The organism is Pandoraea sp. E26 (assembly GCF_000681415.1).
Lineage (GTDB): Bacteria > Pseudomonadota > Gammaproteobacteria > Burkholderiales > Burkholderiaceae > Pandoraea > Pandoraea pnomenusa.
In genome coordinates this window covers 1-57,283 of record NZ_AYXJ01000034.1, presented here as the reverse complement: position 1 = coordinate 57,283, position 57,283 = coordinate 1, and the positions used below count along the sequence as shown (strand labels likewise).

Annotated in this window: 50 protein-coding genes, 1 tRNA gene and 1 pseudogene (1 of these 52 cut by a window edge); 33 read left to right on the top strand and 19 right to left on the bottom strand. The window is 65.8% G+C overall.

The genetic code is table 11. The features are described from left to right. The 7 genes from W930_RS0121245 to W930_RS0121215 all read right to left on the bottom strand — a co-directional run. Positions 1-169, bottom strand: the 5' end (the start) of a protein-coding gene (locus W930_RS0121245; protein ID WP_023872738.1) for a M81 family metallopeptidase. It extends 1,331 nt beyond the left edge of the window; the window shows 169 of its 1,500 coding nt (coding positions 1-169); it begins with the start codon at positions 167-169; its stop codon lies off the left edge, out of view. Next, complete coding sequence (locus W930_RS0121240; RefSeq protein ID WP_145862598.1) at positions 166-1,428, bottom strand: Zn-dependent hydrolase; 1,263 nt, start codon at positions 1,426-1,428, stop codon at positions 166-168. The genes W930_RS0121245 and W930_RS0121240 overlap by 4 nt, the downstream gene beginning before the upstream one ends. A gap of 120 nt (positions 1,429-1,548) precedes the next feature. Next, positions 1,549-2,250: an ABC transporter ATP-binding protein gene (locus W930_RS0121235; protein ID WP_023874607.1), complete on the bottom strand. Its 702-nt coding sequence runs from the start codon at positions 2,248-2,250 to the stop codon at positions 1,549-1,551. Beyond that, positions 2,247-3,014 carry an ABC transporter ATP-binding protein gene (locus W930_RS28360; protein WP_029754467.1) on the bottom strand — a complete coding sequence of 256 codons (768 nt, stop codon included), beginning with the start codon at positions 3,012-3,014 and terminating at the stop codon, positions 2,247-2,249. Before W930_RS28360 ends, W930_RS0121235 begins: the two co-directional genes overlap by 4 nt. Beyond that, positions 3,011-4,018 (bottom strand): branched-chain amino acid ABC transporter permease, encoded by a 1,008-nt coding sequence (locus W930_RS28355; RefSeq protein WP_023598180.1) that lies wholly within the window; start codon positions 4,016-4,018, stop codon positions 3,011-3,013. Before W930_RS28355 ends, W930_RS28360 begins: the two co-directional genes overlap by 4 nt. Continuing rightward, positions 4,018-4,875: a branched-chain amino acid ABC transporter permease gene (locus W930_RS0121220; RefSeq protein WP_023598179.1), complete on the bottom strand. Its 858-nt coding sequence runs from the start codon at positions 4,873-4,875 to the stop codon at positions 4,018-4,020. The genes W930_RS28355 and W930_RS0121220 overlap by 1 nt, the downstream gene beginning before the upstream one ends. Before the next feature lie 166 nt (positions 4,876-5,041). After that, a complete protein-coding gene (locus W930_RS0121215) occupies positions 5,042-6,247 on the bottom strand; it encodes an ABC transporter substrate-binding protein (protein ID WP_023598178.1) in 1,206 nt (401 codons plus the stop codon). 251 nt (positions 6,248-6,498) lie between these two features. Here W930_RS0121215 and W930_RS28350 point away from each other — a divergent pair, with 251 nt between their 5' ends. Next, the gene (locus W930_RS28350) at positions 6,499-7,605 is read left to right on the top strand and encodes a FadR/GntR family transcriptional regulator (protein WP_023872741.1); all 1,107 of its coding nucleotides are present in this window, start codon (positions 6,499-6,501) and stop codon (positions 7,603-7,605) included. A gap of 17 nt (positions 7,606-7,622) precedes the next feature. Here W930_RS28350 and W930_RS0121205 read toward each other — a convergent pair whose 3' ends face one another. The 3 genes from W930_RS0121205 to W930_RS0121195 all read right to left on the bottom strand — a co-directional run bounded on the left by W930_RS0121205 (position 7,623) and on the right by W930_RS0121195 (position 13,330). Then, a complete protein-coding gene (locus tag W930_RS0121205) occupies positions 7,623-8,735 on the bottom strand; it encodes an agmatine/peptidylarginine deiminase (protein ID WP_024788737.1) in 1,113 nt (370 codons plus the stop codon). A 75-nt stretch (positions 8,736-8,810) separates the two neighbouring features. Then, positions 8,811-9,422: a molybdopterin-dependent oxidoreductase gene (locus tag W930_RS28345; RefSeq protein ID WP_023598175.1), complete on the bottom strand. Its 612-nt coding sequence runs from the start codon at positions 9,420-9,422 to the stop codon at positions 8,811-8,813. A gap of 143 nt (positions 9,423-9,565) precedes the next feature. Then, positions 9,566-13,330, bottom strand: a complete 3,765-nt coding sequence (locus W930_RS0121195) for an AAA family ATPase (protein WP_080685231.1) — start codon at positions 13,328-13,330, stop codon at positions 9,566-9,568. A 731-nt stretch (positions 13,331-14,061) separates the two neighbouring features. Between W930_RS0121195 and W930_RS0121190 the strand changes: the two genes are divergently transcribed. Then, the gene (locus tag W930_RS0121190; RefSeq protein WP_023872744.1) at positions 14,062-16,305 is read left to right on the top strand and encodes a TonB-dependent siderophore receptor; all 2,244 of its coding nucleotides are present in this window, start codon (positions 14,062-14,064) and stop codon (positions 16,303-16,305) included. Positions 16,306-16,339: 34 nt separating this feature from the next. Beyond that, on the top strand, positions 16,340-17,026 hold the full coding sequence (locus W930_RS0121185; RefSeq protein WP_023598172.1) for a Fe2+-dependent dioxygenase: 687 nt from the start codon (positions 16,340-16,342) through the stop codon (positions 17,024-17,026). A 132-nt stretch (positions 17,027-17,158) separates the two neighbouring features. On the opposite strand, the gene W930_RS0121180 is transcribed toward W930_RS0121185, so the two are convergent. Then, positions 17,159-17,728, bottom strand: a complete 570-nt coding sequence (locus W930_RS0121180) for a Spy/CpxP family protein refolding chaperone (RefSeq protein ID WP_023598171.1) — start codon at positions 17,726-17,728, stop codon at positions 17,159-17,161. Positions 17,729-17,959: 231 nt separating this feature from the next. Continuing rightward, positions 17,960-18,367, bottom strand: coding sequence for a DoxX family protein (locus W930_RS0121175; RefSeq protein ID WP_023598170.1), 408 nt, complete (start codon positions 18,365-18,367; stop codon positions 17,960-17,962). A gap of 381 nt (positions 18,368-18,748) precedes the next feature. On the opposite strand from W930_RS0121175, the gene W930_RS0121165 reads away from it, so the two are divergent. The 3 genes from W930_RS0121165 to W930_RS0121155 all read left to right on the top strand — a co-directional run bounded on the left by W930_RS0121165 (position 18,749) and on the right by W930_RS0121155 (position 20,865). Continuing rightward, positions 18,749-19,336: a hypothetical protein gene (locus tag W930_RS0121165; RefSeq protein ID WP_023872747.1), complete on the top strand. Its 588-nt coding sequence runs from the start codon at positions 18,749-18,751 to the stop codon at positions 19,334-19,336. Between the two features lie 134 nt (positions 19,337-19,470). Continuing rightward, on the top strand, positions 19,471-19,872 hold the full coding sequence (locus W930_RS0121160; RefSeq protein ID WP_023598168.1) for a PaaI family thioesterase: 402 nt from the start codon (positions 19,471-19,473) through the stop codon (positions 19,870-19,872). A gap of 144 nt (positions 19,873-20,016) precedes the next feature. After that, complete coding sequence (locus tag W930_RS0121155; protein WP_023872749.1) at positions 20,017-20,865, top strand: patatin-like phospholipase family protein; 849 nt, start codon at positions 20,017-20,019, stop codon at positions 20,863-20,865. Between the two features lie 37 nt (positions 20,866-20,902). On the opposite strand, the gene W930_RS0121150 is transcribed toward W930_RS0121155, so the two are convergent. Continuing rightward, the gene (locus tag W930_RS0121150; protein ID WP_023598166.1) at positions 20,903-21,913 is read right to left on the bottom strand and encodes a D-2-hydroxyacid dehydrogenase family protein; all 1,011 of its coding nucleotides are present in this window, start codon (positions 21,911-21,913) and stop codon (positions 20,903-20,905) included. 479 nt (positions 21,914-22,392) lie between these two features. On the opposite strand from W930_RS0121150, the gene W930_RS0121145 reads away from it, so the two are divergent. Then, the gene (locus W930_RS0121145; protein WP_023872750.1) at positions 22,393-24,279 is read left to right on the top strand and encodes a phosphoenolpyruvate carboxykinase (GTP); all 1,887 of its coding nucleotides are present in this window, start codon (positions 22,393-22,395) and stop codon (positions 24,277-24,279) included. 282 nt (positions 24,280-24,561) lie between these two features. Here the strand turns inward: W930_RS0121145 and W930_RS0121140 are convergent, their stop codons facing one another. Together W930_RS0121140 and W930_RS28340 are read right to left on the bottom strand one after the other, a co-directional pair. Continuing rightward, the gene (locus tag W930_RS0121140; RefSeq protein ID WP_023598163.1) at positions 24,562-25,194 is read right to left on the bottom strand and encodes a response regulator transcription factor; all 633 of its coding nucleotides are present in this window, start codon (positions 25,192-25,194) and stop codon (positions 24,562-24,564) included. Then, the gene (locus tag W930_RS28340; protein ID WP_023598162.1) at positions 25,191-26,576 is read right to left on the bottom strand and encodes a cache domain-containing protein; all 1,386 of its coding nucleotides are present in this window, start codon (positions 26,574-26,576) and stop codon (positions 25,191-25,193) included. The genes W930_RS0121140 and W930_RS28340 overlap by 4 nt, the downstream gene beginning before the upstream one ends. A 386-nt stretch (positions 26,577-26,962) precedes the next feature. Here W930_RS28340 and W930_RS0121130 point away from each other — a divergent pair, with 386 nt between their 5' ends. Together W930_RS0121130 and W930_RS0121125 are read left to right on the top strand one after the other, a co-directional pair. After that, positions 26,963-29,029, top strand: coding sequence for a carbon starvation CstA family protein (locus tag W930_RS0121130; protein WP_023598161.1), 2,067 nt, complete (start codon positions 26,963-26,965; stop codon positions 29,027-29,029). Positions 29,030-29,050: 21 nt separating this feature from the next. Then, positions 29,051-29,248: a YbdD/YjiX family protein gene (locus tag W930_RS0121125; protein WP_023598160.1), complete on the top strand. Its 198-nt coding sequence runs from the start codon at positions 29,051-29,053 to the stop codon at positions 29,246-29,248. 148 nt (positions 29,249-29,396) lie between these two features. Here the strand turns inward: W930_RS0121125 and hemN are convergent, their stop codons facing one another. Beyond that, on the bottom strand, positions 29,397-30,764 hold the full coding sequence (hemN, locus tag W930_RS0121120) for an oxygen-independent coproporphyrinogen III oxidase (protein ID WP_028731293.1): 1,368 nt from the start codon (positions 30,762-30,764) through the stop codon (positions 29,397-29,399). A 613-nt stretch (positions 30,765-31,377) separates the two neighbouring features. Between hemN and W930_RS0121115 the strand changes: the two genes are divergently transcribed. Beyond that, positions 31,378-32,346, top strand: a complete 969-nt coding sequence (locus tag W930_RS0121115) for a LysR family transcriptional regulator (protein WP_023598158.1) — start codon at positions 31,378-31,380, stop codon at positions 32,344-32,346. Between the two features lie 117 nt (positions 32,347-32,463). Here the strand turns inward: W930_RS0121115 and W930_RS0121110 are convergent, their stop codons facing one another. From W930_RS0121110 to dprA, 3 genes are all read right to left on the bottom strand, one after another. Beyond that, positions 32,464-35,154 (bottom strand): DNA topoisomerase III, encoded by a 2,691-nt coding sequence (locus W930_RS0121110; RefSeq protein WP_023872752.1) that lies wholly within the window; start codon positions 35,152-35,154, stop codon positions 32,464-32,466. Between the two features lie 218 nt (positions 35,155-35,372). Next, positions 35,373-35,759, bottom strand: a complete 387-nt coding sequence (locus tag W930_RS28335; RefSeq protein ID WP_023872753.1) for a thioredoxin family protein — start codon at positions 35,757-35,759, stop codon at positions 35,373-35,375. A 52-nt stretch (positions 35,760-35,811) separates the two neighbouring features. Further along, on the bottom strand, positions 35,812-37,152 hold the full coding sequence (gene dprA, locus W930_RS0121100; RefSeq protein ID WP_080685233.1) for a DNA-processing protein DprA: 1,341 nt from the start codon (positions 37,150-37,152) through the stop codon (positions 35,812-35,814). Positions 37,153-37,283: 131 nt separating this feature from the next. Here dprA and def point away from each other — a divergent pair, with 131 nt between their 5' ends. The 23 genes and pseudogenes from def to W930_RS0120985 form a co-directional block, all read left to right on the top strand. Next, positions 37,284-37,787, top strand: coding sequence for a peptide deformylase (gene def / locus W930_RS0121095; RefSeq protein ID WP_023872755.1), 504 nt, complete (start codon positions 37,284-37,286; stop codon positions 37,785-37,787). A 148-nt stretch (positions 37,788-37,935) separates the two neighbouring features. Continuing rightward, on the top strand, positions 37,936-39,654 hold the full coding sequence (locus tag W930_RS0121090; RefSeq protein WP_023598153.1) for a glycosyltransferase family 39 protein: 1,719 nt from the start codon (positions 37,936-37,938) through the stop codon (positions 39,652-39,654). 30 nt (positions 39,655-39,684) lie between these two features. Continuing rightward, positions 39,685-40,668: a methionyl-tRNA formyltransferase gene (fmt, locus tag W930_RS0121085; protein WP_023872756.1), complete on the top strand. Its 984-nt coding sequence runs from the start codon at positions 39,685-39,687 to the stop codon at positions 40,666-40,668. Positions 40,669-40,880: 212 nt separating this feature from the next. Further along, complete coding sequence (gene htpX, locus W930_RS0121080; protein ID WP_023598151.1) at positions 40,881-41,741, top strand: zinc metalloprotease HtpX; 861 nt, start codon at positions 40,881-40,883, stop codon at positions 41,739-41,741. A gap of 192 nt (positions 41,742-41,933) precedes the next feature. Continuing rightward, the gene (rsmB, locus tag W930_RS0121075) at positions 41,934-43,247 is read left to right on the top strand and encodes a 16S rRNA (cytosine(967)-C(5))-methyltransferase RsmB (protein WP_023598150.1); all 1,314 of its coding nucleotides are present in this window, start codon (positions 41,934-41,936) and stop codon (positions 43,245-43,247) included. Beyond that, positions 43,244-43,828, top strand: a pseudogene (locus W930_RS30925) (DUF4390 domain-containing protein); the annotation flags it as partial. The gene rsmB and the pseudogene W930_RS30925, both read left to right, overlap by 4 nt. A 295-nt stretch (positions 43,829-44,123) precedes the next feature. Then, the gene (locus W930_RS0121065) at positions 44,124-46,415 is read left to right on the top strand and encodes a PAS domain-containing sensor histidine kinase (RefSeq protein WP_272945160.1); all 2,292 of its coding nucleotides are present in this window, start codon (positions 44,124-44,126) and stop codon (positions 46,413-46,415) included. Continuing rightward, complete coding sequence (locus W930_RS0121060) at positions 46,416-47,156, top strand: response regulator (protein ID WP_023598147.1); 741 nt, start codon at positions 46,416-46,418, stop codon at positions 47,154-47,156. It begins immediately after the preceding gene. Between the two features lie 74 nt (positions 47,157-47,230). After that, positions 47,231-47,306, top strand: a tRNA-Phe gene (locus W930_RS0121055). Positions 47,307-47,543: 237 nt separating this feature from the next. Beyond that, positions 47,544-48,281 (top strand): 7-cyano-7-deazaguanine synthase QueC, encoded by a 738-nt coding sequence (gene queC / locus W930_RS0121050; protein ID WP_023598146.1) that lies wholly within the window; start codon positions 47,544-47,546, stop codon positions 48,279-48,281. 22 nt (positions 48,282-48,303) lie between these two features. Then, positions 48,304-48,939, top strand: a complete 636-nt coding sequence (queE, locus tag W930_RS0121045; RefSeq protein WP_023872758.1) for a 7-carboxy-7-deazaguanine synthase — start codon at positions 48,304-48,306, stop codon at positions 48,937-48,939. Between the two features lie 9 nt (positions 48,940-48,948). After that, positions 48,949-49,392, top strand: coding sequence for a 6-carboxytetrahydropterin synthase QueD (gene queD / locus W930_RS0121040; RefSeq protein WP_023598144.1), 444 nt, complete (start codon positions 48,949-48,951; stop codon positions 49,390-49,392). A 120-nt stretch (positions 49,393-49,512) separates the two neighbouring features. Beyond that, positions 49,513-49,935, top strand: a complete 423-nt coding sequence (locus W930_RS0121035) for a DsrE family protein (protein ID WP_023872760.1) — start codon at positions 49,513-49,515, stop codon at positions 49,933-49,935. Positions 49,936-50,170: 235 nt separating this feature from the next. Next, positions 50,171-50,893, top strand: coding sequence for a tetratricopeptide repeat protein (locus tag W930_RS0121030; protein ID WP_023872761.1), 723 nt, complete (start codon positions 50,171-50,173; stop codon positions 50,891-50,893). A gap of 176 nt (positions 50,894-51,069) precedes the next feature. After that, positions 51,070-52,281 (top strand): PrgH/EprH family type III secretion apparatus protein, encoded by a 1,212-nt coding sequence (locus W930_RS0121025; protein WP_158516323.1) that lies wholly within the window; start codon positions 51,070-51,072, stop codon positions 52,279-52,281. 102 nt (positions 52,282-52,383) lie between these two features. Then, positions 52,384-52,653, top strand: a complete 270-nt coding sequence (gene sctF, locus W930_RS0121020) for a type III secretion system needle filament subunit SctF (RefSeq protein ID WP_023598140.1) — start codon at positions 52,384-52,386, stop codon at positions 52,651-52,653. Positions 52,654-52,689: 36 nt separating this feature from the next. After that, entirely contained in the window at positions 52,690-53,007 is a 318-nt protein-coding gene (gene sctI / locus W930_RS31090) for a type III secretion system inner rod subunit SctI (protein WP_023872763.1), read from the top strand. Further along, positions 53,007-53,816: an EscJ/YscJ/HrcJ family type III secretion inner membrane ring protein gene (locus tag W930_RS28320; RefSeq protein ID WP_023598138.1), complete on the top strand. Its 810-nt coding sequence runs from the start codon at positions 53,007-53,009 to the stop codon at positions 53,814-53,816. Before sctI ends, W930_RS28320 begins: the two co-directional genes overlap by 1 nt. A 2-nt stretch (positions 53,817-53,818) precedes the next feature. Further along, positions 53,819-54,430, top strand: coding sequence for a type III secretion apparatus protein OrgA/MxiK (locus W930_RS29310; protein ID WP_023598137.1), 612 nt, complete (start codon positions 53,819-53,821; stop codon positions 54,428-54,430). Beyond that, positions 54,387-55,178 (top strand): hypothetical protein, encoded by a 792-nt coding sequence (locus tag W930_RS0121000; RefSeq protein WP_141570586.1) that lies wholly within the window; start codon positions 54,387-54,389, stop codon positions 55,176-55,178. Before W930_RS29310 ends, W930_RS0121000 begins: the two co-directional genes overlap by 44 nt. Next, positions 55,159-55,488 (top strand): hypothetical protein, encoded by a 330-nt coding sequence (locus W930_RS0120995; protein WP_023598135.1) that lies wholly within the window; start codon positions 55,159-55,161, stop codon positions 55,486-55,488. The genes W930_RS0121000 and W930_RS0120995 overlap by 20 nt, the downstream gene beginning before the upstream one ends. 74 nt (positions 55,489-55,562) lie before the next feature. After that, positions 55,563-56,339: a helix-turn-helix domain-containing protein gene (locus W930_RS0120990; protein ID WP_023598134.1), complete on the top strand. Its 777-nt coding sequence runs from the start codon at positions 55,563-55,565 to the stop codon at positions 56,337-56,339. Next, a partial coding sequence (locus W930_RS0120985; protein ID WP_369798689.1) for a secretin N-terminal domain-containing protein occupies positions 56,336-57,283 on the top strand: 948 nt, incomplete at its 3' end. The genes W930_RS0120990 and W930_RS0120985, both read left to right, overlap by 4 nt.

The following is a 57,283-nucleotide window of genomic DNA, read 5'->3' as shown; positions in this document are numbered from 1 at the left end:
CCGCCGCGGCCAGATCGATGAACGCGGCCATGGCCGTGCGCATGCCCTTGTTCTCGCGATAGGCAGCCTCGTCGTAAGTCGGACCGTGATTGCCAAACGCCTCGAGCGGGGTCGGCACCGGCGAGAACGTATTCGTCTCGTGATTCATCCGCGCGATCATCACTTTCATGCGACACCTCCCGCGCGTTGGAGCATTGCCTGCAACAGCACGTTACAACCCGCTTCCAGATGCGCGGGATCGGCGTCTTCGATTTCGTTGTGGCTGATGCCGTCCTTGCAAGGCACGAAAATCATGGCCGTCGGCGCGATACGTGCGAGATACACCGCGTCGTGTCCGGCGCCGCTGATCGCGTCCATGGACGACAGGCCCAGCGCTTGCGCTCCGTCGCGGATCGCGGCGACGAGTTCGGGCGCGAACGGTTGCGGCGGGAAGTACACGACCTGCTCGATGGCGACGTCGATCCCGTTCGTGCTCAGTGCGGCACACTCGGCGCGCAACGCGGCGTTGAGTGCATCGAGTGTGGCGTCGTCCGCGGCGCGCAGATCGACGGAGAGCTTCACGCGCCCGGGAATCACATTACGCGAGTTCGGATAGTTGTCGACCCAGCCGACCGTGCCGCGTGCGTGCGGCGCGTGCTCGCAGGCAATGCGGTTCACCGCCTGAATCAGCTGTGCGGCGGCGAGCAGCGCGTCGCGGCGCAGTTCCATCGGCGTGGGGCCCGCATGGGCTTCCATACCGGTGACGGTGACGTCGTACCAGCGCTGACCAAGTGCCCCCTGCACGACACCGATGGTCTTGTCGTGCGCTTCGAGCACCGGCCCCTGCTCGATGTGCGCTTCGAAATACGCACCGACCGCGCCGGGATGGCCGACGGCGGACGTCTCGCCGGCGTAGCCGATGGCGTGCAAGGCGTCGGCGACGCTCACGCCGTCATGGTCCTTCTGCGCGAGCGCATGCTCCAGCGAGAAAGCCCCGGCGTAGACGCCCGAGCCCATCATCACCGGGACGAAGCGCGAGCCCTCCTCGTTCGTCCACACGGCGACCTCGAGCGGCGCCTGCGTCACGACGCCGTTGTCGTTGAGCGTGCGCAGCACTTCCAGGCCGGCGAGCACGCCGTAGTTGCCGTCGAACTTGCCGCCCGTCGGCTGGGTGTCGATGTGGCTGCCGGTCATGACCGGCGGCAGGGCGTCGTCGCGTCCGGCGCGGCGCGCGAAGAGATTGCCGATGGCGTCGACACGCACCGTGCAGCCGATCTCCTTCGCCCACTTCACGAACAGATCGCGGCCCTGGCGGTCGAGGTCGGTCAGTGCGAGGCGGCAGACACCGCCTTTTTCCGTGGCGCCGATCCGTGCGAGCTGCATGAGGCTGTCCCACAGACGCGCGCCATCCACGCGCATTGCGGCAGCCGGTTGATCGAGACGTTGCATGTTCATGGATCCTTCAGTGCACGCGGCACGGTGTGCGCGCCGCCGCGTGCGTTGGCAAATGGCGCATGCCGCGCCGGAGGTCCGGGGAAGGCGGCATGCGTCGCGAAATGCGGGGGGCGCTCAGGCCACGCCCACGCCGAGATAGCGATCCTTGACCACTTCGTCGGCAAGGAACGTCGCGTTGTCCGCGCCGTACACGATCACGCCCTGCTCGACGATGTAGTGTCGATCGGCGAGCTGCGTGCAGACTTCCAGGTTCTGTTCGACGAGCAGGATCGCCACGCCCGCCTGCTTGATGAGCTTCAATTGCGCCACGATCTCCTCAACGATCACCGGCGCGAGCCCTTCGACCGGCTCGTCGAGCATGAGCAGACGCGGGTGATTCATCAGCGCGCGCCCGATGGCCAGCATCTGCTGCTCGCCGCCGGACAACTGGGCGCCGCCGTTCTTGCGGCGCTCCTGAAGGCGAGGAAAGATCCGGTAGATGTCCGCCAGTTGCCACGGCGAATCGCGTCGCGCGCCGAGCTTGAGATTCTCTTCGACGGTGAGCAGCTTGAAGATGCCGCGATGCTCCGGCACGAAGCACACGCCGCGCGCGGCAATGCGGTGCGCCGGTTGCCCGGCGACCGGTTTGCCGAGGAACGCGATGCTGCCGGCGCGAGGGGGAACCACGCCGGCGATGGTCTTGAGCGTGGTGGACTTGCCGGCGCCGTTGCGGCCAAGCAGCGTGACGAGCTCGCCGTCGCCGACGGTAAGCGACACGCCCTGAAGAATGTGGCTCTTGCCGTAATAGCTGTGAATGCCTGCGACGTCGAGAATCATGCGCGGCCTCCGGTGATCATGTTGCCGAGGTACGCCGCGCGCACGCGGTCGTCTGCGCGAATCGCGTCGGGCTTGCCTTCGACAAGGACGCGGCCCTGCTGCATGACGGTGATCGTGTCGGAGATGTCCATCACGATGTTCATGTTGTGCTCGATGAGCACCACGGTGTGGTCGTCGCGCAGGCCGCGAATGAGCTGCTTCATGTCGTCGAGGTCGTCGATACCCATGCCCGAAGTGGGCTCGTCGAGAAAGATCGCCTTCGGGCGCGCGGCGAGCGCCATCCCGACTTCGAGCCGGCGCTGCTGGCCGTGAGAGAGCAAGCCGGCGGCGGTGTCCGCGTGACGCGTGAGCGCGAGGCGGGTGAGCACGTCGTCGACAATCTCGGCGCAGGCGCGCGCGCCGTCGGCCTTGCGCCAGCAAGACAGCGCGCGTCGCGGTGTGACCCCCAGGGCCGCAAGGCGCAGGTTCTCGCGAACCGACAGGTTCTGGAACAGGGCCGTGACCTGAAACGAGCGCGCGATGCCGCGTTGCACGCGGCGATAGTCAGCCTCGGTCGTGACGTCGTGTCCGTCGAACAGGATGCGCCCGCCCGAGACCGGCACGGTGCCGGTCAGCATGTGAAAGAGCGTGGTCTTGCCCGCGCCGTTCGGGCCGATGACGGAGTGCACGGTGCGCGGTGCCACGCGCAGGTCGACGCCGTGCAGCGCCGTGAATTTTCCGTAGCGCTTGACGATGCCCGAGGCTTCGATCAGTGCGTCGCTCATGTCGGGTCTCCCTGCGTATCCAGTTTGCCGCGCTCGCCGTTCTTACCGTTCGCCGGACCGCGTTTGCCGGCAACGCGCTGCCACAGCGACTCGCCCACGCCCCAAAGCCCGCGATGCATGAACAGGCTCACGGCGATGAGCAGCAGTCCGAGCAAGAGCAGCCATCGTGGCCAGAGCGTGGAGAGCCAGTCGGCCGCGAGCACGTAGAACGCGGCGCCGAGGACCGAGGCGAAGAGATTGCCCGTGCCGCCGATGACCGTCATCACCAGAATCATTTCGCTCGTGTGATATTCGATGTTCGACAGCGGTGCGATTCCCGTCATCAGCGCGTGCAGCGCGCCGGCGAGCGCCGTGACGGCGCCGGAGATGGCGAACGCCACGAGCTTGAACGTTTTCACGTGATAGCCGATGGCCGCGGCGCGCGTTTCGTTGTCGCGAATCGCGAGCAGCGTGCGCCCGAACACCGAATCGGCCACGCGCAACAGGATGGCGAAGACGATCAGGAAGATCACCGCGACGAAGGTGTAGTACTGCCAGGGCGACTCGAGCGGAATCAACGTCTTGCCGCCCAGGGAGAGCGAATGGCGCGGGATGTCGAGCAGGCCGTTGTCGCCGCCGGTCCAGTCCGTGGCGGTATAGGCCACGAAGTAGAACATCTGTGCGCACGCGAGCGTGAGCATGACGAAATACGTGCCCTTCTGCCGGATCGCGAAGCTGCCGACGATCGCGGCGATTGCCGCGCCGAGCACGATGGCGATGACGACCGCGAGCGGCATCGGCAGCGACGTGCGGGTGAGCATGATGCCCAGCGTGTAACTGCCCAGGCCGAAGAAGATGCCCTGGCCGAACGAGAGCAGACCGGTGTAGCCGAGCAGCAGGTTGCAGCCAAGCACCGCCAGCGCGTAGACGAGCACTTCGGTGGCGAGCGTGCCCGACGAGAGCGTGAGCGGCAGGATCAGGGTGACGGCTGCCGCGAGAAGCCAAAAACGGTAACGTGCCAGCATCATCCCCTCCCGAGCAGGCCGTGCGGGCGCATGAGCAGCACCGCCGCCATGGCCACGTAGATCATCAATCGTGCGCCTTCCGGCCAGATCGTGCTCATCAGGCTTTGCACGATGCCGATCACGAGGCCGCCCACGAGTGCCCCGGCGAAGCTGCCCATGCCGCCGATGACCACCACCACGAACGCGATGCCGAGCGCTTCGATGCCCATGAACGGTTCGACACCCCGCACCGGCGCGGCCAGCACGCCGGCCAGTGCCGCCGTGCCCGCCCCCAACGCGAACGCGAAGCTGAACACCCGGAACACGTTGATGCCCAGCAGCGACACCATCTCCGACGATTCGCTGCCCGCACGCACGGCACTGCCCAGGCGGGTGCCCTCGAGCAGCCACCAGAGCACGGCGGCAAACACGGCCGTGAACCCGATGAGGAACAGCCGGTACTTGGGATAGATGAAGCTGCCCCACATCACCACGCCGTCGAGCATTTCGGGCACGGCCACGTTGTCGCCGAGCGGGCCCCATACGATGATGACGAGTTCCTGCACCACCAGGGCAAGCCCGACGGTGACGAGAATGTGAAATTCGTGCGCCTTCTCGTAGATGCGCGAGAGCAGCACCTTCTCGGCGATCCAGGCCAGCGCGCCCACGACGATCGGACACACGATCAGGGCGAGCCAGAACGACAGGCCCCACTGCAGCGCCTGATAGCAGAAATAGGCACCGAGCAGATAGAAAGCGCCGTGCGCGAAGTTCACGAAGCGCAGCAGGCCGAAGATGATCGACAACCCGACGGCCAGCAGGAAGTACAGCATTCCGATGCCGACGCCGTTGATGACTTGCAGCAAATAGACGTTCATGCGCGTCCCGGGGAACGTGAGTGGACGTGAAGTCCTCCGCGCCGCGGCGTACTCGACGCACGATGTGGCACGGACGACGCGCGGGGTGACGACGATGCGTCCCCCCGCAGGCAATACCCGACGCCTCTACGGCGTTATGGCGTTATGGCGTTATGGGACTAATGCATCAAGCCATCTTGCACTCGGTCTTGTCGAGCGGAAGGAAGGACTTCCCGGCGCTGACGATGTCGGCGAAATCGTCGGCGTTCTTCATTTTCGACTTGGCCTTGCCCTTGAGCAGATAGTAGTTCTTGAGCACCTGGTGATCGCCCTTGCGAATCTCTTCCGGACCCGTGAGACCGTCGTACTTCATGCCTTCCATGGCGGCGATCACGGCCTTCGGTTCGGCGCTGCCCGCCTTGACCATGGCGTCGAGCATGAGCTTGGTGCAAATGTAGGAGCCGGCGAGGCTGTAGTTCGGGTTCTGCTTGAAGCGGTCCTGCGTGCGCTTGACCAGATCGAGGTTCAGCGGCGAAGCCACGGCGTGCCAGTACTGTGCGCCGAAGTACACGCCGTCGCACAGATCGGCGCCGAGCGTCTCGAACTGCTCCAGACCCGAGGCCCACGCCATCAGGATCGTGCAGTTCTTCTTCATGCCGAAGCTCACTGCCTGACGCAGGGCGTCGGACGATTGCGAACCGAAATTCAGCAGCAGCAACACGTCCGGCTTGGCCGCCATCGCGTTGGTGAGGTAGCCGGAGAATTCCTTTTCCGAGAGCGAGTGATAGCTGTTGCCGACGTGCTCGATGCCCTTTTCCTTGAAGATGTTCTTCGCGGCGGTGAGCAGGCCCTCGCCGAACACATACTGCGGCGTGATCGTGTACCAGCGCTTGGCCTTGGGCATCGACTCGATGAGCGGGCGCACGGTCTGCTCGATGGCGCCGAACGTCGGCACGGACCAGCGGAACGTTGCGCTGTTGCAGTCCTTGCCGGTGATCTCGTCGGCGCCGGCGGTCGTGATGAACACGCCGCCCGCTTTCTCGACTTCCTTGCCCATGGCGAGCGCCTCGGACGACAGGATGCCGCCCGCGAAGAAGCGCGCGCCCTTTTGCTGCGCGATTTCCTGCACGCGGCGGATCGCCGTGGCGGGTTTACCCTCGGTGTCGAGCGTGGTGTAGGCGAGCGGACGGCCGAGCACCTTGCCGTACTGCTCCACGACAAGTTTCATGCCGAGGTCGGCAAACTTGCCGTTGGCGGCAAACGGTCCCGACATCGGTACCGGGCAGGCCAGCTGGATGGCGCCGGAGCCCTGTGCGAACACGTCGCGAGCGGTGAATAGGGAGGCAGGCAAAGACGCTGCGGCGGCGAGCTTCAACAGTTCACGACGATTCAATTTGGTCTCCAGGGAAGGGAGCAATCGTTCATGGGGTGCAAACGTGCAGCGCGTCACACAACGACCGGCCAGAGACCTGAGAAAGCGACCTGACAGTAACGACTTGCAACGTCCGGGCCTTATCCCTATCCGTCATATTTATTATGATAAATAGGATGGATTTGATCGTAGGTATAATGCTTTTCAGTGTCAACCGGAAAAAAACCCGAAGCCGATGCCGTCTTTCCCGACGGTAACTCACGAGGCGCCACATGGCATTGGATCCGCAAACGATGCGCGAGCCGTTGGAAATCAAACAGCAAAAACGCGGCGATCTGGTCGCCGAAGCCATCAAGCGCCTGATCACGGAAGGCAATCTTCTGCCCGGCGATCGTCTGCCGCGCGAAGTCGAGTTGCAGCAGATGTTCGGCGTGTCGAAGAGCACCATTCGCGAAGCGCTCAAGTCGCTCGAGGTGCAGGGGCTCATCAAGGTGAGCACGGGTCCGACGGGCGGCGGCATGGTGGTGGAAGTGCCGCTCGAGCGTACCTTCCAGCTGCTTCAGAACTATCTCTTCTTCAAGGAAGTGAGCATCGACGACATCTACACGGTGCGTCAGTTGCTCGAGCCCGAGCTCGCCGCCGGCGCGGTGCCGCATCTGACCGAGGCCGACTTCGAGGCGCTGGAGCACAACATGGCGTGCTGCAGTCCGGCGTCGCAGGATCGCCGCGAGCTGCTGCGCCAGCGTCAGGCCGACGTCGACTTTCACGACATTCTCGCGGCAGCGAATCCCAACAGCTTCCTGCGTTTCACGTGCGAACTCGTCAACGAGATGATTCGCCAGCTGATCGTGTTCGGCAACGAGACACCGCGCCGCGAGCACGAGAAGTTCGGCACGGCCAACGTCGACATTCACCGGCAGATCACCGACGCGGCGCGCGAAGGCGATGCGTCGCGCGTGCGCGAACTGATGCAGTTCCACATGCAGGAAGCGCGCACGTACATCAAGCGGATGAACGGCAAGTTGCGCGGACGCCTCATTCTCGATTCGGACATCGTCGACATGCAGCAACGCGTGCGCTCGCACAAGAGCAGCAGCGCGGCGGCGTCGGCGCCTGCGGGTGGCGCTCGGCGCAAAGCGGCCACGGGTGCGGCGTCGGCGGGCCGCGAGGCGGCGGCAACGAAGCGGACACCGCGCAGGACGTCGGGCGAGGGTGACACGGCGCAGACGGTGAAAGCCGTGCCGAAGACGATTCGGGCCACCCGGACGGCCGGGCCGGCCGGGCCGGCGAAAGCAACGAAGTCCGCGAGAGCAAAGGCAAAGGCGGGTGTCGTTGCGAAGTCGCCGGTGGCGCGAAAGCGTCGTGTCGTGGAAGACTGACTTTGCGCGCGCGCCGTTCACCGCCCGGCTACGGCCGGCTGTTGCTGCGTGCAGCAGTGGACGCCGCCGCCGCGCCGCGCGATGGCGCGTAGCGGCAACTGCACGATGCGGCGCTCGGGAAACGCCCGCTGCACGATTTCGCGCGCATGCGCATCGGTCGCCGGATCGCCGAACGCCGCCATCACGACGCCGCCGTTCGGCAGATAGAAATTCACGTACTCGGGCGCAAAGTCGGCGTCGTTCGCCACATCGGTCGGCAGGGCATCGAAGTCGGGCGAGCGCAGCAGGCCGATGTCGAAATGCCGGCCGCGCGCGTCGCGCGCGAGCAGCAGCGCCCGCAGATTTTCACGCGCTTCACGCGACCACTCGTCGTCGCCGTCCGCACCCGTTGCGAGCAGTACGCCCGGGCGCACGAAGCTGGCCACCCCGTCGACATGACCGTCGGTGATCGTGTCGAGCCAGGAACCCGGCAACCACACCACGTGCGTCGCCCCCAGCCAGTGGCGGAACAACGTTTCGGCCTCGCGACGCGTGAGGCCGGGATTGCGGTTCGGGTTGAGAATCGAAGTCTCCGTCACGATCAGCGTGCCTTCGCCGTCGACAAGCAGCGAGCCGCCCTCGGCCACGATCGGCGCGGCCGACGCACCCACGCCGAGCGTCAGTGCGACGCGTTCGGCCACGAGCGGGTCCGCCGCGGGCATCGGGCGCAGCTTTCTTCCCCAACTGTTGAAGTTCCAGCGCACCGCATGAAGCGCGGCCGTCTCGTCGACCACGAAGGTCGGCCCGGTGTCACGCATCCAGTGATCGTCGACCGGCATGGGGTGGAGCGTGGCGCTGGCGGGCAGCAGGCGCAACGCTTCGTCGAGATGCGCGGGATCGACGGCGACGTGCAACGGTTCGAACTGCGCAATGGCGTAGGCGATGCGCCCAAGTTCGTCGACGACTTCGGCGCGCTGTGTGTCCGACAGGACCGTATGGCCGGGCCACGCCATCCAGCCCGCCGTGTGCGGGTGCCATTCGGGTGGCATGCGCCAGGGGCCGTTGGACGGGGCGTCGGCGTCGCTGTCGGCACGGCCGGTGGCCGTGCGGGTGGCTCGAGGCGCGGTACGCCTGGAAATGGTGTCCGTCATGGTCGCGCTGCCATCAATGAGGTGCCGGGAGAATTTGCCGCCAGTGTAGGGGGCGCCCGGTGCGCGCGCACGACCTCAGGGCGGTGGCGAATCGGCCAGATGGACGCAGAGCCGCTTGAGCGCACGCACCTGGCGCAGCGCCACGCGCAGATCGCCTGTCGAAATTAGGCCGATGCCTCCCTCGTCGTCGCCCAACGGTTGCCCATCGCGCTCGTAGACGACGAGCGCGCCTACGCCGACGGGCGTGTTGTAGAGCTCATGCCACGAGAACATGACGGTGTAGCCGTCTGCGCCCTGTGCCAGCACGAAGGCGCGTGTGAAGTCGCGTGCCTGCGGCATGCGTAATTGCGCGACGTCGAGCAGCGCGCTCAGGCGAACGCCCTTGTAGTCGCTCGCGCTGCGCACCTTGCGCCCGGATAGACACACGACATCGAGCGCTCCCGTCAGTTGCGTGGGCAGTCGTTTGAGCGCGCAAAGATCGAAGGAGTGACGGCGCTTGACGCAACCGGACACGACGACCTCGTGCGAGGCGAGCGGCGCGGGGAAACGGGTGGCTGCGGGCCCGCCTGCTGGCTCGGATGCGGGCGCAGAGGATGAGGGACTTGCCATCGATCGCGCTTCGGCGCGGGTGGCAAGACGGGCATCCGTCGGGGCGGTCGACGGCACGCGCAGGGAATCGATGGGCATGACGGATTCGGCGTAGGTGAATTGGGGGCACCGGCCGTCCCAATATAGCGACCGGGCGCCGCCCGGACATACGATCCGCCTGATAGCCCCTATTTAAATGGGCGGGCGACGCACGTCACCGGCGAGCTGGTGCGGCGGCCCGCTCAGCTGCCGAATCGGGCGGTGCGCCGCTCGGGCCGCCGCGCCGCGACTTCCGCGAGCATGGCACGCGCTTCCTGCACGTCCGCCAGCGTCTCGCCGCCATCCAGCGCATCGAGGGCATCGCGCAGGATCGCGACACAGTCGGCGTCGCCTTGCGGGTTGTCGTCGCCCAGGCGCAGCAGACTCAGCGCCGCGCGCAGCGTGAGCATCGGCGAAGCCTGTGCCTGAGCGATCTGCAGCGCGTGTTCCAGCCACGGGCGCACGCTGTCGATGGGATGATGTCCCGCGCGCAGGAAGTCGCCCTTCTGGCGCAGGAATTCTGCTTGCCAGTGGCCGTCGGCCCGACGGGCCGCCACGTGCGCGCCGCGTTCGGTGACATGCAGACCGAGCGCGATATCGCCCGTGCCCGCGCATGCCTCGGCCATCATGCCGAAGAAGATGCCCTCGACGCCGCCCATGATTTCGCTCAGGCGTCCGACACTGTCCGTAATGCGTTCGAGCCCGCTCGCGTCGCCACGCGAGGCGAGCGCCCAACCGCGAATCGTCTGGCCGGCAAGCGCCCACAGCGCCACGCCGGTCTCCGTCGCCACTTCGGTGGCTTCGCTCGCCAGCGCTTCGGCCGAGGCGACTTCGCGCCGCAGACGTCGCAACATCGCCGCGAACACCAGGGCGAACGAGAACGAGTAACGTCGGCCGTTCTGACGCCCCAACGCCAGCGCGGTCTCGCTGGCCGAGAGCGACGCATCGTGGCGCCCGGTGAACCAGTAGGCCCACGACAGGAACGACAACCCGGTGATGCGGGCATCTTCGCCTAGGCCGGTGTCGGCATGCTCCGCACGGTAGTGCGAGAGCCCGGTCTCCAGCGCGGTGACGGCGCCGCCGAAGTCGCCGTGGCAGCACAGGCTGTTGCCCAGTGCGTAATAGGCGTGCGCGAGCAGCGGTGCGGCGTCGGCCTGCTCGGCGATCAGAATGAGCTTGCGCGCGAGTTCGATGCTGCGGTCGAAATCGCTCCACGAACTGGACCCGAGCCACAGCCCCCAGTAGACCGGGAACAGGGCGATGTCGTCGCCCATCGGCTGCGCCAGGGCCAGCGCGGTCTCGAAGTTGTGACGCGCGGGCTCCGAACCGTACCCATGCAGCGAGACGAGCGGCACGCCGAGCGCCATGCGCAGTTGCAGTTCGCGCTGCGCGGTCTGCGCTCCGCCGCCGGTCTGACGCAGCACGTCGAGCGCGCTCTGATAGTGCGCGCAGGCTTCGCGGAACGCCTGGCGCTCGGTCGCGTACTGGCCGGCGAGACGATAGTGCTCGATCGCGGCGTCGGGTTCGTCGGCCTGGCGGAAGTGCCAGGCAAGCACTTCAGGCTCCGCATGGACCGCCGCCGCGCCATGTTCGCGCATGGCAAGGGCAATACGGCGGTGGGCGTCCTGGCGTCGCTCCTGCGGTTGCGCATCGTATGCGGCCTTGTGCAGCAGCGCGTGACGGAAGACGTAGCGTCCGTTGTCCTGGCGGTGCACGAGCGAGCAGGCGACGAGCGTGTCGAGCGCGCGCTCGACGAGCGCCATCGAACGGCCGCTCGCGGCCGCGAGCAGAACGGCGTCGAACTCCTGGCCAAGACACGATGCGAAGTGTGCCACGGGCTTGGCGCTGCCGGCGGCGTCGATGCGCGCCATCATCAGCTCCTGCAGGCTCGCGGGCATGGGCATCGCGCTGGCGGCGCCGCGTCCGCCTTGCTGCGCGGCGGTTGCGCGCGCCAGTTCCTGAAGGAACAGCGGCACCCCCTCGGCGAGTGCCACAATGCGCTCGCGCATCGCCGCCGGCAGTGCGACGCGGGGCGTGGCGGCGCGCACGATGGAGGCCGCCGCGCCCGCATCGAGGGGCATCAGATCGATGCGGCGCAGTGCCACCGTGTGGCGCCAGGGCAGTTCGAATTCCGGGCGCGCGCAGACAATGAGCAAACGACCGGCGGGCGGGTTCTCCGCCATGAACGCGAGCAGTTCCTGCGTGGAAGGGTCGACCCAGTGCGCATCGTCGAGCACAAGCACGCCGCCGTCGGGCAGCAAGGCGGCGAGCAGGGCGGGCGCTTCGTCCAGCACGGCCTGCTTCCAGGCGTGCGGCACATTGCCGTCGGCCTGCATGTCGAACAGCGCGCGAAGGCGCCGGTGCGCGAGCAGGGCGGGTTGCGGCAATTGCGAAGCGTCGTCCGACGACTGCGTGCGCAGCCAGCGCGCGATCGGATGAAAGGGCGTGCCGGCACCGTCTTGCGCACAGGTCAGTTCGATGGCGCGCAAGCTGCGCGTCTCGATGAAGTGACGCACCAGTGCCGACTTGCCGATACCCGCTTCGCCGATCACGAGTGCGGGCAGGCCTTGTCCGGCGTTGGCGGCCCGCACGGCCGCGTGCACGGCCGCCAGGTCGGCGAGCGCGGCATCGCGCCCGAAGAGCATGGCGGCGCGGCGGCGCGAACGACGTTCCGGGGTCGGGTCGGGATTGACGCGAAAGACCGGAATGTCGCGATTGGCGTGGCGTTCGCGCACGCTGCCGTGCGGCGTGGTGGCGATCGACACGCCGATGAGTCGCTGCGTGGCGTCGCAAACCACGACCTCGCCGGGCAGCGCCAGGTCGGCGAGCTGCGTGGCGCAGCGTGAAACGCGTCCACCGGTGTCGGGGCTGTCATCGGCGACCGAACTGATGACCAGGCCGGTGTGCACGCCCACGCCGATGCCGACGTGCGCGGTGCCGGCGTGCACGCAGCGCATGGCCGCCTCTACGGCATGGCGCCCGGCGCCTTCCAGCGCGGTCGGGTAACCGAAGTAGCCAAGCAGGCCGCCAGTGGGCGTGCGCAACGTGTAGCCCCACGACTGGCGCAGGATCGTTTCGCATTGCACGAGCGGCGGGCGCATCATGCCCACGAACTGATCGGGATCGTCCATGCCGCCGTTGGGCGAGAACTCGATGGCCACGACCGTCAACTGACGACGTTCCGGACCGGTGGCGCGTTGTTCCATGCGCGCGGGAGGTGTCTCCAGCAACTGCGTGAGCGCCGTGCCGGGGAGCTCGCCGAGTTCCTCCTGCAGGATGTCGCACAGGCGCCGGTATTCGGTTTCGGCTTCGTCGCGGCGACCGGCGCGCAGCAGCAACGCGAGCAGGCACTGCCAGCCGGACTCGTCGAACGGCGCGAGCGTGACGAGCTGGCGCGCGTGCGCGAGCGCCTGATCGAGATCGCCCAGGCGCGCGTAACCGTCGGCGAGCAAGCGCTCACCGAAGACGCGGCGGCGCTGGTACTCGTCGCGTTGGAGTTCTATCCATTGTTCGAGATCAGGCGTGTCGCGCACCGACAGGCCATGCAGGAACGGTCCCTGATAGAGCGCCACGGCGTCGGCCAGATGCTGCAGTTGCGCTGCCAGATCCAGACCGGTGACGGTGTCGAGCGAGCGGCTTGCCTGCTCGATCATGCTCGCGAACACGTGGGCGTCGATCCACAGCCCCGTCTCGGGACGCAGTCGTACGACCTGGCGGTCGGATTCGAAGAGTTCGTCGCCCAGGGTGTCGCGCAGGTGGAACAGCATGCGCTTGAGCTTGTCGCGCCCGCCCTGGCCGTCTTCATCGGGCCAGAACAGGTCCGCGAGGGCGCCGCGGGTGTGATAACCCGGCTGCAGGGCGAGATAGGCCAGCAAGCCGCGCGCCTTGGTGTACTTCACGGCGCAGGCTTGTTTGCCTTGTTCGACCCGCATTGGACCGAGCAGGTAGAGCGATCTGGTGGCTTGCATTGTCCCTGGACGGCAAATAGGCAACACCGGCGCACACGCAGAGGTGTTGCACCGGTGTCGCGAATTTCATGATGTCGTCGCGCCGGCCCGATCGGTTCGGAGTGCGGCGTGAGTACCGCATTCGGGGCCAAACCCACCAGACCTCCGACGTGACGCCAAGGCCGTTCCGGGGGGGCTCCGGCCAAATGCTTCACGTATTACAGACCGAAGTATAAACACACGCATGAACTCCGTCGGAAATACCTGAGAAATTCTCGCGAAACTGTCGGAATTGCGCCATACACGCGGCTTTCCGCGGGGACGGCGTTTCCGCTGGACCGGGAACCGGACGCCGTCGGTATCGATGCCATTCGTCGGGGCTCGATGGGGGGCCTGTTCGCCTGACGTCTTGTCAGTCGAAACGCGGATCTCGCCGTATTCGCGTGCGCCCTGCACAAAAATTATGCAACCACGATTCCGGCATACCTGGGGATTACCCGTAGAGTCATCCACGCCGCCGCCGCGACGAGACTTCCATGTCGAAAGCGCAATGCACTTGCTTTCAGTGACTTACCCGCGGCGCGCACCTCATTGGTGCGCAATCATGGCGAATGGCGAGAGAAACAAGCGGAGATTCAGCGAAGCCGTCGAGCAATTAGATATTGAAATGCAAATCATTCTTATTTATATTCGCGACCCAGACTGTTTCGCTCACCTATCGGCGGTAATTTTGCCGTTCTTCGACAACGATCATGATGCAACGCAAGCCCCTCGCGCTCACGATGATGGCGCTCTTCGCCACGCCGCTCGCCATTCCCTGTTCCGCTTCGGCCGCCGCGCAGGGCGGGGCCGTTTCCGAGGCGACCACGGTAGCCGAAGCCGCCACCTCCGGAACCACGCCGGCCGCTCCCGCCGCAACGTTGCCGCAAACCGACGTGTCGGGCGCGTCGATTCGCGACGAGTACCAGCGTGACATGGCTACCGTCGGCGGCAAGGTGCCCACGGCGATCCGCGACATTCCGCAGTCCGTCACGGTGATCGACAAGGCCGTGATGCAGGCGCAGGGCGCAACGTCGTTTGCCGATGCCCTGCGCAATTCGCCCGCCATCACGCTCGGCGGTGCCGAGGGCGGGCAGATCGGCAACAACATCAATCTGCGCGGCTTCACCGCGCGCACCGACATTTATCTGGACGGCTTCCGCGATCGCGGCCAGTACTACCGCGACACGTTCAATCTCGATTCGATCGAAGTGCTCGAGGGGCCGTCGTCGATGCTCTTCGGCCGCGGATCGACCGGGGGTGTCATCAACCAGGTGAGCAAGCAGGCGAACCTCAAGCCGCTCAACGAAGTGTCGGGCACCATCGGCACGAACGACAGGTATCGCGGCACGTTCGACTTCAATCATCCGCTCTCGGACACGGCGGCCTTTCGCATCAATGGGTTCGCGCAGGACATCCATACCACGCGCGACGTCATGAACAATCGGGACTGGGGCGTCGCACCCACGCTCAAGCTCGGCATCGGTACCCCCACGCAGATCACGCTCTCGGCGCTGATCGAGCACAACCGCGACATGGCGGACTACGGCACGGTGGGTTACAACGGCAGTCCGCTGCCCATCTCCAAAAGCCAGTTCTACGGCCTGACGACCGATCGCACGGTGCAGGACGTGATGAGCTTCTCGGCGAAGATCGAGCACAAGGTCGACGACAGCCTGAAGATCACCAACCAGACGCAGTACAGCCGCTATGTCATCGACGCCATCGAGACCTCGTCGCACGCGGTGGGCATTCGCAACGGCTCGGGCGGCTTCACCGCGCTGCCGGCCGGACGCACGGCAGGGATTCCCTCGTATTCGCTCGATCAGCTCTGGGTGCAGTTGCAGAGTCACGATCGCAAGATCACCGACTCGTCGCTTTACAACCAGACCGACGTGGTGAAAACGTTCACCACCGGGCCATTCACGCACACACTCATCGCCGGGGCGGAGATCGGGCACGATACGTACGAGAACCAGGCCTACTCACGCACCGGCGCCGGGCAGTCCACGGGGTTTCTCGGCTGGATTCCCGCCAATAGCACGGCGTACTACGCGAATCTGCCGAACGTGACGACCACCGCGGGCAATTTCGCGCAGGGGAGCGCGCAGACGCTGGCGTTTTATGCGAACGACACGATCGCGCTGAGCAAGCACTGGAAGTGGGTGGGCGGCCTGCGCTGGGATCGCTACAAGGCGCAGCTTTCGAACACCACGAGTTCACCGGGCTACGCCACGCAAACGGTCAATTACACGAGCGTGCGCACGGGCGTGATCTACCAGCCCAGCGAGGCGCAGTCGTATTACTTCTCGTACGGCACGTCGTTCAATCCGTCGCTCGAAGCGCTGACCGTGACGAACAACACGCAGGCGCTGCCGCCGGAGACGAACGAGTCGTTCGAGGTCGGCAGCAAGTGGAATCTGTTCGACGACAATCTCTCGATCAACACCGCACTGTTCCAGATCACCAAGAACAACGCTCGCACGCAGACCGGCACTTCTGGGCAGTACTCCAACGCGGGCAAGGTGCGCGTGCGCGGCGCCGAGGTGAGCGCAACTGGACACCTCACGCCGAACTGGCAAGTGATGGGCGGGTACATGTTCCTGAACTCGCAGGTCGTGCAGGCCAATGACGGCACGCAGGGCAACGCGCTGGCGAACACGCCCCGCCATTCCCTGACCCTCTGGTCCACCTATACGTTCGGACACTGGGAAGTCGGCGGCGGCATGAACTACATGTCGATGCGCTATGCCGCGAACACCAACCTGATCCGGGTGGGCGGCTATACTCGCTGGGACGCCACCGTCGCCTATCATCAACCGAAGTACGACATCCGCCTGAACCTGCTCAACGTCTTCAACAAGACGTATTTCGACTCGCTCATTCCGTCGGACGGGGGCCGCGCAGTGCCGGGTGTCGGACGCACGGCCATGCTCACCGGCACGTACCGGTTCTGATCGAATCCCGATCGCTTTCGAAGGAAATCCGTCGATGTTGCTGCGCATACCGAATGTCCTCAGTCCGGATCAGGTGAGCCGGGTTCGCGCCCGGCTCGACGGTGCGGGACCTGCCTGGGTAGACGGACTGGCGACGGCAGGCTATCAGGGGGCGCCCGTCAAGCAAAACCAGCAGATCGACGAGCGCTCCGACGTCGCGCGGGAACTGGGCGACGTGATACTTGGTGCGCTCGAGCGCAACCCGCTGTTCATCAGCGCGGCGCTGCCCAACAAGGTCTACGCCCCGATGTTCAACCGCTATGGTGAAGGCATGCACTTCGGCAATCATGTCGACGGGGCGATCCGGCTCCAGCCGGGCAGTGGCATGCGCATTCGCACCGATATCTCGGCCACGCTTTTTCTCGCATCGCCGCAGGAATACGACGGCGGCGAACTGGTGATCGAGGATCAGTACGGCGCGCACGAGGTGAAGCTGGCGGCGGGCGACATGGTGCTCTACCCGGCGACGAGTCTGCATCGCGTGAACCCGATCACGCGGGGCACGCGGGTGGGGTGCTTCTTCTGGGTGCAGAGTCTCGTGAAAGACGACACCCAGCGCACACTGCTGTTCGACATGGACAACGCGATCCAGCGGTTGAATTCGACGGACGCCGACGACACCGCGAGACGCACGCTGGTCGGCTGTTATCACAACCTGCTGCGCATCTGGAGCGAGACCTGACGAGGGGCGCGCGCGAACGCATCAACCGGTTCGCCGCACTGCATAAAAAAAACGCCCGATCCCCGGGCAATCCGGGAACCGGGCGTCTCACGACATGCCGGGCGATCGCGCCCGGCGGCGCTGGCCTCGCGCTTATTGAGCCTGGCCTGCGGGCGGCTGCGTCGCCGGCGCGCTCTTGTGCATCGGACCGCGGTGCTGGCGTGCCTTGTCGTGCCAGGCCTTCATCTTGGCCCAGCGCGCCTTGATGGCGTTGCTCACGAGCACTTTCTGATCGTTGTTCAAGCCGTTGTACACGTTGAGCCAGGCGTCTTCGGTCTGGCTGCGCAGCTGACGGTTCTGATCGAACACCTTCTCGCGGGCCGCGCGCATGCCGGCCAGATCGAGCACCTGCTGGTCCTTCGCCTGCGCGAACATCTCGCGGAATTGCTCGCCGTTCTTGCGCATGGCGTCGCGATTCTGCTTCGACGTGTTCACCGCCTGCTGCCAGGCCTGCTCCTGCTGCGGGTTGAGCTTCAATTGATCGTGCAACTGGCGAATGTTGCCCAGGCCCCAGGGGCCATGTTCGCCGCGCATGTGATGCATGGCGGCATTCGGTCCCGTTGCCGGGGCCGTGGCATCTGCGGCGTGCGCCAGACCGACCATCGAAGTGGCGGTCAGGGCGGCGAGGGCGACGGAGGCGGCGGCGATCTTCAGTTTGCGCATGGTGTTAACTCCTTTGCGTACTGCCGGAATTGGCAGTTTCAGAGTAAGTCATCGTCGCGGCGAAGAAGTTGCAAAGTGCAACCGCTGTATTACCTGACGTTACCAGCGCCGACATTCGCAATATTCCGAAACGACTCGGCCCGCCCTTGCCGTCGAGCGACAAGGGCGGGCCGATCAAGCCGTCGCGCGACACGACGCGAGCGATGGGCTGTCGGTGGACGACCGATGAAATCAGTCCCAGGCGCCGCGACCGCCCGACACGCTGTATCGACCAGCGCCGAAGAGCATCACGCAAAGGCCGGCGAACAGGTAGAAGCCCTGGAGTTCAAGCGCCCAGCCGCCGGTCTTCGCGAGGTCGCCGAGCTGACCGAAGTGAACCAGGGTGAAGGCGATGATCATGTTGCCCACGACGAGCAGGCCGCCCAGTCGGGTGAGCACGCCCAGGATCAACAGCACCGGCGCGAGCACCTCGCCCAGATAGACACCGTAGGCGAGCCAGCCCGGCAGACCGTGCGACGTGATCATGCCCTGGATGAACCCCACGCCGTTGATGACTTTGTTGATGCCGTGAAACAGCAGCAGGATACCGAGGGTGAGGCGCAGGATCAGTTTGCCGAGGTCGTCTCTGGTGCTCTGCATGGTTGAGGCTCCTTCTTGAATCGCGGGGTCGCGAAAGGGGGCTGAGAGTAACGGGGTGACACGCGCAAAGGGTGACGTGCCGGCCAAATGGGCATCACTGTATCAAATCGTTACCGCGCTGTCTGCGGGTGTCCCAGCGATTTCAGGGACCTGGCGCGAATCGGCCACGACGCGCCGATTACAAGCCGTTACTTTTCGGACTGCGCGGTTACACGGTCGCTGTCGGCGCGGTCTCGCGGTCCGCCGTTAATCCGCATAAGGACGCGGCGAATCGTTGGCAATCCCGCCACCGCCGAGCGTCCCCGCCGGTTTGCCGAACCCACCCGATATCGTGGTGTTCAGGCGTCCATCGAGCATTGCAAAGCCACTAAGGATTCCATCATGAACGTCCGTAAAACCCTGATTCTGAGCGCCGTGACCGTTGCCCTCGGCGGTGTGTTCGCCTCGCAGGCGTTTGCACAGGGCACTGCCACGCAAACCGCACGTGACATCCAGCAGCAGCAACGCATCGAGAACGGGCTCAAGAGCGGTCAACTGACCACGCACGAAGCCTCCAGGCTCGAGAAGGGCGAAGCGAAGATCGACAGGATGCAGGCGCACGCCGACCATACCGGCGACACCGCGGCCGAGCAGGCGCGTATCGCGAAGGCACAGAACAAGGAAAGCGCGAAGATCGAGCAACTCAAGCACAACGGTAAGGCAGGCAACCCCGTGTCGGCGTCGTCGGAGCGCATGCAGTCCGACGTTCAGCGCAACGTGAACCAGGAAAAGCGCATTGCGCAAGGTCAGGCCGCCGGCACGCTGAGCCACCAGCAGGTGGGTAATCTCGAGCGCGGCCAGGCGCATGTGGACGCCGCCGAGGCGCATGCCGGAAAGAACGGTCACGTGAGCGCTGGCGAGCAGGCGGGCGTTCAGCACCGCGAGAACCATCAGAGCCAACGCATCCGTCACGACAAGACGAACGGCTAAGCAAGCGGCCAGGCCGTTGCCGCCCGCCGCGAGCGGGCGTTCCCATGCATGACCAGCGCGCCACCCCTTGCCGGGTGGCGCGCTTGTTTTACGGCTATCATCGGCGTCACAACGACAACCGGAGGACCGGCAGGATGGAACTGGTGCAAGCGCAGAAGCTGCTCGATGAACTCGTCTCGCCGTGGGTGCGGCAATTGAATTTGCGGGTCGAGGCGGTCGGGCCCGAGCAGAGCGAGCTGCGGCTGCCGTTCGATGCCGCCTTCAAGCATGCCGGCGGCGTGATCTGCGGGCAGGTGTTCATGTCGGTGGCAGACACGGCGATGGTGGTGGCGCTGTCGGCCGCGCTCGGCGGCTTTCAGCCGATGACGACCGTCACGCTCAATACTCAGTTCATGCGCCCCGTGACGGACGGCGATCTGCGCATCGTCGCGCGCATTCTGCGTCGCGGCAAGAACCTGGTGTTCGGCGAAATCGAGATTCACGACGCATCCGGCAAGATGGCCGTGCACGCCACGACGACCTACGCATTGCTGTAAGCGTCGGCGGCATGGCGGGCGCCGGCCGTTCGGGTCGACGCGTTGCGTTGACGATGCGACGATCCGGGGATATCGCGGCGGAAGTCTCATGGCCGCGCACGCGCAAGGCCATTGCGCCACCACATCAACCCACCGGGGTAATCCATGTTCGATCAGATCGTATTTGCCGGCGGCGGCAACCGTTGCTGGTGGCAGGCCGGATTCTGGGAGCGGGTAACGCGCGACGTGCCGCTGCGTCCGCGCGTGATCACCGGGATATCGGCCGGCGCCGCCACGGCCTGCATGCTGCACATGCGCGAGTCGGACTGGGTGATGGACTATTACCGGCAGGCACTGGCGAGCAATCGCAAGAATGCCTACTGGGGCAATCTGCTGCGGCGCGAGCGTGTGTTCCCGCACTACCGGATTTATCGTCAGGCGCTGCTCGACATCTACGACGGGCAGCTCGACAAGCTTGCCGCGGGGCCGGAAATACGGGTGGGCATCTCGCACATCCCGCGCTGGCTGGGGCCTCGCTCGGCAACGGCGGCGGGCCTGGTCGCGTACAACATCGACAAGCACGTGCGCCGCACGCTGCATCCCACGCTCGCACGCCGCCTGGGCTTCACGCCGGAATTCGTGCGCGCGCAGGACTGCCGCACCGCGGCCGATCTCGCCGACCTGATGCTGCAGTCGTCGTGCACGCCACCGTTCACACCGATTCTGCGGCGCGCGGGGCGGGCCGTGCTCGACGGTGGCATGGTCGACAACGTTCCTGTCGACGCGCTGGACGCCGTGCCGGGGCAGGTGCTCGTGATGGTGACGCGCCGCTATCCGCGCCCGCAGATGTTCACGCAGCATCACGCGGGGCAGGACCGGCTGTACGTGCAGCCGTCAGAGGCGGTGCCGATCTCCAGCTGGGATTACACGCGCCCCGACATGATGCGTCCGGCCTTCGAACTGGGCCGGCGCGACGGCGAGACGTTCCTGCGACATCTGGACACGATGAAGTAGGCGCCGTTGCGAAGACCGACGATGCCGGCCGACACCCTCAACGTCCGAAGCCAAGCAGCGCGGCCGGATTCGCGACGTGCGCGCGATCGCCGTTCAGGAAGTCGACGATGTTCTGGAACGCCACGCGGAAATACATTTCGTAGCTCTCGCGCTCCACGTAGCCGATATGCGGCGTGCACACGCAATTCTCCAGCCGCAGCAGCGGATTGCCTTGCAGAATCGGTTCGCTCTCGAAGACGTCGATGGCGGCCATGCCCGGACGCCCGCGGTTCAGGGCCGTGATGAGGGCGTTTTCTTCCACCAGTTCCGCGCGGCTCGTGTTCACGAACAGGGCGGTCGGCTTCATCTGCAACAGGTCTTCCAGTTTCACGACGTGACGCGTTTCGTCGTTCAGGCGCAGATGCAGCGACAGCACGTCGCTCTGGGCAAAGAGTGCTTCCTTGCTGTCGGCCACGCGCAGACCGTCGGCGGCGGCGGCCTCGCGCGAGCCTTCGCGCCCCCACACCATGACTTCCATGCCGAACGCGCGGCCATAGCCGGCCACGAGCCGGCCGATCTTGCCGTAGCCCCATAGGCCGAGCGTCTGGCCGCGCAAAACCTGCCCGAGGCCGAAGTTCGGCGGCATGCTCGACGACTTCAGTCCCGACTGCTGCCATGCGCCGTGCTTGAGGCTGGCCACGTATTGGGGAATGCGGCGCTGGGCGGCCATGATCAGGGCCCAGGTGAGTTCCGCCGGAGCCGTCGGCGAGCCCACGCCTTCGAGCACGGCCACGCCGCGCGCGGTGCAGGCCTCGATGTCGATATGGTTGCCGGCGCGACCGGTCTGGCTGATGACGCGCAGTCGCGGCAGTTTGTCGATGAGTTGTGCGGTGATGGCGGTGCGCTCGCGAATCAGGACGAGCACTTCCGCTTCGCCGACCCGGGCGGACAGTTGCCCGACACCCTTCACTGTGTTGTTGAAGACCTTGACGTCGTGACCGGCCAGCAGGGAGAAGCAGTCGAGCTTGCGCACAGCGTCCTGGTAGTCGTCGAGAATGGCAATTTTCATGGCAAAACGTAATCGGGTTGGCGCCGGACGAGGCGTCCGGCGCCAACGGAATCAATGTCGGAGGCCGCCGCGAAGGGGCGGGCGTACTGGTCGTTGACATGGCGGACGCGTCGGCGAAAACGCCCGGCCGGCCTTGTTGCGACGCAGCACCGGCGCATTTTGCGCGGTGGTATGCTGACGCCTCGTTTTGCATAGTATGGCAGGTGTCCTGGCAACCATGGCGAAACCGCCTCAACACGATGGCAAAAAATCGAACCCACCCCGCAAAAGCAAGTCGGACCTGGTGAGCGAGACGCTTGATGCGCACGTATCGGTGCGCGTGTTGCCCCCTGCCAACCCGCCGGTATCCCCAACCGGACGGGCCGCCTTGCGAGATTTCGTGCTCGCGAAGCTATCCGCGCAAAGCACACCCGGCGTCTGCGCGATGCGCACGCCCGGTGCCTGTCCCGATTCCTCGACTCTGCATGGAGACAACCCCCATGACGCAAGCCAGTGTGAGCGCCAGCGCGCTCAACGCCTCCTCCTCGTCCAATGTTGCAACGCGTGACCTGCCCGCCTGGGTGCGTCACCGCAGGCTGATCGACTGGGTGTCGCAGATCGCGGCGCATACCCAGCCCGAGCGCGTCGTCTGGTGCGACGGCTCCCAGCAAGAGTACGACCGTCTGTGCGACCAGATGGTGGCCGCCGGTACGATGCAGCGGCTCAACCCCGCCAAGCGCCCGAATTCGTTTCTCGCGCTGTCCGACCCATCGGACGTCGCGCGCGTTGAAGACCGGACGTTCATTTGCAGCGAGAAGCGCGAAGACGCCGGCCCGACCAATCATTGGATCGACCCGCGCGAGATGCGCACCACGCTCGACGGCCTGTTCCAGGGATGCATGCGTGGGCGCACGATGTACGTGGTGCCGTTCTCGATGGGACCGCTCGGCTCGCCCATCGCGCACATCGGGGTGGAGCTGTCCGATACGCCTTATGTGGCGGTGAACATGCGCATCATGACGCGCATGGGCCGCGATGTGTACGACGTGCTCGGCGAGGACGGCGAGTTCGTGCCCTGCGTGCACACCGTGGGCAAGCCGCTCGCCGCTGGCGAGAAGGACGTGGCGTGGCCGTGCAACAGCACCAAATACATCGTTCACTTCCCGGAAACCCGTGAGATCTGGAGCTACGGCTCGGGCTATGGCGGCAACGCGCTGCTGGGCAAGAAGTGTTTCGCGCTGCGCATCGCCTCGAAGATGGGGCGTGACGAAGGCTGGCTCGCCGAACACATGCTAATCCTCGGCGTGACCTCGCCCGAAGGCCGGAAATACCACGTGGCGGCGGCATTCCCGTCGGCGTGCGGCAAGACCAACTTCGCCATGCTCATCGCGCCGAAGGGCTTCGAGGGCTGGAAAGTCGAGACGATCGGCGACGACATCGCCTGGATCAAGCCGGGCAAGGATGGTCGTCTTTACGCCATCAACCCGGAAGCCGGCTTCTTCGGCGTGGCGCCGGGCACGAGCGAGAAGACCAACCCGAACGCGCTCGCCACGCTGGGCGAGAACGTGATCTTCACCAACGTTGCGCTTACCGACGACGGTGACGTGTGGTGGGAGGGGCTGACCGACACGCCTCCCGCGCACCTGATCGACTGGCAGGGCAAGGACTGGACGCCGGAGATCGCACGGGAAACCGGGCGCAAGGCCGCGCATCCGAACTCGCGCTTCACGGCGCCGGCCGCACAGTGCCCGTCGATCGACCCCGATTGGGAGAACCCGGCCGGCGTGCCGATCGACGCGTTCATCTTCGGTGGGCGTCGTTCGACGACGGTGCCGCTGGTGACCGAGGCGCGCGACTGGACCGAAGGCGTGTACATGGCCGCGACGATGGGCTCGGAGACGACCGCCGCGGCGGCCGGCCAGCAGGGCGTGGTGCGTCGCGACCCGTTCGCGATGCTGCCGTTCTGCGGCTACAACATGAGCGACTACTTCCAGCACTGGCTCGACACTGGCGCGCATCTCGACAAGATGGGCGCGACCCTGCCGAAGATCTACTGCGTGAACTGGTTCCGCAAGGGCGCCGACGGCAAGTTCGTATGGCCGGGCTTCGGCGAGAACATGCGCGTGCTGGCCTGGATGCTCGGGCGCATCGACGGCAAGGCGCAGGGCGTGGAGCACGCGTTCGGCATCACGCCGCGTTACGAAGACCTGAACTGGAACGGGCTGTCGTTCACGCCGGCGCAGTTCGACGAGGTGACCTCAATGGATCCGGCCGCATGGCGTGACGAGCTGAAGCTGCACGCGGAGCTGTTCGAAACGCTCAGGCAAAACCTGCCTCAGGCACTGCTGGACACGAAGGCCGATATCGAGCGTCGCCTGAACAAGTGATGCCGCGCACGCCGGCATGACCGGCGCGCTGAAGGCGAAACGCCAATCGATCCCGCCGGTGGAAACGCCAGCGGGATTTTTTTGTCTCGTGATCGTTCCGACGGCCTTGTGACGTGGGGATTCCGGCGGTTTCGCGCGCTTGCGCGGCGATGGCATTTCCTCCGTTGTTCCGTTCGGACAACGATCTTCCGGTGACGCCAGTCTGACTGCGCATTAACCGGGAAGGCACCCCACCGCGCCACGGGGCCCCGTCATCTCATGACGCCGCCTCACGAGCCTGCATCACAATCGGTTTTCCACCGCGAACTTGATCAGTTCCGCCTGTCCTTCGATGCCGAGCTTGCGTTTGATGTTCAGGCGATGCGTCTCGACGGTGCGGACCGAGAGATCCATCTCGGTCGCGATCTGCTTGTTGGCCAGGCCGCGAGCAATGCGCGAGAGGATTTCGCGCTCACGAGGCGTGAGCGAGTCGATCGGCGCGTGCGACGTCGAGGCCTGCACCACGCGCGCGGCGATGGCGGCGCTGTAGTACGCGTCGCCTCGGGCCACGCGTTCGATGGCGGTCACGATTTCGTGCGCCGGTGCGTCCTTGAGCACATAGCCGCGCGCGCCGGCGCGCACGGCCTGGCGGACGTACTCCGCGTTGTCATGCATGGACAGGATCAGCACGGCGATGTGCGGAAACTGCTCGCGAAACAGGGCAGTCAGTTCGATGCCGTTCGTGCCGCGCATGCTGATGTCCATCAACGCCAGATCCGGCGACGACGTTTTCGCCCGGGCGAGGGCTTCGGCGGCGTTGCCGGCTTCGCCCACGACCTGAAGGTTCGGTGCGGCGTCGAAACGCGCGCGCAGTCCGTCGCGCACGAGCGGATGGTCGTCGATCAACAGCAGGCGGATGGGAGGGGCTTGCGTCATTGGCGTGAGGTTGCGCGAAGCGCCGCTTTCACGGCGGCGGGCGTGAGCGGGACCCACGCGCTGATGGTGGTGAGGCCGGGCCACGACTGGATGCCCAGCATGCCCCCGACGGCGTCGAGACGCTCGCGCATGTTGCGCAAGCCGATGCCGTGGCTGGGGTCGTGGTGCACGTCGGTCACGTCGAAGCCGCGCCCGTCGTCGGCGATCGACAGGTGAATGCCGTCGGGCTTGAAGATGAGCCGGATCGAGACGCGCGACGCGTGAGCGTGACGCTCGATGTTCGTCAACGCCTCCTGGGCGATGCGATACAGCATCGTCTTGATGTTGTCGTCGAGCACCGGGGGCTCGCCCTCGACATGCATGTCGACGGGCAATCCCGCGTGCGAGCCGAACTCGCGCGCGAGCTGATCGATGGCGGCAGCCAGTCCGAGGTCGTCGAGTGTGGCCGGGCGCAGCGCCTGTGAAATCCGGCGGACCTCGCCGAGCGTGCCGTTCAATCGCTCGATGGCCACGCCGAGGGTGGCGCTGACCGCCGCGGGCGACCCCGGCAGGCGCATCGACGCCGATTCGAGCAGCAGCTTGACCGACACGAGGAGCTGGCTGATGCCGTCGTGCAACTCGCGCGAGATGCGTGAACGCTCGACTTCCTGCGACTCCACCACTTGACGCGCGAGCTGGCGCAGTTTGGCGTCGGCGGTCTTGAGTTCGGTGATGTTCACCACAAGTCCGCAAAGCCCCACGATGGCCAGACACGACGACGCGATGAGCGTGATCCAGATCAGCGTGCGATCGATGTTCGCCTGCGCACGCTCGTCCGACGCGCGCAGCGTGGCTTGCACATCGTCGAGATAAATCCCCGTGCCGATCATCCAGTTCCAGCGCGGCAGCGCGATCACGTAGCCGAGCTTCGGGGCCATCTGATGCAGCGACGGCTTCTCCCACGGGTACTGCACGTAGCCGCCGCCGGCGCGTGCCGCGGCGATGAGACGCTGAATCGTGGGTGCCCCCGACTCGTCCTTGAGCGACCAGAGATTGTGGCCCACGAGCTCTGGCTGGCGCGGATGCATCAGGCTGCGGCCTTCGAGGTCATAGACGAAAAAGTAGCCGTCTTTGCCGAACTCCATGCGGGCCAGCGTGGCAAGGGCCTGCTCGCGCGCGGCCGGGGTGTCGGGGCCGTCGTACAGCGGCTCGATGGCATTGCGCGCCAGACCGACGTAATGCAGCAGCTCGGCCCGCTTGTTGGCCAGCGATGTCGTTTGCACGGCGTCGTGCTGCGCGCGCGAGAGTTCGTTGCCCTGGTGACGCACGGCAAGCGCGATGGCAACCATGGCCAACGCCACCGGCAGTAGCGCCAGGACGAAAAATTTCTGTCGGAGATTCATGGCATTCGGGAGACCTGCAACACCGCTTTTCACGGGTATGGCGGCAGGTGCGCTACGTAATAGCACGTAGCCGGCCTGCGTAGTTCCGCGCTTGTGGCACGGCGGTCAAACGCCAATACTACACGCCGAATCGTGGCCGGGGCTGCCGAGTGGTAGCGGGCAAGCCTCCCGACGACGCGCTGCAAGCGGGTGTGCCCCCACACCGCCGTCTTGCGCCGCGTCGGCGGCGTCATCGACCCTCGCTGCATGCAGACCCCCGAAAAGAGGGGCGTGTCCAGAGAGCCACGGTTCGCGGCGCCGTCGGGGTGCCGAAACAAGAGGCGGAACAGCGCTGCAACGGCGCCGTTCCGGGATCGCTGCCCGCGAGGCAGTTCCGAGGAGAGACAATGAATCGCATCTGGCAACAACTGCCCTGGGCAGCGGTGGCCATCGTCGGCGCGTGCGCGCTCGGCACGGTGGCCCTATCGCGCGGTGAAACCATCAGCGCACTCTGGATCGTGATCGCAGCCATCTGCGTGTACCTGATCGCGTATCGCTTCTACAGCAAATTCATCGCCACCCGTGTGGCGCAACTCGACGGCACGCGCATGACGCCGGCCTGGCGTCACAACGATGGGCTCGACTACGTGCCCACGAACCGCTACGTGCTGTTCGGTCACCACTTTGCCGCCATCGCCGGCGCCGGACCGCTGGTCGGACCCGTGCTGGCCGCGCAGATGGGGTATCTGCCGGGCATGTTGTGGATTCTCGCGGGCGTGGTATTCGCCGGCGCCGTGCAGGATTTCATGGTGCTGTTCATCTCCACGCGTCGCGACGGCCGGTCGCTGGGCGACCTGGTGAAGTCCGAACTCGGCATGGTCCCCGGCGTGATCGCGCTGTTCGGCGCCTTCCTGATCATGATCATCATTCTCGCCGTGCTGGCGCTGATCGTGGTCAAGGCACTCACGGGGTCGCCGTGGGGGACCTTCACTGTCGGGCTCACGATCCCGATCGCGTTGTTCATGGGGATCTACACGCGCTACATCCGCCCGGGCCGCATCGGCGAAGTGTCGATCATCGGCTTCGTGATGCTCATGGCCGCGATCTACTTCGGCCAGAGCGTGCATGACAGCGCAGCGCTTGCGCCGCTGTTCACGTTCGACGGCAAGCAGCTGACCTGGATGCTGATCGGCTACGGCTTCGTGGCCTCGGTGCTCCCGGTGTGGTTGCTGCTCGCGCCGCGCGACTACCTTTCGACGTTCCTCAAGATCGGCACGATCCTGGCGCTGGCGATCGGCATTCTGGTTGTCGCGCCCGAGCTGAAGATGCCCGCGCTCACGCAGTTCGTCGACGGCAGCGGACCGGTCTGGTCGGGCAAGTTGTTCCCGTTCCTCTTCATCACGATCGCTTGCGGCGCCGTGTCCGGCTTCCATGCGCTGATCTCGTCGGGCACCACGCCCAAGCTGCTCGATAACGAACTCAACGCGCGCTTCATCGGCTACGGCGGCATGCTCATGGAGTCGTTCGTGGCCATCATGGCACTGGTCGCCGCCTCGGTGATCGACCCGGGCGTGTACTTCGCGATGAACAGCCCGGCCGCCGTGATCGGCACGACGCCGGAGGCCGTGGCCCATGTCGTCTCGGGCTGGGGCTTCACCATCACGCCCGACGTGCTCACCGCCACCGCGCATGCCGTGGGCGAGAACACGATCATCTCGCGCGCCGGCGGCGCCCCGACGCTCGCCGTCGGCATGGCGCACATCCTGCACCAGGTGGCGGGCGGCGAAGCGATGATGGCCTTCTGGTACCACTTCGCGATCCTGTTCGAGGCGCTGTTCATCCTGACCGCCGTCGATGCCGGCACGCGCGCAGGCCGCTTCATGCTGCAGGATCTGCTCGGCACGTTCGTGCCGTCGCTCAAGCGCACGGACTCGCTGCCCGCGAACCTGATCGCCACCGCGCTGTGCGTGGCCGCGTGGGGCTACTTCCTCTATCAGGGCGTGGTCGATCCGCTGGGCGGCATCAACACGCTGTGGCCGCTGTTCGGTATCTCGAACCAGATGCTCGCCGCCATCGCGCTGATTCTGGCGACCTGCGTGCTGTTCAAGCTCAAGCGCGAGCGCTTCGCCTGGGTCACGATCCTGCCGACGCTGTGGCTGCTCGCCTGCACGCTGACCGCCGGCTGGCAGAAGATGTTCGACCCGGATCCGAAGGTCGGCTTCCTCGCCCACGCCGCGAAGTACCAGGCCGCGCTGGCCGACGGCAAACTGCTGGCGCCCGCGAAGTCGGCCGCACAGATGCAGCAGATCGTGTTCAACGACTATGTCGATGCCACGCTGTCCGGGGTGTTTATGTTCGTGGTGGTCGCCGTGGCGCTGTTCGGGCTTCGCACCATCCTCGTGGCACGCCAGGCCAACAAGCCGACGGCCAAGGAAACGCCGTTCGAGCCGATGCCCGCCGGGCGTCAGATCTGACGAACCGAAGGAGCCAGTCTCATGCTCGACGAAGTCGGTAAGGTCGGACGCTATCTCGGACAGGCCATGCGATTGATGGTCGGCCTGCCCGATTACGACACGTATGTGGCGCACATGCGCGCCACGCACCCGGATCAGCCGGTCATGAGCTACGAGGCGTTCTTCCGCGAACGGCAGGAAGCGCGCTACGGCGGCAAGAGCGGCGGGCGATGCTGCTGAGCTGACGGCGGCGCTCTGTCCCGCGTGGTGCGTGTCGCGACGAAGGACGCAAGCCGCCTCGGCCGCGGTCACTGCATTGGAATAAAAAAGCGCCCGGTGGAAGATCCACCGGGCGCTTTCGTCATTGGGCTCCCGTCCGCGAATTCACCTACATCACTTTTGCGCAGCGGGCGTTGGCCGCGCTGCGTCGGTAGCGGTCGAATACCTGGGCGACGACGCGAACCAACAGGCGCCCGGCCGGCAGCACGCGCAACCCGTGCTCGTCGATGGCCACGAGCCCGTCCGCTGCCAGATCGGCCAGCTCGCCGAGCTCGCTGGCGAAGTAGGCGGCGAACTCGATGGCGTGTGCCTGCTCGATGGCTCCGAAATCCAGCGACATGTGACACATCACGCGCGAAATCACGTCGCGACGGATACGGTCGTCATCGTCGAGCCGCACGCCGCGCGCGATCGCGAGGCCGCCGGCATCGATGGCGTCATAGTAGTCCCGTAGCGTCTTGGCGTTTTGCGCGTAGCTGTCGCCGACGCGTCCGATGGCCGACATGCCCACGCCGACGAGGTCGCAATCGGCGCGCGTGCTGTAGCCCTGGAAGTTGCGATGGAGTGTCCCGGCGGCCTGTGCCCGCGCCAGTTCGTCGTCGGGGCGCGCGAAGTGATCCATGCCGATATGGACGTACCCGGCCGCGGTGAGCCGCGCAACGATCGTCTGCAACAGCGCCAGTTTTTGTGGGCCGTCCGGCAGTGCGTCGGGCAGGCACCGCTGCATCTTGAACTGCTGCGGCAGATGCGCATAGCTGAATACCGACAGCCGCTCCGGGGCCATCTCGATGACGGCATCGAGCGTGCTGGAGAACGATTCCGGTGTCTGATAGGGCAATCCGTAGATCAGATCGAAGTTGACGGACCGAAACCCGCTGCTCCGCGCGGCGTCGATCGCGGCCTCGACGAGTGCGCGCGGCTGCACGCGATGAATCGCCTCCTGCACTCGCGGATCGAAATCCTGCACGCCGATGGACAGACGGTTGAAGCCCAGAGCGCGCAAGGCGCGAATCGACGCCGGCCCGGCGCTGCGCGGGTCGATCTCGATGGCGTACTCGGCGTCGTCGTCGTGGGTCATCACGAACCGGCGCGCGATGGCGTCGACGAGCGACGCGATCTGTTCCAGCGAGAGAAACGTCGGCGTGCCGCCGCCCCAGTGCATCTGCGCAAGTGCGCGGCCGGCGCCCAGCAACGACGCCTGCCGCCCAATCTCGGTGTGCAGGCGCTCGACGTAGGCGTCGGCGTGGGCGCGATTGTTCGTCACGATCTTTGTGCATGCGCAGTAAAAGCAGACCGTGTCGCAGAACGGCACGTGCAGGTATAGCGAGAGTGGCTTGCCGGTACGTTTGGATTGCGCGGCGGCGCGGGCATAGTCTTCGGCGCCGAACGCGTCGTGGAATTGCAGCGCGCTCGGGTATGAGGTGTAGCGCGGGCCGTTCACGTCATATCGGCCAAGCAGGCGGGCGTCGAAGAAGATGGGCGCCGGCGGGGCGTCCGCATGGCGCGGGCCGGGGTTGCGGCGTGTTTTACACGACGAATCGCCGTGGTCGTCATCTGAGGTGTGCGAGGCGTGCGAGGCGCACCCGGGGCACCGCGAGCCGTGGGAAGTGCGCGAGGCATTGGCGCAGGACGTCGTAATCGGGGGCAGGGCGGACATGACGGGCACGGGACGATGAGAGATTCCTCAATGTAGCCTTGCGACACCCGCCCCGCCCTGACCTGCGTCAAACACCGGGGCGGCGGCGCTCGCGCCGCGCCCGGCCGCGTGCATGTGGCGGGACGGCCCCGTGAAGACCGTCACCCTGCGTGGAATTTCGCACCGGCACGCGCTCAATGCCCGACGGCCACGTCGCAAAATCATTGCCGCGACAGGCAATTTTTGGCTGCCTACGGTAAGCTAACGCCTTATTGAAGTCCCCGCCGTGTCGACACCCCTGGCGGCACGCGCGTTGCGCTCCCCGGAACGGTCCGGGGCGGCGGTCCGGCCAGTGCCTGCGGGTTTGCGCAGCATCGGAGCCACTCCGGTCCGCGCTCGCCTGCCTTTGCCTCGCTTCGCCGGATCGACGCGGCACATCACGATTGGAAACAACATGGACCGTCTGCAATCGATGCGCGTTTTCGTCAAAGTGGCCGACAACGGGAGTTTTGCCCGCACGGCTGCCCAGATGGATCTGTCGGCCGCCGTGGTCACGCGTCACGTCGCGGAGCTCGAATCCCATCTCGGCGTTCGTCTGCTCAATCGCACCACGCGCAGTCTGTCGCTCACCGGCGCCGGCCAGGTGTACCTCGAACGCTGTCGGCAGATCATCGACGAAGTCGACGAAGCGGATGCGCTCATCTCCAGTGCCTCGCGCGACCCGAAAGGTACGCTGAAGGTCGTGGCGCCAGTGTCCTTCGGGTTGCGCAACCTCGCGCCGCTGGTCAAGAAGTATCAGGAGATGCACCCGAAGGTCGTGGTCGATCTCACGCTCACGGACCGGGCCATCGATCTGGTGGAGGAGGGGTACGACTGCGGCATTCTGCTCACGCGCATGATCAACAGCGAAAGCCTGATTTCGCGGGTGCTCGCCGAAACCCGCGTGATGCTGTGCGCCTCGCCGGCGTACATCGCCGAGCACGGCGAGCCGGTCACGCCGCAGGAACTGGGCGAGCATGGCGTGCTCGGCCTGCCAAATGACTTCTGGAGCGACGATCGCGTGTTCTCCGGCCCGGACGGCGAGGTGCGCGTGCGCGTGCAGAACAAATTCATCTGCAACAACACGGCGCTGCTGCGCCAGTCGGTGCTGCTGGGCCATGGCATTGCGTTCCTGCCGTCCTATCTGGTCGGGAACGACGTGCGCGACGGCGATCTCGTCGCGCTGCTGCGCAATTTCTCGCAGACGCCGGTCGATGTGTCGCTCGTCTATCCGAGCCGCAAGTATCTGTCGGCCAAGACGCGGGGGTTCATCGATCTGACGGTTGAGTATTTCCGCCAGAACGAAGGGATTTCGGCCGCCGAGCGCTGGGTGCCGCCCAAAATGCCGTCGCCCAACCCGCCGATCAGTGAAATGCCCGTTTGACCTTTGACGCGGGCTGCATAAGCGCCATGAAAAAAACGGCCACATCCCCGAGGGGCGTGGCCGTTTCTCATGGTGGCGGCGTCTCGCGACGCGCATCCATGGGCGCTGACGACGCCCTCAGAACGGCGCGTCGTCCTCGTCGAACGACGCATCGTCCGACGGGCTCGCCGTCTTGGTTGCCGGCTTGGCTTTTGCGGTCGTCTTCCTGGCGGCCGCCTTCTTGGCCGGTGTCTTCGTCGCCGCGGTCCTGGCCGCCGTCTTGCGCGCCGGGGTGGCCTTGTCGTCGCCTTCGGCCTCGTCCGACTTCGCGGCCGTCTTCTTCGGGGCCTTCGCCTCGAATTCGAAGCCGATCGTGCCGTCCTTCTGCTTGGCCAGATAAGCCTTGAATGTGCGGCCGGTGCGCGAGGACTTGAAGTTCGTCAGCAGATCCGTCTTGCCCTCGGTCAGCAGCTTGTGAATCTGCTCGCGTGTGATTTCCTGCTGCAGGATGACCTTGCCCGACGTGAAGTCGCAGGTCTTCGGATTCGCTACGGCGTTTTCACAGACATAGCGCATACCGTGCTCGAAGACGCGACCGCCGCACTTCGGACACTTGCCGACCGGCTCCTGTCCGGTGAAATCGGGCGCTTCGCCGTCTTCGTCGCCGCTGTCCTGGCCGAAGTCGAACTCGAGCTTGTAGCCCATTTCGTCGTCGGGCGAGAGCTTGAGAATCGCCGAGAACGGGCGCCCCATCTTGCTGCGGAAACCCGACAGCGGACCGATCGTCTTCTTTTGCAGCAGTTCTTCGACCTCGGGGATTTCGAACTGGCGTCCGCCGGGGATCTTCGAGATCGAGAACGCGCAGTTCGTGCAGGCGAAACGCCGGTAGTTCTCCTTGACCACGCCGCCGCAATGCGGGCAAGGGGTGGTCAGCGTGGCGTAGTCGCCCGGAATCGTGTCCGAGTCGTATTCCTTCGCGCGCTTGACGATGGTCTGCGTCATTTGCGCGATTTCATGCATGAATTCGTCGCGCTTGAGCCCGCCGCGCTCGATCTGCGAGAGCTTGGCTTCCCACTCGCCCGTGAGTTCGGGCAGGGTCAGTTCGTCCACGCCGAGGCCGCGCAGCAGCGTCATCAGCTGGAACGCCTTGGCCGTCGGGTGCAACTCGCGGCCTTCGCGCACCAGATACTTTTCCGTGAGCAGGCCTTCGATGATGGCCGCGCGCGTGGCCGGCGTGCCGAGACCCTTGCCGGCCATGGCTTCGCGCAGTTCGCCATCCTCGACGAGCTTGCCCGCGCCTTCCATCGCCGAGAGCAGCGTGGCTTCGCTGTAGCGCGCCGGCGGCTTGGTCTGCAGCCCCACGGCCTCGACCTTGTCCACGCCCACCTTCTCGTCCTTTGCCACCGGCACGAGGTTCGGCTGGTCTTCCTTGCCGGCCTTGGCGTCCTTGCCGTCGTCGGCGCCTTCCTTGCCGTAGATGGCCAGCCAGCCGGCCTGCACGAGCACCTTGCCTTCGGTCTTGAAGTGATGGCCCACCACTTCCGTAATGCGGGTCGTCACCTGATACTCGGCCGCCGGGAAGAACACCGCCAGGAAGCGCTTGACCACCAGGTCGTAGAGCTTCTGCTCCGGCTCGGAGAGATTCTTGGGCGCCTGAAGCGTCGGGATGATGGCGAAGTGGTCGCTGATCTTGCTGTTGTCGAAGATCCGCTTGTTCGGCTTGACCCAGTCCTTGTTCAGGATCTGGTTGGCGAACTGGTGGTAATTGTTGCTTTCCTTGAGCACGGCCATCGTCTCCTTGACGGTGGCCAGGTAGTCTTCCGGCAGGGCGCGCGCGTCGGTACGCGGGTACGTGAGCACCTTGTGCTTTTCGTACAGCGCCTGCGCCAGGCCGAGCGTGTTCTTCGCCGAGAAGCCGAAACGGCTGTTGGCTTCGCGTTGCAGGCTCGTCAGATCGAACAGCAGCGGTGAGAGCTGGGTCGACGGTTTCGATTCCTCGGTAACCGTGCCATGCTTGCCACGCACGGCGGCGACGACCGATTCGGCGGCCGCCAGGCTCCACAGGCGCGAATCGCGCTGCTCGGGGTCGAATTCGTTGCGCTTGAAATTCGGATCGAACCAGCGGCCTTCGTAGAAGCCCGCCGAGGCCACGAACTCGGCCTTCACTTCCCAATAGTCGCGCGAGACGAACTTGCGAATCTTCTCTTCGCGCTCGACCACGATGGACAGCGTGGGCGTTTGCACGCGACCGACAGTCGTCAGGAAAAAGCCGCCGCCCTTGCTGTTGAAGGCGGTCATGGCGCGCGTGCCGTTGATGCCCACGAGCCAGTCGGCTTCGGCGCGGCTGCGCGCGGCATCGGCCAGCGGCAGCATGTCGCCGTCGCTGCGCAGGCGCTTGAAACCGTCGCGGATCGACTGCGGCGTCATCGATTGCAGCCACAGACGCTTGACCGGCTGCTTCGCTTTCGCGTGCTGCGCGATCAGGCGGAAAATCAGCTCCCCTTCGCGTCCCGCGTCACAGGCGTTGATCAGAACGTCGATGTCCTTGCGCTTGATGAGACGCGTGAGCACTTTCAGGCGCGATTCGCTCTTGGCGATCGGCTTGAGGTCGAAATGCGGGGGAATCACGGGAAGGTTGGCGAAGCTCCACTTGCCGCGTTTGACTTCATAGTCTTCCGGCGCGCCGATTTCGACGAGGTGGCCAACCGCCGACGAGACGACATAATCGTCGTTCTCGAAGTACTCGTCATGCTTGGTAAAGCCGCCCAGCGCCCGTGCGATGTCGTTCGCGACGGACGGTTTCTCGGCAATGATCAGAGCTTTTGACATGACGTTCGGTAATGTTGAGGGGGTGTCGCCAGGCGACATTCGTTGGCTTTATAACATATAGCCATTCCGGCGTTGCCGTCGGATAGGGCACGAGGCGTGCCTGGAAGCGGCACATCATAAGCGCGTCGCAGGCCGGCGGCAAGCGTGGACCGACGGGGCGCCGTACGCGCGCAAAGCCGCACCGCGGCGCGCCCCGGCGGTCGTGCCGGCGAGCGCCGTCAGCCCAGCAGATGCTCGCGCAGGGCGGGCGCCGCGACCGTGGCGTCGCCCAGCACCCGGGCGTCGAGCATGCGCTCGAGGATACCGATGGCCGGTAGCACCGGACCGAAAAAGCGCGCCTGTCCGGCGGACTGGCTGGCATCCTGCACCAGCAGGGTGGGAAAGTTCTCGATGTCGTGATCGTCGAGCCAGTCGGCGTGGGTCTCGATGTCCACCCAGACGAAGCACAGTTCGGGATACCTGGCCGCCAGCGTTTCGAGCGTCTGCGCGTACTCGCGGCAGGTGCCACACCACGCTGCGCACAGGCAGGCCACGAGACGCGTCTTGCCATCGGCGAGTACGGCGGCCAGCGCGGAGCGGTCGGTGACGGGATCGAAAACAGGCATGGATCTGGGCGGTGCAAGTCTGGGAAAGGGTCGGGGTGTGTAGGCGGGCGGGTCATCGCGCGCCGCCTCGCGGCCTGTGCCGGACAAACCGGCCGCCCGGCAAGCGGGCGACGCTTGCGTCCAGTTCGAGTGCGCCCAGGTGGGCGAGCACCTCGGCAATGCCCAGGCCGGTGCGTCCGCAAAGGGTGTCCGCGCTGACCGGATCATACCCCAGCGCCTCGAGGATTGCTGCGCGGCCCGGCGGCAGCGGCCTCACCGGCGATGTCGCCGATGGCGACGTCACGCATGCCGTCGACGCCACACTCGCCTGATCGGCCACGTCCGGCGCAGGTCGCAGCGGATTGCCGGCGCCAAGGGCTTCGAGCACGTCTTCCGGCCCGGTGGCAAGCGTGGCGCCATCGCGAATCAGGGCATGGCAGCCCCGGCTCTGGGGCGCGTGGATGGATCCGGGAACGGCGAGTACGTCGCGCCCGAGTTCGCCCGCCAGGCGCGCCGTGATGAGCGAACCCGATTGCGTGGCGGCCTCCACGACCAGGGTGCATCGCGCGAGCGCGGCGATCAGCCGATTGCGGCGCGGGAAGTGGTCGGGGCGCGGCGGCGTGCCGATGGGAAAGGCGCTCAGCAGCAGCCCGCTTGCGGCAATGCGCTCGGCCAGCGCGCCATGTCGGGCCGGGTAGACGATGTCCGCACCGGTACCGACGACGGCACAGGTGCCGCCTGGCGTGTCCAGCGCGCCGTCGTGGGCGGCGGCGTCGATGCCGGCGGCCAGTCCCGACACGACGTTGACCCCTGCATCGCCCAGCACGCGCGCGAAGTGCCGCGCATCGTCGCATCCCTGCGGCGTGGCGCGCCGGCTGCCGACAAGCGCGGCCGTCATCGCCCCCGCCCGATTCGGCAGTCCGGCGTCGCCCCGGCAGTACAGGATCGGCGGGGCGTCCCCGAGCGCGAGCAGTGCGCGCGGGTAGGCCGGTTCGGACAAGGTGACGACGCCGCATCCGGGTTGGCGAGCCCACGCCAGGGTACGCGCGATCTGCTCGCCGAGATCGGGCGACGTTCGTGCGAGTAACCGAGCGACGAGCGCCGGCGGCACGATCCGCGCCAGGTCGTCGCGCGACGCCTGAAGGATCGCGGCCGGCAAACCGAACACCGTCAACAGACGCCGCACGGCCGCCGGCGGTATGCCCGGCGTGTGGCACAACCGAAGCCAGTCCTTGATTTCCTCGGGGCTGGCGCCGGTCGGATGCCGATGATCCGCACGGCACGGCGCGCTGTCGTCGGTCCGGCCGTGCGCCTCGACGGGGGCGCCGGGGGCGGCCTTCGAATGGACGTCGGAGGGAGGCGCCACGTCGCCGTGCGCCAGCGCCGACAGGGGCGCTATGCTAAAATTTTTCATCATCCGGTAAGCATTGACCGGGGGGCCGGGGCAGGCTGGGAGTCGGCGCAAACGTCGCGACGCCGCAGTCATCGCAAGATTGTGCGATTGCAGCGGCCTGCGGGGCAATGCGGCGAATTCCCGTTTTCATCATGGCATTACTGACAATTCTTCAATATCCCGATCCGCGTCTGCACAAGGTGGCCAAGCCGGTCGCCGAGGTCGACGACCGGATTCGCCAGCTCGTCAAGGACATGGCCGAGACCATGTACGACGCACCCGGCATCGGCCTGGCCGCCACGCAGATCGACGTGCACGAGCAGGTGATCGTGATGGATCTCTCGGAAACGCGCGACGAACTGCGTGTGTTCATCAATCCCGAGATCGTCTGGCGCAGTGACGAGCAGAAGGTCTACGAAGAGGGCTGTCTGTCGGTGCCGGGCATCTACGACGAAGTCGAGCGCGCCGATCGCGTGCGCGTGCGCGCCCTGAACGAAAAGGGCGAGAAGTTCGAGCTCGACGCCGACGGCCTGCTCGCCGTGTGCATTCAGCACGAAATGGATCACCTCAAGGGCCGCGTGTTCGTCGAGTACCTCTCGCCGCTCAAGCGCAACCGCATCAAGCAGAAGATGAAGAAGCAGGCCGAACGCGCCTGAACGAGCGTCGTCCCGCCTCATACGTGGGCGGGCCCTGCAAAGTCCTCTATACTTGCAGCGCTCGCGGGCCCATGGGGCCTGTCTTCCGCTGCTGCGACGGGGCGTCTCGAACGTCTGCCGTCGGGCCATTTCCCGACTGTTTGCCGAGATGTCCATCGCCATCACCTCGTCGTCTTCCCGCACCCGCACGCTTTACTGGCTGAGCGCCGCACTGCTGTTCGCGTTCCTGTTGGCGGGGCTGTTCGATCGCGACCCCTGGAAAGCCGACGAACCGTATTCGGTCGGCATGGTGCTCAACTTCTTCCGCGGTCACGACCTGGTCGTGCCGCGCGTGGGCGCCGACCCATTTGTGGAAAAGCCCCCCGTCATGTATTGGACGGGCGCGTTCTTCGCGCGGCTGGCAGCGGGGGTGCTGCCCGTCTTCGACGGCGCGCAACTGGCTGTGTTCGCATGGCTGGTGGTCGCCGTGCTCTGTGTCGGGCGTCTGGCCCAGCGTCTCTACGGGCCGGAGTCGACACATGACACCGACACCTTCAACTGGCTCGCGCCCATGCTGATGGTGGGCAGTTTCGGCGCGATCGAAAACATCCATAAGCTCACCGCCGACGTGCCGCAGCTGGCGGGCGCGGCGCTCGCGCTGGCGGCGCTCGCCCGGCTGGCGAAGGCGGAGAATTCGGCGCGCCTGTGGGGGTTGCTCTTCGGCACCGGTGCCGGCATCGCCTTCCTGAGCAAGGGGCTGCTGGTGCCGGGGGTGCTGGCGCTGACCGCGCTCGCGGTGCTCGCCATCCCGGCCTATCGCACGCGTCGCTACGCCGGCGCGCTCGGCTGGGCGGTACTGGCCTCGCTGCCGTGGGTCGTCATCTGGCCGGTGCTGTTCTGGCGCGCGTCCGAGCCGCTCTTCATCGAGTGGTTCTGGGACAACAACTTCGGACGCTTCTTCGGCTTCGTGCACCTGGGCGGGGAGCGGACCTCTTACCTGAGCGACGTGACCAGCCTGCTGGGTCTGACGTTCCCCGCCGGCTGGCTGGCACTTGGCGCGCTGGTCGCGCAGTGGCGCGAGACCGGTGTGCGCCGCTTCGTCGCGCAGCGTCCGGAGCAGGCGATGCTCTGGCTGTACGTGGCGCTCTTCGTGCTCACGCTCGTGGTGTCGTCGGCGATTCGCGATATCTATATGTTGCCGCTCTTCCCGGCGATCGCCGTATTGGGCGCCGGGGCACGCCTGCCGCGATGGCTGGAGAAAACGTGGTCGGGCGTGGCACTCGTGCTCATGAGTGCGCTGGGCGTGTTCCTGTGGGTGCGATGGGGACTGCAATTGACCGGGCACGGGCACGTCGCCGCCGGACCGATCGGCAAGTGGCTGCCGCTCGACTATGTATTGCCGTTTTCGCCGGGGCTGGTGCTTGCCGCCGTGGCGATCGCGGCCCTGTGGATCGTCGCGATCATGCGCCGTCGCGAGCTCGGGGCGCTCGTCTTCGGCTTCGCCGGGCTGATGTTCGTCTGGGGGACGCTCTCGACACTGCTGTTGCCCTGGATCAACGAGGCGCGCAGCTATCGTACGCCGTTCGCGTCGCTGCAACGCTCGCTCGCACAGGTCGTGCCGTCCGGCGCGGCCGCCACGTGCATCGGATCGTTCAATGTCGGCGAGTCGGAGCGCGCCATGCTCGATTACTTCATCGACGTGCGCCCGACCCAGTTGCCAGATCTGGCACATGCGTCGCGCTGCGGCGTGCTGTTGCTGCTCGACAAGGCCAACGCCCGCATTTCCGCTCCGCCGGGCTGGCGCGAGATCTGGCAAGGGGGCCGCGCCGGCGACACCAACGAGCGCTTCCGTGCCTTCGTGGCGCCGTCGATGCCCGCCGTCAAGTAATTCACCGTATCGCGCAGGAGAACGTCCGTCATGACGCTTCGCATCGTATTCGCCGGCACACCGGAATTCGCCCAGACCGCGCTCGCCGCCATCGATGCCGCAGGCTTTCCCGTTGAGTTGGTGCTCACTCAGCCCGATCGTCCTGCCGGGCGCGGCATGAAACTGCAGGCCAGCCCCGTCAAGCGCTACGCGCAGGCCCACGGCATGCCGGTCTCACAGCCCCCGTCGCTGCGCCGCAACGGCAAGTACCCCGAGGAAGCGGCCGCCGCGATCGAGCAACTGCGCGCGCTTGCACCGGATGTGATGGTGGTGGCCGCCTATGGCCTGATCCTGCCGCAGGAAGTGCTCGACCTGCCGCGCTATGGTTGCCTGAACATCCACGGCTCGTTGCTGCCGCGCTGGCGCGGCGCCGCGCCCATCCACCGCGCCATCGAGGCGGGCGATGCCCAGACCGGCATCACCATCATGCAGATGGACGCGGGTCTCGATACGGGCGCGATGCTCTTGCGCGAGGCCGAACCGATCGGCCCCGATGACACCACGGCCACGCTGCACGACCGCATGGCGGCGCTGGGCGGCCGGATGATCGTCGACGCGCTGCAGCGGCTCGCACGCGACGGCAAGCTGCCCGGCGAGGCCCAGCCCGAAGCCGGCGTGACCTACGCGGAAAAGATTGCCAAGCACGAAGCGGTGCTCGACTGGCGCAAGCCGGCCGAGGTGCTGGCGCGGCAGGTACGGGCGTTCGACCCGTTCCCGGGCGCGCTCGGCACGGTACACGACACCGCCGTCAAGCTGTGGCGCGCGAGCGCCGTGGCCGCTCCGGCCGGGGCGGCGCCGGGCACCGTGCTCGAAGTGAGCGCTGACGCCATTGTCATCGCATGCGGCAACGGCGCGCTGCGCGTGACCGAATGCCAGAAACCGGGCGGCAAGCGCCTGCCGGTTCGCGAATTTCTCGCGGGGTTCGCGCTCACTTCCGGCGACGTCTTCGCCGCTGCCCCACCGCCGGCGACGTGAGGGGCGAGTTTTTCACCGTTCCGAACGTCAAAACTGCATGAAAACGTCGGAAAACGTCGTCGATCCGGCCGGGAAACTCCGGCAAACGTCCGAAAAAAGTCTAAGCTGGGGCCGCCGACGTTGAATTTTCGCCGGCCGGCCCCATCTAACGCCCGAGGACACGCAAAGTGCGTGAGTTCCTCGGGTCACCAAGATTTGCAGAGGAGAACACCATGTTCAACTGGATGAAGACCACCCTGCTGATGGCGGCCATCACCGCATTGTTCATGGTGGTGGGCGGCATGATCGGCGGCCGGCAGGGCATGATGCTCGCGCTGGCGTTCGCGCTTGCGATGAATTTCTTTTCGTACTGGTTCTCGGACAAGATGGTGCTGCGCATGTACAACGCGCAGCAGGTCGACGAGACGAGCGCGCCGCAGTTCTACGGCATGGTGCGCGAGCTGTCGCAACGCGCCGGGCTGCCGATGCCGAAGGTTTACCTGATCAACGAAGACGCCCCGAATGCGTTCGCCACCGGGCGCAGTCCCGAGCATGCCGCGGTGGCGGCCACCACGGGCATTCTGCGGGTGCTGTCCGATCGCGAACTGCGCGGCGTGATGGCGCACGAGCTGGCGCACGTGAAGCATCGCGACATTCTCATCTCGACGATTTCCGCGACGATGGCCGGCGCCATCTCTGCGCTCGCCAACTTCGCCATGTTCTTCGGCGGGCGCGACGAGAACGGCCGTCCGGCCAATCCGATCGCGAGCATTGCCGTGGCGATTCTCGCGCCGCTGGCGGCCTCGCTGATCCAGATGGCGATTTCGCGGGCGCGCGAATTCGAAGCCGACAGGGGCGGCGCCGAGATTTCCGGCGATCCGCAGGCGCTTGCCATGGCGCTCGACAAGATTCACCGCTACGCGCAAGGCATTCCGTTCGAGGCGGCCGAGCAGCATCCGGCCACGGCGCAGATGATGATCATGAATCCGCTCTCGGGCGGCACGATCGCCAACCTGTTCTCGACCCACCCGGCCACCGAGGAGCGCATCGCCCGCCTGATGGAAATGGCGCGCACGGGCCAGTATCCTGCCTGACCGGCGCGGCCGGACGCGCCGAAGTGAGGACTGACCACGCGGCGACCGAAGCCGTGTGTCGACGCGAATGCGCGACGCGCGCGGCACGGCTGATGCGGGCGGGCTGCGCCAGTCTGCTATCCTGTCGCCCGACAGCCCTCCGATAGTTCCCATGCCCGCCGTCGTGCGGGCATGTTTGTTTGTAGAAGCCCCATGCCGCAACCGAGCCTGCCCACCGAATCCCTGGCCTACGCGCTGCAACGCGCCGCGCAGGCCCTCGAATCCGTCCAGAAGGGCACCGCGTTGCCGCAGGCGCTGGCGCAGGCCACGGCGCAGTGCGCGCCGCCCGTGCGCGCCGCCGCACAGGATCTCGCCTACCGGGCGGTTCGGCGTCTGGGCAGCAGCCGCGCCTTGCTCGCCATGCTGGTCAAGCCGGCCCTGCAGGCGCGCGTGCGCGACATCCTGCTGTGCGCGCTGGCCCTGCTGCAAGACGCGTCCGAAAATGCTGCGTACACCGAATTTACGGTCGTGGACCAGGCCGTCGAGGCCATTGCCGCGCAGCGCCGCACGGTTGCCGCGAAGGGACTCGCCAATGCCGTGCTGCGTCGCTTTCTTCGTGAGCGCGACGCCCTGATGGCCGAGATCGCCGCGCAACCCGAGGCGCGCTGGAATTACCCCGCCTGGTGGATCGACATGGTGCGCGACGCCTATCCCGAGCAGTGGGAGACATTGCTCGCCGCGGGCGACCAGCGCGGGCCGATGACGCTGCGCGTGAACACCCGTCGTATCAGCGTGGCCGCCATGCAGGCTTGTCTGACGATGGCGGGCATGCAGGCCGAGGTGATCGGGCCGGTCGCCTTGCGTCTGGCGCAGGCCGTGCCGGTGGAGCGTCTGCCGGGCTTTGCCGACGGTTGGGTGTCGGTGCAGGACGCCGGGGCGCAACTGGCCGCGCGACTCGTGCTTGGCGAGTCGCCGCGCGCGGGCATGCGCGTGCTAGACGCCTGCGCCGCGCCTGGCGGCAAGACGGGGCATCTGCTGGAGACGGCCGACGTGCAGGTCACCGCGCTGGAGTCGGATCGCACGCGCGTGCCGCGCATTTACGAAAATCTCGAGCGGCTGGGACTGACGGCTGACGTGCGCATCGGCGATGCTGGCGCACCGACGAAATGGTCTGGCGGCGGTTGGGACGGCGTGCCGTTCGACCGCATTCTGGCGGATGTACCCTGCTCGGCGTCCGGCATCGTGCGCCGTCATCCGGACATTCGCTGGCTGCGCCGCGAGGCGGACATCGCCGCGCTGGTCGAGGAGCAGCGCCGCATCCTGCTCGCGCTGTGGGACACGCTGGCCGTGGGTGGCGAGCTGGTCTATGCCACATGCTCGGTCTTTCCGGCGGAAAACGAACAGCAGGCGCAATGGTTTGAACGTGTTTGCACAGATGCGGTACGATTGGACGCTCCCGGGCAACTGCTGATGACGCCAGGCGGCGCCCACGACGGCTTCTACTACGCTCGCTTCCAGAAACGGTGACCTTCTCCCAACGGCTACTGGCCTGCGTGCTGCCGCTGCTGCTGAGCGTTTTCGCGCTCGGCTTCGCAGCGCCGGCGCGCGCCGAAAACGAAATCCAGGTGCGCGAAGCCCGGCTCGAACCGTCCGACGGTGGCTGGTCGCTCGATGCGCGCTTCGCCTTCGAACTCAACAGCAGCCTCGAAGACGCCGTCAATCGCGGCATCTCCCTTTACTTCACGACCGACTTCGAACTCACGCGCTCGCGCTGGTACTGGTTCGACGAAAAGGTCGTGTCGTCCTCGCAGAGCGTGCGACTGTGGTTCCAGCCGCTCACGCGTCAATATCGCGTCTCCAGCAACAGCGGCAACAGCAGCAACGGACTGCAACTGGGCTTCGGCTCGTTGCGCGAAGCGCTGGCGCTGGTTCGCAATGTCAGTGGCTGGCGCGTGATCGACAAGGGCGTGGTGAAGCCTGGCACGCAATATCAGGCATCGGTGCGCATGCGTCTCGACAACGCGCTCATGCCCAAGCCGTTCCAGATCGATGCGGTCAACAACCGCGACTGGAATCTCAGCTCCGACTGGGCGCGCTTCCTGTTCACGCCCACGCCGCCGCCGGCGGCTAGCCTGCCGGCAACGGTGACGGTCGCCTCATCGGTCTCCGCCGCGCCAGCGACGCCGGACGCTCCGTCCGTGCCCAGCGCGGGAAGTGCGGGGCGTGTCGGCCCGGCGACCGCGGCGGCGACGCCATCGGTGACGCTGCCCGAGCGCAACCCGGCCCGTTTGAGGGGCACATTGCCGCTCGCCTTCAATGCGGCGTTGCCGCCCGGAGCCGCCCGTGTCAAATAACGGCGGCAGCCTGCTCAAGCACATCGTCATCCGAACGTCGATCGTCACGATGGCGCTGGTCGCCATCGGGTTGTTCGGCCTGCTTGCGCTTGCCTCGGCCAATACCGAATTCTTCGACCGCTACTATTCGCTGCTCTACACCGCGAACATCGCCGTCGCGATCATTTTCGTCTTCATCGTCGGCGCACTCGTCTGGATCATCGTGGTGCGCTTGCGTCAGCGACGCTTCGGCACGCGCCTGCTCGCCAAGCTGGCGATTTTCTTCGCGCTGGTGGGTGTGCTGCCCGGCGGCATCATCTATCTGGTGTCGCTGCAATTCGTCTCGCGCAGCATCGAGTCGTGGTTCGACGTGCGCGTGGAGACCGCCCTCGATTCCGGCCTTGAGCTCGGGCGCGCGATCCTGAATAACGGCCTGTCGGACCTGAGCGCGAAAGCACAGCTCGTGGCCGACAATCTGGCGTCGAGCGCCGACAAGGGCGGCACGCTCACGTTGCTGCGCATGCGCGACCAGTTCGGCTTGCAGGACGCGACGATCGTCGACGGCAACGGCCGCGTGCTGGCCTCCGCGTCGGGCAACTTCAATGCGCTCGTGCCCGATCTTCCCACGCCGCTCATGTTGCGCCAGGCGCGCGCACAATCGCGCGGTTACACCGCGATCGAGGGAGGCAGCGAGGGCTACGACAAACACCAGGGGAACGATCAACTGCGTTGGCGCGTGGTGATGCGCATTCCGTCGGGCTACACGTCTTCGTTGCAGGACGAGGAGCGTTTTCTGCAAGTCACGCAATTGGTGCCGGCCAATCTCGCGCAGAACGCCGAGGCGGTCCAGAACGCCTATCGCGAATACCAGGAAAAAGCGCTGGGGCGCACGGGCCTGCGCAAGATGTACATCGGCACGCTAACGTTGTCGCTCTTTCTGGCCACCTTCGTGGCGATGATGCTCGCGCTGGCGCTCGGCAACCAGCTCGCGCGTCCGCTTTTCCTGCTCGCGCGCGGCACGCAGGAAGTGGCGGCGGGCGACCTCTCGCCCAAGGGCGAAGTGCGAACGAACGACGAGCTGGGCTTCCTCACGCAGGCGTTCAACGCGATGACCCGCCAGCTGTCGGATGCCCGCGCCACGGTCGAGCGCAACCGTCTGGCGCTGGAGAGCTCGAAGGCTCACCTCGAGAGTATTCTGTCGAGCCTGACCGCCGGTGTGTTCGTGTTCGACCGCGATTTTCGCCTGACGACGGCCAACGCCGGCGCCGAGCGCATCTTCAAGCAGAGTTTCCAGGGCGAGCTGAACCGCTCGCCGGCGCATATTCCCGCGCTCGTGGAGTTCGGCGAGACGTTGCGGCGGGCCTTTGCCGATCGCGATGCGAATGCCGATCTCGGGCCGGGCGGACACTGGCAGCAGCAGATCGGCCTGACGCTGCCGGGCGAGACCGATCCGGTAACGCTGCTCGTGCGCGGCTCGCACCTGCCCGAACCGATGGTCGCCGTGGCCGGCGTTCCGACGCGCGCGGGCGGCGGATACGTGGTGGTGTTCGACGACATCAGCGACGTGATCTCGGCGCAGCGCTCGGTGGCGTGGGCCGAAGTGGCGCGGCGTCTTGCGCACGAGATCAAGAACCCGCTCACGCCGATTCAACTCTCGGCCGAGCGCTTGCAGATGAAGCTGTCCGACAAGCTGCCGCCGGCCGATGCCGAAGTGCTGCGCAAGGGGGCCACGACCATCGTGAATCAGGTCGCGGCAATGAAGCGCATGGTGGACGATTTCCGCGATTACGCGCGTCTGCCACCGGCGATCATGCATCCGCTTCAGCTCAACGAGTTGATCGGCGAGGTCCTGACCCTGTACGGTGTCGACGAAGGTCGCGGCACGATTCGTCCGTACCTCGACGCCGACCTGCCGGAAATTCGCGGCGACTCGACGCAATTGCGGCAGGTTATCCATAATCTGCTGCAGAATGCTCAAGATGCCGTGGGGGGAACCGAAAACCCACTTATCACGGTGGAAACGAAGACAGTAGAATACGCAGGAACGGATGTGCATCCGGGTGAACCGAAGCGCACGGCAGTGCGTCTGACCATCACGGATAACGGACCGGGATTTCCGGCACGCATTCTGACCCGCGCATTCGAGCCGTACGTGACGACCAAGGCGAAGGGCACCGGGCTTGGACTGGCGATGGTCAAGAAGATCATCGACGAGCATCAGGCCCGAATCGACATTCGCAACCGGTCATTACCCGAGGGCGAAGGCAGTGCAGGCGCACAGATTTCGATCTTGTTTACTCAATTGGCTGACGACCAGGACCTGTCGGGCACCAAGCCGACGGAACACACGAAGGTAGCGTAAATGGCAACCATTTTGGTGGTGGACGACGAAATGGGGATCCGGGAGCTGCTCTCGGAGATTCTGAGCGACGAAGGGCATGTCGTGGAAGTGGCGGAGAACGCGCAGGAAGCGCGCGCTTATCGTGCCGCCAACACGCCTGACCTCGTGCTGCTCGATATCTGGATGCCCGATACCGACGGCGTGACCCTTCTCAAGGAATGGGCGGCGCAGCAATTGCTGACAATGCCCGTGATCATGATGTCGGGGCATGCCACGATCGATACCGCCGTCGAGGCGACCAAGATCGGCGCACTCAATTTCCTCGAAAAGCCCATCGCGCTGCAAAAGCTGTTGCAGGCCGTCGAGCAGGGGCTGGCGCGCGGCAAGCGCGACGCGTCGGGCAGCGCGCCCAGCGCGTTCGACGCCGACGACGAAGTGCTCGACACCGGGGTTTTCGGCGAGAGCGAGACGCGTCACCCCGGCGCCGGCCTCAATGGCGCGGCAACGCACCATGCCCCGCTGGGCGGGCACGACGCCGAGACCGGTGCCGGGGCCGCCGGGGCGGCCATGTCGGCGGACATTTCGTTCGACGTGCCGCTGCGCGAAGCCCGCGATGCATTCGAGCGTGCCTACTTCGCCTACCATCTGGCCAAGGAGCACGGCAGCATGACGCGCGTGGCCGAGAAGACCGGTCTGGAGCGCACCCACCTGTATCGCAAGCTCAAGCAACTGGGTGTGGAGCTTTCCAAGAGCAAGACCTGACACCGCCGGCACATGGAATTTTCGAGATAGGGCTTGCGCAAAGCGGATTCAGTCTCTATAATCGCTTTTCTCTTGGCCCGGTAGCTCAGTTGGTAGAGCAGCGGATTGAAAATCCGCGTGTCGTTGGTTCGATTCCGACCCAGGCCACCAAATTCGAAGGGCTTGCGCATATCGCAAGCCCTTTTTGCGTTTGAACGAAAACGCGGCCCGATGATGGGTATAACGCTCCGACGATAGCGACGCGGGGCAACGCGGTTCAAAATCGCGTGACATATCCCGCACGCGGGTTGCCCCGGACGGCCCGATGGGTTGCCCATCCAGCCGGCCGCCGCAGGCGCGTGCTCCGGCCCCCGTCGCTCCGACGGCGAGGGCGAAACTGCTAAGCGCATGATCATGACGACAAGCACCGACTCCGCTCTGGTCCTGTTCTCCGGTGGACAGGATTCGACCACCTGCCTGGCATGGGCATTGTCGCGCTATGCGCGCGTGGAGACGCTGGGTTTCGACTACGGCCAGCGTCACAGTGTCGAACTGGAGTGCCGCACCGACGTGCTGGCGAAGCTGCGTCAGCGGTTCCCGGACTGGTCGCCGCGCCTGGGCGACGACCACATGATCGACCTGTCGATCCTGGGCCAGATCAGCGAGACGTCGCTCACGCGCGAGACCACGATCGCGATGGCGGCCGACAATCTGCCGAATACCTTCGTGCCGGGCCGGAACCTGCTGTTCATGACGATCGGTGCGACCATTGCGTATCGGCGCGGTCTGCGCGTGCTCGTGGGCGGCATGTGCGAGACGGACTTTTCGGGATACCCCGACTGCCGCGACGACACGATGAAGGCGCTGCAGGTCGCGCTGAACCTGGGCATGGACCGCCGCTTTATCGTCGAGACGCCGCTGATGTGGATCGACAAGGCCGACACCTGGCAAATGGCGCAGGATCTGGGTGGCCAGGCGCTCGTCGAGACCGTGCGTGAGGATACGCACACCTGTTACCTGGGTGAGCGCAGCGTGCTGCATCCGTGGGGCTACGGCTGCGGCGAATGTCCGGCGTGCCAACTGCGGCAGCGCGGCTACGAACAATGGCGCGCCCGCGGTCACGATCAGGACCGCGGCGCGGCCTGACCCTTCGGAAATCGAGAGAATCATGACGTACGCGGTAAAGGAAATCTTCTACACCTTGCAGGGCGAGGGCGCGAACGCCGGTCGCCCGGCGGTGTTCTGCCGGTTTGCAGGGTGCAACCTGTGGACCGGCCGGGAAGAGGACCGTGCCGAGGCGGTTTGCCAGTTCTGCGACACCGACTTCGTTGGCACCGACGGCGAAAACGGCGGCAAGTACCGCACGCCGGCCGATCTCGTCGCGCAGATCGTGGCCCTGTGGCCGCAAGGCGACCGAGCCCACCGCTTCGTGGTGTGCACCGGTGGCGAACCGCTGCTGCAACTCGACGCGCCGCTCATCGACGCGCTGCATGCCGAAGGCTTTCGCATCGCGGTGGAGACCAACGGCACCCAGGCAATTCCCGAGGGCATCGATTGGGTGTGCGTGAGCCCGAAGGCCGACGCCGAAATGGTCGTCACGCGCGGCGACGAATTGAAGGTCGTGGTGCCGCAGGATCGTCAGCGCCTGCTCGAATACGAAGCCCTCGACTTTGCGCATTTTTATCTCCAGCCGATGGACGGGCCGCTGCGCGACACCAATACGAAGCTGGCGATCGACTACTGCAAATCGCACCCGCGCTGGTCGCTGTCGATGCAGACGCACAAATATCTGAACATTCCCTGAGCCGTTGCCGTGATTACGATTACCCGGAAACTCGAATTCGATGCGGGCCACCGCATTCCCGATCACCGAAGCCAGTGCCGCAACCTGCACGGGCATCGTTATGTGCTCGAGATCACGCTCGCGGGCGAAGTGAGCCGTGAGAGCGGGGCGTCCGACAACGGCATGGTGATGGACTTCGCCGACGTGAAGGCGCTGGCCAACGAGCACCTCGTGTCCGTGTGGGATCACGCGTTCCTCGTGTACGAGGGCGATACCGCCGTGCGCGCCTTTCTCGAGACCATGCCCGACCACAAGACGGTCGTGTTCGATCGCGTGCCGACCGTCGAGAATCTTGCCGCCGCGGCGTTCGAGACGTTGAGCGGCGTGTTCGACGCGCACTACGGTCGCGATTTGCGTCTGGTGCGGCTGCGTCTTTACGAGACGCCGAATTGCTGGTCCGAAGTCACGGCCTGAGTCCGGGGCCGGGAGGGCAATCCGTTCGGATGTGAGCGGGTGAAGGCGGCCCCGATGCCCCGTTGTGCGTCAACGCGCTATGATGCAGCTGGCACAACGCAACCAAAGGGGACACCTCACATGAAGACGCTGCTTCGCGGCCTGCTCACCGCCTTTCTGTTCACCGTATTTGCTGTACCCGCAACGTCGGCACTGGCGCGCGACAAGGTCGTGTACCACATTAACGACGCCGAACACCAGGCACTCGCAGGCCTGCGCAACATTCGCAATCAGCTCGACACCGCGCCCGACACCGACGTCGTGCTCGTCGCACACGCGCAGGGGGTCGATTTCCTGATGGAAAATTACAAGGACGCCGCGACGGTGGGGCCGCTCATTTCGGCGCTGCATGCCCGCGGCGTGAAATTCGAGGTATGCGAGATCACCATGAAGCAGCGCAACCTGAAGAAGGAGCAGTTCGTGCTCGACGCCGACTTCACGCCATCGGGGGTGGTTGAACTCACGCGTCTGCAGCAGAAGGGCTACGCGTACATCAAGCCGTGACTCCGCCTCGGTCGGGGCGATGACGGCCCCGCCCCGGCGCCATCGCCACGCGGCGATTCCGCGATCGCCATCGATGCCCACGAGCCCCGGCCCCGCGCCGGGGCTCTTGCTTTGTGAGGCGCCGGCGTGCCCGGGCGCCCGACCGCTTTCAGCACGCCGCGGCGTCGCTGGTGGGCCACGGCAAGTATTGCCCGTTTGGCGCACAATAGGCGAACGCTCGTCCCGGAGGTTCGCCATGTCGACGTCTTACGCTGCGCGCCGGCTGCTCGTCGGCACTGTCGCGACGCTGATCAGCGCCGCGTGTGCCCCGATTCCCTATGCGGTTGCCGCGGCGCAGGCGCCTGCGCAGTCGCTGACCGAGCAGGCGGTGCATCACTACGAGGCCGGGCAGCAAACGCAGGCGCTCGATGAATTTCATCGCGCGGCGGAGCAGGGCAACCGGCTGGCCCAGTTCGACTACGCGATGATGCTGCTCAACGGCGAGGGCGGCGCACCCGATCCCGAGGGTGCCGTGCACTGGCTCGAGCGTGCGGCCAATGCCGGAATGACGCAGGCGCAATACGTCTACGGCAAGATGTTCGACGACGGCTACGTCGTGGGCAAATCGATACCGCAGGCCAACCGCTGGTACGAAAAGGCCGCGAAGCAGGGTCACGTTCAGGCGCAGGCCGCTATCGCCAACGAGTACTTCATCGGACGCGGCGTTCCCAAGGATTACAAGACCGCGTTCGGGTGGTACGAAAAAGCCGCGCAGGGCGGCGATCTGCCCTCGCAGTACATTGTGGCCAGTTACTACGAGCGCGGCTATGGCGTCGTGACACCGGACCTCGATCAGGCGCGGGCGTGGTACGAGAAAGCGGCGGCGCAAGGTGACGTCGCGGCGAAAGGAAAGCTCGAGGCGATGAAACGTGATCGCGAAACCCGCGCTACCCTGGCGGTGCCCCCCAACGGGAAATAGCGTAGCCCCATCTGAAAATCTTGATCGCGCTTTTACGAGTTGCGAAGAATCCCATCATGAATCGCTGATGCCGCGTCGGTATTCTCACCCTCAACGAATTCATTGTTGAGGAGCGCGAACGCCGTATGCCGCCCGGGCTTCCAGCCCGTGGGCGCCCGCCTGCTCGCGAAGAAATGATGGAATCAGACATCCGACCCGCATCGATCGACGGCAGCCCGGCCCGCGCTGTGCTGCGGCTGCTCACAGGCCCGATGCGTGGCTGCGAATTCGCATTGCCCGGTGGCGTCACGTTGTTCGTCGTGGGCCCGAGCGATCCGGCCTTCGATCGCGGGTGGCAGACCGAAATGCCGCCGAATGCGATCTACGTGCCGATGGACGGCGACGGCGGCGACAACTTCGAAGTGCTCGTGGACGACGCCGGGCGCGAGGGGTTGTTCCTGCGTGTGCTGGGCGAAGGTGCCGGTACGGAAGTGGCGATCGACGCCACGCAGTTCGCTCGCGTGGGCGACGTCCATGTCGGTGTGAAGCGCGTGGACGATACGTGGTCCGACGAAGTGTTGCGCAGCCTGTGCCGTGACGCCCGCACCGACGATGCGGCTCGCCCGGCCGCACGGCAACGTCGCCGCTGGCTGCGGGCAATCGGGGCCATTGCGCTGATCGTGCTCGTCACGAGTGGCGCATACCTCTACTGGCAGAGCGCGCCGCAGCGTCAGGCGCAAGGCGTTTCCGACTATCTCGAAACGCTCGGCGGGCGTGCGGTGGTGCTGCCAGGCAACGATAGTCAGATGTACGTCATCGCCCCCAATCGCGCGGAACGCAACGCACTCACGCGCGCGCTCGGCCAGGCGGTGATCCAGCGCGAGCGGCTGGAGGTCGTCGCACTCGACGAAGAGAATGCGCGCATCACACAGTGGATCGATGCGTCGCGTACCAACGTACCCTACTTCAAGCTGTCGCTCGACGATCCCACGGCACCGGAACTCTGGATCAACCGGCAGAAGTTCCGTCTCTCCGAGAGCGAGACGGCGAAATTCCGTCAGGCATTGCTCGAGAAGATTCCCTATGCCAGGCGCGTGACTCTCACGTTGCACGACGAGACCGATGCGAGCGGTGAAGCCGAAGATGCACTCAAGCGTCAGATGGTGCCGTTTCTGCGCACCGACACCCCCGATGGCGTGACCTTTCACATCAGCACCGAACTTGACGATGTGCAACTGCGTCGCCTTTACGGGTTCATGCAGACATTCGAGCGGCGCTGGGGCACGCATCTGGTGCGCTTCAACGTTGACCTTCGCGACGACTGGAGCGCTCAGCAATCTTATGCCTACGGCACCGCCGCGTATGTGAAGGAAGGGCCGAGGCAATGGCGCTTCATCAATCGTCAATAGGCGCGGGACGCCGATTTGATTTGCGAGCATGCGTCCCGCGGCGTCGCAACGCATTCCCCCCCACACACTTCACCCGATCCCAGCAAGGAGCAGGAACTCGTCATGACCGACCACACAAACTTCCCAGGCATCAAAAGCGACAACGCCGATCGATACCTCGAGCAGATGTCGTCCGAATTCGATGACAAAGTCAGCGATCTTCAGGAGCGGCTTCAGGAGGCGATGGAAGCCCTCAAGAAAGACGCGAGCGATGCCGTCACCCTCGCCCATTATCAATCCGTGCTGGGCGACTACACGACCATGCGCAGCGCGCAGTCGGCTGCCGTCAAGTCAATGAAGGAAATTGCGCAGGGAAGCATCTCGAAGTTCTGACCACGTTCGCGCGTTCTGTCCACGAAGGAGACCACGATGTTGCCCCCAAATGTATCGCTGTCGACGATGCTCGAACCGTCCACACTGACCGACGCCACCCCGCAGGTGGTCTCCGCCGCGACCGGCATCGGGGAATCGCTGGAGTCGCGCTTCTTCAACGCTGTGGCTCAAATGTCGGCGGACTTCGAGGGCGATCGGCAGCGTATTGCCTACGCCGTGCGAGGCGTCGATGCGACCGACCCGAAGTCGATGATCGAGCTCCAGACGAAACTCGCCGACTACAGCCTTCAGGTCGCGATGGTGAGCACGCTCGCGCGCAAGAGCGTCGGTGCTGTGGAGGCGCTGCTTCGGTGATGTCACGCTACGTCATGGTGCTGTGTCTGGTGATGCTGCTCACGGCATGCCGCAAGTCAGAGACACTGCTGACCTCGCTCGATCAACAGCAGGCCAACGAAGTGGCCGCTGTTCTGCTGCGCCACAGCATTGCCGCGGAGAAGGTCGATGGAGGCAAGGCGGGTTATTCGATCACCGTCGCACCCGCAGATTTCCCGGCAGCCGTCGACTGGCTCAAGACCTACGACCTGCCTTCACGTCCGCGTATGGAAATCGCACAGATGTTCCCGACCGATTCGCTGGTGGCGTCGCCGCGTGCCGAGCGCGCGCGGCTGTACTCCGCCATCGAGCAGCGTCTGGAGCAGTCGCTGCGCTTGATGTCCGGCGTGCTCGCCGCGCGCGTTCACGTAAGTTACGACGTCGATGGGCTGACGGTCGAACCGTCGCCTTCGACGCCCCATATCTCCGCCGTCGTGGTGCATCAGAGCGACATCGACGGCAGTGCGCTGATCAACGACGTGAAGCGCTTTCTCAAGAATAGTCTCGATGACGTGCGCTACGAGAATATCTCCGTGGTGCTCTCGAAGCAGCCGAGCACATTCGCCGCCGCGGTCCCGACCCCATCCGAAGCACACGACACCGGCCCATCCGCATGGACGCTGGCAATCGCCGTGGCACTGGTCGTCGGAAGCGCGCTCGCCGCGTTGCGTGCCCTGCGTGCGCGCCGGTGGCAGCGCATGCAGGGGCCGCACATGTCGCAAATGCCGGACGCGCGGGACGCATCGCCGGGCGTCGCGGCACCCGGCACGCCCGGCGCCCGGGAGGTTTAAGCGTGGCAATTCAACCGACGCCCGGACTGCATGAATCGCAGAGTGCCGTCGCCGTGAACTGGCGCACGATGATGTTCGACCCGGTGTCGTACATTCACGCCGCGCACTTTGTCTATCCGGCCCGGTTCGCCTCGCCGAGACAACGCGCCGTGATCAACGAAATGCTGATCGCCGGATTCCATCTCGACGTGCATTGGCCGTTCGACCACGTCGGCATGGCGGAGCGGCCCTGGGTGCTTAACTGGCGGCGGTTGCCGCAAGTGGCTTATCTGATGGGCTGCCAGGCGCGCAAGGCGAGCCTGTGCCGCCGCGCGGCACTGTTGCGTCTGCCCGCGTGGGCTTTTGCGTTCACTCAGTTGCCCGTGCTCGACGCCGCGCCTTCAATCCATTCGCGTCCCCCCTCGGACGGCGATCTGCTGGCGGAAGGCTTCGCGCGGCTCATGGCGCTGGCCGCCTCGTTGCGGGCGCCGCTTCGCCAGCGTCTGCCGCTGTTGTTTCCTCGCATCGACCCGTGTGCCGGTGACCTGCCGGATAGCTTCGACGTGCGTCTGTTCGTGACGGCTCTGCAATATGCCAAGAATCATCCCCATTCCCCCCCGGACAGTGGTCGCTGACGGCATTGTCGTGCGCCGCGCGCAACTCGTGCGCGGCGAGCGGCTGGCACGCCTCGACGACGATATCCGCCGCTGGGCGAGGCGTCGCGCCGTCGAAATGCAGGCCACGCTCGAAACGCAGCGCCGCGACGCTATGCGACGGGGTTATCGCGACGGCGTGGCGGCGGCGCTCGGGGACGTGGTGGCGCATCTGCTGCGAACGGAGCAGGCCCAACGTCGCTGGCGCGGCGATCTGCTCGCGCAGGTGCGCGAATGGCTGACGGCCACGTCGCGGCACGCCGACACGATGCTTGCGGTGCTCGACGAGGTGCTCGACGACTTTCGCGAGACCGCCGCCGACGCCGCACCGGACGCGCCGCTCACGCTTGTGCTGCCTTTGCGGCTCAAGGTCCGCGCAGATGCCATCCGCGAGCGGGTCCAGGCCGTCTGCCCGGTGCCACTCAAGTTCGAGTACCACCGTGCGGGCGAACGGATCTCCGCCCATCGGGCGGGGGCGGTCATCGAATACGACCCGGACGACTTCGTGGCACATGCCGAGGCGGCGCTCACGTTCAATACGCCCCCGGCGCCCGACGACCTGCATGCGCTGCTCGCGCCGGCGCTGGCTTCGTTGCATGAGCGCGTGAGCGAGCTGGCGCGCGACACGGTCGCGAATGGCAAGGCGTGCGCCACAGACACGACGGCCGCCCTGCCGGTTACCCCTGACACATCACTGGAGTGCTGCACCGATGAACCTGAACGCGATTGAGAACGTACGCGGCGTCTTGCCGTTGCCCGCCGACGACGACGCCCGCCCGACGCTCGTACAACGCATTCGCGAAGCGAGCGGTGTCGAGGGCGCTGCGCGCGTGCCGGATGTGCCTGGCGCGTACCCGATTGACGACAACGGAACGACGAGGGATGTCGAGACGGCGTCACACACGCCGAACGATGAGGCGGAAGACGCACCGGGAGACGTCGATGTTAACGTGTTTTTTCTGAACATTTTCCGACTGAAGATGTGGACGGACTGGTTCGACGAGGGCAATCAGCGCTTTGAGGACATGGGCGCTGTCTGACGGGGCGCGTTGCGCCGTCGAGACCCCGAGGAACCCTCGAGATTCGATGGGAAGTGAGGTGGGCGATGAGAAGTATGAAGATCATGGAAGCGGCGCAGGAATTGTGCGCCAATCATTCCTGTGCGCTGGCGTGTGACGGCGTGTGGTTCGTGTGTCCGCAGGCGTCCACGCGCAGCCTGCTGCTTGAGCTGCAACCGATGGGTGCCGCACCGGCCGCTCGCGTCGAGCTTTCGCCGGGCTACCGCGGTCTGGTGCTGTTCGGGCGCGGCCATCTGCAGGTCAAAGGCGGCACGCTGCACTACCACCGCATGCACTTCGACGTGCTCGTCAAACTGCTGGCGTTCATGGACGAGGCACGCGCGGCGGGGCCGCACGAAGCGCACCGCCGCTCTGCCATACCGGCGCTGCACCGGGTGCCGGTGTCGGGTCTGTGGAACGATCGTCGTCAGTGCGAACTGTGGTTCCTTAGCCAGCTCGTATCTCCGGGCGACGGCTTTAGCACCATGCTCGACGTGCTGCGCCGTTGCGAGTCGTACGAGCTGATCCGGTTCTTGCTGTCGCGTGCGCCAACCGGCGGCACGCTACGCCACATGTGCACCAAGTACGGCGTGTCGTATTCACACTTCCGGCGGCTTTGCCGGGGTGCGCTCGGCGAGTCCGCGAAGATCGCGTTGCGCGATTGGCGCATGGCGCGCTCGATGCTGGAAGTGGCCCAGGGCAACGACAGTTACACCGAAATCGCCTTGCGCAACGGGTATGCCTCGTCGTCGCATTTCTCGACCGAAATCAAGGAGCTGATCGGTATGTCGCCGACCAGTGCCGCTGGTGCATTGCGAACGTTAGCCCGATGAGGAAAGTGCATCATCTCACCTGCGTGCTTCTGGCCGCAGGTGTCTCGAACGTTGCTGTCGCATCCTGGGCCGTGGCGTTGTCGGATGCCGGCTCGCTGGAGGCGACGCCGGCGGCGCAGGCCGCGGTGCCCAGGCAGTCACCACAGTCACCACAGCCGCCACAGACACCACCGGTGTCCCGGGCGTCGACGACCGACGTCCCGTCGACCCGTGTCGAGGCATCGGCTCCATCACACGCGGCTACCTTCGCCCCGGACACCGGGCGTGCGCGGGGCGGTTATGTGGCGCGCAACGACAACCTGCGGGTCTTTTTCGATGCCCTGTCGCCATATCTGGGCCGCACCGTGATCGTCAGCAAGCTGGCCGCGAGGAAGCAGGTCTCGGGCGACTTCGACATGACGAACGCACGGGCGCAACTCGATTCGATTGCCACGAAGCTAGGCCTGATCTGGTATCACGACGGCCAATCAATCTACGTCTACGATGCCTCGGAAATTCGCAATGCGACCGTGTCGCTGGTGCACGCGGGCGTGTCCGAGCTCGTGTCGTATCTGCGCACGACCGGTCTGTACGACCGTCGCTATCCGATTCGCGGCGACGCGCACAGCCGACTCTTCTACGTTTCCGGCCCGCCTGTCTTCGTCGATCTCGTGATCGCCGCAGCACGCTCGATCGACCGCCGTGTGAGCGACGGGCCGGTCTCGGGGCCGGACCAGATCGGCGTGGTGCGCATGGACAACGCATTCGTGTCGGACCGCACGTATCAGCTTCGCGACGAAAAGATCGTGATTCCCGGGATGGCCTCCGTGGTCACCGAACTGGTGAAGTCGTCAACGGGCGGCGGCGGGGCGTCGGGCACGTTGCCGGCAACACCATTGCCGCGGTTGTCGTCGTCGTCGCCCGCGCCGGGCGAGGCTCACGGCGGGGGACTGCCTCCCCCATTG

Excerpts from the sequence above, each read along its gene's own strand:
- htpX (WP_023598151.1), top strand. The coding sequence starts at position 40,881 with ATGTTCAACTGGATGAAGACCACCCTGCTGATGGCGGCCATCACCGCA.
- W930_RS0121110 (WP_023872752.1), bottom strand. The coding sequence starts at position 35,154 with ATGTCAAAAGCTCTGATCATTGCCGAGAAACCGTCCGTCGCGAACGAC.
- W930_RS0121035 (WP_023872760.1), top strand. The coding sequence starts at position 49,513 with ATGAAGACGCTGCTTCGCGGCCTGCTCACCGCCTTTCTGTTCACCGTA.
- W930_RS0121190 (WP_023872744.1), top strand. The coding sequence starts at position 14,062 with ATGATGCAACGCAAGCCCCTCGCGCTCACGATGATGGCGCTCTTCGCC.
- fmt (WP_023872756.1), top strand. The coding sequence starts at position 39,685 with ATGACGCTTCGCATCGTATTCGCCGGCACACCGGAATTCGCCCAGACC.
- W930_RS0121060 (WP_023598147.1), top strand. The coding sequence starts at position 46,416 with ATGGCAACCATTTTGGTGGTGGACGACGAAATGGGGATCCGGGAGCTG.
- sctI (WP_023872763.1), top strand. The coding sequence starts at position 52,690 with ATGTTGCCCCCAAATGTATCGCTGTCGACGATGCTCGAACCGTCCACA.
- W930_RS0121145 (WP_023872750.1), top strand. The coding sequence starts at position 22,393 with ATGACGCAAGCCAGTGTGAGCGCCAGCGCGCTCAACGCCTCCTCCTCG.
- W930_RS0121220 (WP_023598179.1), bottom strand. The coding sequence starts at position 4,875 with ATGAACGTCTATTTGCTGCAAGTCATCAACGGCGTCGGCATCGGAATG.
- W930_RS0121115 (WP_023598158.1), top strand. The coding sequence starts at position 31,378 with ATGGACCGTCTGCAATCGATGCGCGTTTTCGTCAAAGTGGCCGACAAC.
- W930_RS0120990 (WP_023598134.1), top strand. The coding sequence starts at position 55,563 with ATGAAGATCATGGAAGCGGCGCAGGAATTGTGCGCCAATCATTCCTGT.
- queE (WP_023872758.1), top strand. The coding sequence starts at position 48,304 with ATGACGTACGCGGTAAAGGAAATCTTCTACACCTTGCAGGGCGAGGGC.
- W930_RS0121160 (WP_023598168.1), top strand. The coding sequence starts at position 19,471 with ATGGAACTGGTGCAAGCGCAGAAGCTGCTCGATGAACTCGTCTCGCCG.
- W930_RS0121030 (WP_023872761.1), top strand. The coding sequence starts at position 50,171 with ATGTCGACGTCTTACGCTGCGCGCCGGCTGCTCGTCGGCACTGTCGCG.
- W930_RS28350 (WP_023872741.1), top strand. The coding sequence starts at position 6,499 with ATGGCATTGGATCCGCAAACGATGCGCGAGCCGTTGGAAATCAAACAG.
- W930_RS0121125 (WP_023598160.1), top strand. The coding sequence starts at position 29,051 with ATGCTCGACGAAGTCGGTAAGGTCGGACGCTATCTCGGACAGGCCATG.
- W930_RS0121155 (WP_023872749.1), top strand. The coding sequence starts at position 20,017 with ATGTTCGATCAGATCGTATTTGCCGGCGGCGGCAACCGTTGCTGGTGG.
- W930_RS28355 (WP_023598180.1), bottom strand. The coding sequence starts at position 4,018 with ATGCTGGCACGTTACCGTTTTTGGCTTCTCGCGGCAGCCGTCACCCTG.
- W930_RS0121140 (WP_023598163.1), bottom strand. The coding sequence starts at position 25,194 with ATGACGCAAGCCCCTCCCATCCGCCTGCTGTTGATCGACGACCATCCG.
- W930_RS0121090 (WP_023598153.1), top strand. The coding sequence starts at position 37,936 with ATGTCCATCGCCATCACCTCGTCGTCTTCCCGCACCCGCACGCTTTAC.
- W930_RS0121195 (WP_080685231.1), bottom strand. The coding sequence starts at position 13,330 with ATGCAAGCCACCAGATCGCTCTACCTGCTCGGTCCAATGCGGGTCGAA.
- W930_RS0121150 (WP_023598166.1), bottom strand. The coding sequence starts at position 21,913 with ATGAAAATTGCCATTCTCGACGACTACCAGGACGCTGTGCGCAAGCTC.
- W930_RS0121175 (WP_023598170.1), bottom strand. The coding sequence starts at position 18,367 with ATGCAGAGCACCAGAGACGACCTCGGCAAACTGATCCTGCGCCTCACC.
- queC (WP_023598146.1), top strand. The coding sequence starts at position 47,544 with ATGATCATGACGACAAGCACCGACTCCGCTCTGGTCCTGTTCTCCGGT.
- W930_RS28345 (WP_023598175.1), bottom strand. The coding sequence starts at position 9,422 with ATGCCCATCGATTCCCTGCGCGTGCCGTCGACCGCCCCGACGGATGCC.
- rsmB (WP_023598150.1), top strand. The coding sequence starts at position 41,934 with ATGCCGCAACCGAGCCTGCCCACCGAATCCCTGGCCTACGCGCTGCAA.
- W930_RS28360 (WP_029754467.1), bottom strand. The coding sequence starts at position 3,014 with ATGAGCGACGCACTGATCGAAGCCTCGGGCATCGTCAAGCGCTACGGA.
- W930_RS0121240 (WP_145862598.1), bottom strand. The coding sequence starts at position 1,428 with ATGCAACGTCTCGATCAACCGGCTGCCGCAATGCGCGTGGATGGCGCG.
- W930_RS0121165 (WP_023872747.1), top strand. The coding sequence starts at position 18,749 with ATGAACGTCCGTAAAACCCTGATTCTGAGCGCCGTGACCGTTGCCCTC.
- W930_RS0121180 (WP_023598171.1), bottom strand. The coding sequence starts at position 17,728 with ATGCGCAAACTGAAGATCGCCGCCGCCTCCGTCGCCCTCGCCGCCCTG.
- W930_RS0120995 (WP_023598135.1), top strand. The coding sequence starts at position 55,159 with ATGAACCTGAACGCGATTGAGAACGTACGCGGCGTCTTGCCGTTGCCC.
- W930_RS0121185 (WP_023598172.1), top strand. The coding sequence starts at position 16,340 with ATGTTGCTGCGCATACCGAATGTCCTCAGTCCGGATCAGGTGAGCCGG.
- W930_RS28335 (WP_023872753.1), bottom strand. The coding sequence starts at position 35,759 with ATGCCTGTTTTCGATCCCGTCACCGACCGCTCCGCGCTGGCCGCCGTA.
- W930_RS0121000 (WP_141570586.1), top strand. The coding sequence starts at position 54,387 with ATGCCAAGAATCATCCCCATTCCCCCCCGGACAGTGGTCGCTGACGGC.
- dprA (WP_080685233.1), bottom strand. The coding sequence starts at position 37,152 with ATGAAAAATTTTAGCATAGCGCCCCTGTCGGCGCTGGCGCACGGCGAC.
- def (WP_023872755.1), top strand. The coding sequence starts at position 37,284 with ATGGCATTACTGACAATTCTTCAATATCCCGATCCGCGTCTGCACAAG.
- W930_RS0121205 (WP_024788737.1), bottom strand. The coding sequence starts at position 8,735 with ATGACGGACACCATTTCCAGGCGTACCGCGCCTCGAGCCACCCGCACG.
- W930_RS0121025 (WP_158516323.1), top strand. The coding sequence starts at position 51,070 with ATGGAATCAGACATCCGACCCGCATCGATCGACGGCAGCCCGGCCCGC.
- W930_RS0121235 (WP_023874607.1), bottom strand. The coding sequence starts at position 2,250 with ATGATTCTCGACGTCGCAGGCATTCACAGCTATTACGGCAAGAGCCAC.
- sctF (WP_023598140.1), top strand. The coding sequence starts at position 52,384 with ATGACCGACCACACAAACTTCCCAGGCATCAAAAGCGACAACGCCGAT.
- W930_RS0121065 (WP_272945160.1), top strand. The coding sequence starts at position 44,124 with ATGGCGCTGGTCGCCATCGGGTTGTTCGGCCTGCTTGCGCTTGCCTCG.
- W930_RS0121130 (WP_023598161.1), top strand. The coding sequence starts at position 26,963 with ATGAATCGCATCTGGCAACAACTGCCCTGGGCAGCGGTGGCCATCGTC.
- W930_RS28320 (WP_023598138.1), top strand. The coding sequence starts at position 53,007 with ATGTCACGCTACGTCATGGTGCTGTGTCTGGTGATGCTGCTCACGGCA.
- W930_RS28340 (WP_023598162.1), bottom strand. The coding sequence starts at position 26,576 with ATGAATCTCCGACAGAAATTTTTCGTCCTGGCGCTACTGCCGGTGGCG.